Here is a 57,671-nt window from a genome sequence, read left to right as displayed (position 1 = left end):
TCCGCTTTCGTTTCTGTATCTTCTACAACAAACTTAATCTTTTTCCCATCTACTTTCCCAGTTCCACCAGTTGCATAATCTAACCCTAATTCAAATCCGTTCACTGTTTGTTTTCCATACGATTCTAGCGGTCCTGTTAAAGAAGCAAGGACTCCTACCTTAATCGTTTTTTCATCCTCTGTACTTGTTTTCTTTCCTGAACAAGCTGCCGTTATTAATAACGAACCTAAAACACAACCAGTAAACATTGTCTTTAGCCACTTACGTTTTTTCATCGACATTGTGATCCTCCCCATACTTTACTTTCTGATAGAATCAAACACGCCAAAATCCCCTGTCCGTAATCATGACTAACTAATTCGATAGATAATGGAAAACTCTTGTAGTACCCTCTACATTCGGCACAAATATATAATCACCTTCCTATGTAATGGAAACGGACATACAATCAATATATATTCTGCAATCCAATTGAAAATACTGTTTCATTTCAGTAATGACCATACAAAAAGACTAACTTATTTTTAAGTTAGTCTTTTCCCCTTAATTAGAGTTAAGTTCTACTTTCTCTAACCCTTCAGCCAATTGTTTCTTATCTAGTCCTTCTCCTATTACTACTAAGTTTGTCGGGAAACCGAAGTCTTGTTCTAATAAAGTTGGTACTCCGAACGAATATTGGAATAGGTGAGGGTATTTATCTCCATGGAATTTCACAAAACCTTTCACTCGATAAATACTATCTGGTAAATTCGAAAGCCATTCATATAATTTGTCTTGATCAATCGGTTTCGTAAATTGATATGTCATCGTTTGTATATGTAAATGCTGTTTGACATGTAGTGTCTCGTGTTCCTCATCATTTGGAAATTCTGCTTCTTCTATATCTTTTAAAGATATATTACAATACTTTGTCTCATACATTTTCGCATGATCATTTATTGCCTTTACTTCTTCAAATACTGTATTCTTATCTTCATCTGTTAGTAAATCTGCTTTATTAACAAGAATGTGACTACCAAATTTCAGTTGCTCATGCAATAGCTGTTGTACATTTGCACTTAATATACTTCGATTTAACCACCTTACTGCATCTAAAACGACTACAATTGATTTCACTTCCAGAAAAGGAGCTAAAATTGGCGAGACACACGCGTCTAACACTTCAATTGGATGCGCAACACCTGTCGTTTCTATATAAATTACATCTGGTCTTTCTTGTTGGTATAACGAATGTAATTGTATTTCAAGCTCTTCTTTTAACGTACAACAAATACATCCTTTAAGAAGTTCTCTTAAAACATTCTCTTTTCCAATAATATCTGTATCTACTGAGTATTCACCAATTTCATTCATTAATACTGCAACTTTTCTATTCTTCTTTTTCTCTGCTAACAATAAATTTTGTAATAATGTTGATTTTCCACTACCTAAAAAACCACCTAATATATGAATCTCCACTTTATTCATTCAACCGACCATCCATTTCTTTACTTCAAATGTATTCAAAGCGTAATAATTACGATTTATACTTATTATTTTATTAAAAGAATGACCATTTGTAAATATAAGAGATTCACTGTTCATTTACTTCATATGCAACTCTAACTCCAGACTCAATTGCCCCTTGCATCCACCCATGTGTTAATGTCGTATGCTCTCCTGCAAAGTGTACTTTTCCAGATGGTGGTGTAATATACGGAAATAACTCGAGCTCTTGGCCTGGTTCGAAAGCTGTAAATGCACCGCAAGAATACGGATTTTTACTCCAGCTAAAAGATGTTCCAGTGACAAACTCACTATAGACGATGTCACCGTATATTTCCGCTAAATTTTTTAATGCGTAACGAATACGATCTCTTTGCGGGAGACTATCCCATGTTAACGCCTCATCTGCCCACGTATAACTTGCTATAACGATAGCTGGTCCTGGAGTATGAATGCCATAACTCGGATAGTATGTAAACCGTATCGGTAAATCAGTAATAGATTTACCGCCACACTGTCCCGCTTTCTCCCAAAATCTACTTTTAAACTCTATTGCAATTTTAGTTGCAGCAATATAATTTAATTCACGAATTGCTCTTTTTTTAAAATAAGAGAATAAATAGTATGGCTGAACTTCTACAAATCTTAACGCTGAAAATGGAATTGTAATAATAGCAAAATCACTTGTTATTGTAAATTGCTCTAACGTTTGTTCATGATTTCCTTGTAACATTACTTTATTATCTTCTTGTATAATTTTATCAACCTTATACTGCATTAAAATATGTTCCCTTAATTGTGGTAAGAATGCATTCGATAACTTATCCATTCCACCAGTTATTTCATAATATTTCGTTGTTGAAGTAAAGAAAATCATTTCACGTAATACTTCAATTAAGGACATTCCCATATAAGCTTCCATATCAAGAAGTACCCCAATCATATCTATTGCACCATCTGAATAATACTCCATTAAAAATGAACCAAGCGAATACGTTTTATACTTTTTTTCAACGATAAGCCAGTTTTTATCAGGATCCTTCTTAATATAATTTAGTATTGGTTCTAATACTTCAATCATTAGCTCTTCTGCCGTTTTTCCTCTTTCTTTATCCAAAATCGGATATTCAAGTACACTTGGATCATTTTCAAACACATTCAATCTCGTTTGAATGTTATTCGTATAAATGATATCTGCAAAAGTTTTATTTATAAAAAGGTTTAAAGGTAGTTTAAATTTATGAATATACGCTAAGGTTAACTTATGGGTGTCAGGGATTCTCATCGGTCCCGCATTAAAATATAAACCCACACTAAATGGTTCCCGAATCGTATACACCCTGCCACCTATTCTGTTATTTGCTTCTATAATCGTTACTTCGTGCCCAGCCTCTTTTAATAAAGAACCTGCAACTAATCCAGAAATCCCTGCACCTGCAATCGTAATCCGTTTTGAGTTATTCTTTTTAACAAGCCCTGCATGAATAATATGAAGCATTTCTTCCATTGCTAATGGGTTCCCCATGCCATTTCCCCTTTTACAAAGGATTTTACTGAATTATATTCGGTTCACTGAATTCCTATGTTTTGTTCGCGGATTTGCACGGATACATTTTCAAATACTTGAATATCTTTTATAAAATGTAATAAACTAGATATGACTCTATAGAAGTAAGACGTATTATCTTACATAACAAAACCAATGAAATTGCGAGGAATTTTGAAATGAAAAAAGGTATTAACCGTGTTGTATTAGTAGGAACAGGAGCAGTTGGATGTAGTTATGCTTACTGCATGATTAACCAAGCCGTAGCTGAAGAATTTGTTTTAGTCGATGTAAATGAGGCAAAAGCTGAAGGAGAAGCAATGGATTTAAGTCATGCTGTTCCATTCGCACCAGCTCCAACTAGAGTATGGAAAGGCAGCTACGAAGATTGTAAAGATGCTGACCTTGTAGTTATTACAGCTGGATTACCACAAAAGCCAGGCGAAACACGTTTAGATTTAGTTGAGAAAAACGCCAAAATCTTTAAACAAATCGTTCGCAGTATTATGGATAGCGGATTTGATGGCATCTTCTTAATCGCAACAAACCCTGTAGATATTTTAACTTACGTAACTTGGAAAGAATCTGGTTTACCGAAAGAACGTGTAATCGGTTCTGGTACAACGCTTGATTCTGCTCGTTTCCGCTATATGTTAGGTGAGTACTTCAATATTGGTCCACACAACATTCACGCTTATATTATCGGAGAACACGGCGATACTGAACTTCCAGTTTGGAGCCATGTTTCCGTTGGTATCCAAAAACTACAAACATTGCTTGAAAAAGACAACACGTATAATCAAGAAGATTTAGACAAAATTTTCATAAACGTCCGTGATGCAGCTTACCATATTATTGAGCGTAAAGGCGCAACTTATTATGGTATCGGTATGTCACTTCTACGTGTTACAAAAGCAATTTTAAACGACGAAAATAGTGTATTAACTGTATCAGCTTACTTAGAAGGTCAATACGGTCAAAAAGATGTTTATATCGGGGTACCTGCTGTTTTAAATCGCGGCGGTGTTCGTGAAATTTTAGAGGTTGAATTAAGTGAAGATGAAGAATTAAAATTCGACCACTCTGTTCAAGTATTGAAAGAAACAATGGCTCCGGTTCTTTAATGAAAATAAAAAAGCAATCCAATTTATTTTGGATTGCTTTTTTATTTTCATTATCTCCTATGACTTTTTAGTGATTTTCTATCATTTCTTATTTTTTAGTCTCATCCTCATTATTTATATCAAGTACATCTAATAAAAAGATAAAGATTGGTATCCCGATAATAAGCCCCCATATTCCGAGGAAATGCTCTGAGAAGATAAGAATCATAAATGTGTAGAATATTGGTAAATTTGTTTTTGCAGACATAAACTTCGGATTTAAAAAATAACTTTCAAGAGCATGGATTACTGTTATGAATACGAGTATGTATACTACGTACATAACTCCGCCTACGTTGTAAGCAATGATACAAAGTGGAAACAAAGAAATAATCACACCTGCAACAGGAATCAACCCTAGTAAGAAAATCATAACAGCTAATACAAGTAGCTGTGGAAATCCTAAAACGATTAATGCAATGACAGTAAGAATACAATTTACAACGGCAATTAAAAACTGAGCCTCAATTACTTTGCCGAACGATCTTGCAAATCTTTCACCAAAATATGCAATTTCCTCATAAAAGATTTTTAACTTACTATCTTTAAACTTAGATGTAAATGTAATAATACGCTCTTTTTCTAATAAGAAAAATAAGCTTAAAATTAGAGATAATAATATTTGTAAACTTACCTTCCCTATATTTGCTATCGATTGATAGATGACATCCACACCTTGTTCTATATATTTTGATACTTCCATCCCATTAATTGTCGAAAGTGCATATTTAACGATTTCATTATCAGGTGGATTTTGAAAAAATAGTTTAAACTGATAAATTAATTGTGAAATTTGTATCGTCAGCACAGGTAAATATTTATATAACGTTGTGCCTATAAAGGAAACTAGTATTATATATAAACATGCAATAACAATTTTCCGGTTTACTTTCAATTTTCTTGAAATAAAACGTTGAAATCGATCCATTAAAAACGTCAGTATAAACGTAATTAATATTAAATTAATCATACTTTTTAATGCGTATAATACAAGCGCTACTATTATTAAAACGAGAAACCGTTGAAACCCTCTACTTCGAAAAAAACTCTTTACTTCATTCATTAAGAATTAACCTCCCCCTTCAATGGATGGAAATTGAATATATTACATTTTATGAACTCCTATAGACAATCTTTCTTACTAATTGAGAAGAATCCTTTTTTTCTTTTCATATTGTTAGATTCGTTTAACTGGAATCCACCAACATATTTCGGTGGATTCCAGTTATTTTTCATATAATCTTTTATAAACTAGGTAATTTTCTATTTTTAGACTGCTGTTCATACGCATATCCAATATTGAAAAGCTCTTTTTCACCAAACTGTTTCCCTACAAGCACTACACCGATTGGTTCTCCATTTTTATCATATCCAGCAGGAACCGCTAATTCCGGATAACCAGCTACAGCTGATAGAAGAACTTCATCGTTATTAATCATAACTAGAGCATCCAAACCTTTTTCTACTAAATACCTATCTAGCTCTTTTCTTGCATTTTCTTGACTCGTTTGCACTACGTTTTCAAACTCTTCTTTCGTTATAACAGATTTTTCAGACCCTTCAATTAATGTTTGTCCGTATTTTATTCGCCTTTTACTATCCTTTTTATTAAACGCTATAATCTCTTCTAACGATTTTACCGGTACATTCTTTTGCTGTGAAAGATAGTCGTTTACATTATGCTTGAACTCATATTCTAATGTTTGCAAATTATCTACACCCTCAGTACTTAACTGGATATTATCCGTTAATATCGCACCTGCATCTTGAAGGTCTTTTCTAATTTTTTCTGCTACTACTTTTCTATTTTCATCTTGTTGGTCTACAGAAAAAAGAAGCCCTATCTTTTTCCCTTTTAATCCATCTATTGATAAATCCTTTGTATAATCAATTCTTTCTTTATCTTTCATTTTTTCTGTCATAACATCTTTTTCGTCATAACCTATCATTGCATTAAATAACGTTGCTGCATCTTTTACTGTTCTTGCTATAGGTCCTGCTGTATCAAGAGTTTCAGCTAATGGAATAATTCCTGTTCTACTTACCATACCTAAAGATGGACGTAACCCAACTACTGATTGCTGCGCCGCTGGTGCAACAATCGATCCCGTCGTTTCTGTTCCAATTGCAAGCGGCGCAAAATCTGCTGCAACTACTGTAGCAGATCCTGAACTTGATCCTGAAGTATCGAATGTAATCGGACCGTACGGGTTTAAATTTTGTCCTTTCTTCCCGCTATACCCGCTTGGCATTGTAAAAGATAAATAGTTCGCCCACTCAGACATATTCGCTTTTCCTAAAACAAATGCTCCTTCTTCTTTCAACTGCTTCACAATTGTTGCGTCTTGATCTGCAATCCAATCTTTTAATACATAAGTTCCTGCACTAGTCGGCATCACTTTTTCCGTCTGTACATTATCTTTTACAACGACAGGAATACCATATAAATTCGAATTTTTGTTTCTACCCCGCTCTTGATCTAACTTTCTTGCTTCTTCCATCGCATTAGGATTTATCTCTGTAACAGAATTTAATGTTATTCCATTTTGATCATGTTCTTGTATTCTAAAGAGATAAATACTCGTTAATTCTTCATATGACAACTTTCCATCATCAATCATTTTTTGAAGCTCATCTACAGTCGCATTTACGACTTCTTTTTCTTTTATCTTTACATTTTCTATATTGATTCCTTTAAGCTGATTATGTATCGGTTGTAGCACTCTTTCTTTATCATATACAATACGCTCAGGTTCCTTTGGAAAATAATTTTTATACACGTAATATCCACCGGCACACGCTAATAAGACAATGCCTCCAGTGATAGACAGCGTTACCTTTACCCATTTCTTCATGTTGCTTCCTCCACTCTATAAGATGCTTAGCTATACAAAAAAGAGAGTTACCTTTTACTTAACTCTCTCCAATCAAAATGCTAAATGAAAAAATGAAAGATTTCAATCTAATTACTTCTTTTTTTGCATTTGCTTTGCTAACATTTCTTTCACTTGATTATACGTTAATCCTGAATTTTTATTTAAACGCTTTACTTCCTCAACATCAGTACCTACCACTGTATATTTTTTCTCATCATTCATTTTTCTAATTCCCTTCTCACCGTATTATTTCTTATATTTCTTCCCTAAATGCGCATAAATTAACACCACTACAAAAAAGGAAGCTGTTTTTAAGCACAGCTTCCTTCTCGTTACATATTGTATTTCTTAATAAAATTTCACTACATCTTCAGTAGGCAAGAACGTTCTTTCTGCTGGTTGTTCGTTTGGTTCACCAAATGGCATTTGACCTACTAAGCTCCACTCTGCCGGAATGTTCCAAGTTTCTTTCACTTCAGCATCTACGATTGGGTTGTAATGTTGTAATGACGCCCCAATTCCTTCAGCAGATAATAGCATCCACACAGTATGTTGTAACATCGCATTTCCTTGATGAGACCAGAATGGGAACTGATCTTTATATAATGGTGCATTTTCTTGCATTTTTTCTACAGTTGCTTGATCTTCAAAGAATAGAACTGTTCCTACACCTGCATGAAAACCTTTTAGTCTTTCTACAGTCGCTTCAAAGTTTTCTGCTGGTACACGGGCTCTTAATGTTTCTTTAACGATATCCCAAAACTTTTCATGCTCTCCATCCATTAATACAACCATACGACCACTTTGCATATTGAAAGATGTTGGTGCGTGTAAAGCTGTTTTTAACACTTCTTCAATTCTTTCTTTCGTAATTGCATCGTTTTTTGCTACTTTACGAATTGAACGGCGGTTCACGATTGCTTCTTTTAAGTTTGTTGTAGTTGCTGACATTTTAATTCCTCCAAATGTTTGTTTTATAATTTATTTTGTTATTTCATAACAAGCGAATTAGCAATATCCATCGGTATTACATTGCATACCTTCAAATGAATTTGTTTTATCCTTTTCAATTTCTTTATCAATGACCCTTTCTAGTGTTTCTTTACTAGCAAGCCCTTGAATGACTTCATCTCCAATCATGACAGTTGGAACAGCCATAATATTCGCTTCATCATATGCGTGTTGAATTGCTTCTTGATGCTTTTCTTTATATTTACGAGTTACTAAAGCATCTTTAAATTCCGCCTCAGGAAGTCCTACTTCTACCGCTAATTTTGTTAACACATCAATATCTTCAATGTTTTGCTCTTCTTGGAAAAATGCTGTGAATACGCGGTGATGATACTCATTACCTAGTCCACGTTCTTTCGCAAATTGACATCCTTCGAAAGCTAAATGTGTATATGGATGTGGTGAAACACGTGGCAAGCGCATATCAATTCCTAACTTCTTCGCTGTCGGAAGAATGAAAGCATCCCATGAACCTAATTTTTCTGGTTCATTCCATGGATCTATTTTTGAATATGGACTTGGACGTAATTCAAATGGCATCCATTCAATCTCTACATCTTTCTCTTTCGCTACCTCATCTAATGGACCTTTTGCTAAAAAACAAAACGGACATATAAAATCTGAGTATACTTTCATTTTTACAGTCATAACTTTTACACCTTACCTTTATAGTTGTAATCAAATCAGTTACATTAATGATAAAAAAATATAAATATTATTTAAGCATTCATTTTTTCTTGCAAAGTTTCAAACAACTGCCCCATCGTAATATTTCTCAAAACTTCTTCCATCGCGGATTGTGCTTGAATTAAAATAATTTCTAACACCGCTTGAATATTCGCCCCAATTGGACAATCTGGATTCGGTTGCTCGTGAATATGAAATAGCTTGTCTTCTTCGACTACGTTCACTGCATGATACACATCTAACAATGTGATTTCATGTAAATCCTTTAGTAATCCCGCGCCACCCGGTCCACGATTTACGTAAACAAAGCCAGCTTGTTTCAAGTACGACATGATTTTACGAATGACTACTGGATTTGTATTGACACTCTCAGCCATATAGTCTGAAGTACAAAGTGAAGATGGATTGTTTTTCAAAATAGATAAAATATGAACAGCTATGGAAAAGCGGCTACTAATTTTCATCGTAATCACCACCTCGATGTAATCATTATAGTTACAACTAAAAAATAAGTCAATCCTTTTCATAGATTTTTTATAAGTAAATTAAAAAGTGTCCCATTATGATATATGAGACACCTCTTTTTATTCTGCAAATAGCGATTGAAATTCTTCAATAAATAGCTGCACAGCGATTGAAGAATCCTTTAATGAAGGAACAGCTAAAGCAATTTCTCTCCATACTTGTGGTTCCAATTCTCTCGTTTGCACATTTTTTGGTAAATTCGTTAAAGATAATTCAGCTAATATTGCAATGCCTAATCCTTCTTGAATCATATTTAAAGCTGTAGTAACTGTCGAAATTACATACTCAGCCCGAAGTGGTACGTTTGCTTGTTTAAACATATCAATAATAGGTGGTTCGTATCCGCCCTTACATAATATGATCGGTTCATTCTCTAAATCACTAATTGTAATAGAGTCCTTCTTACAGAGAGGATGATCCTCTCTTAAGATAGCAACCATTTTCCCCTTCGTTAATGGAACAATCTCCATATCTTTATTAGGCAAAATAACAATTCCTATATCAATAACCCTCGATACTAACCAATCTTCAACTTCTTTAATCGTTCCTTCACAAAGAACTACTTCTAAGCTCGGATACTTCTCCTTAAAAAGGTTTATCATTTTGGGTAAGAAATGTGCAGAAGCACTCGGAAAACTACCAATTCGAATCGTCCCAACTTCGTGTCCTTTCTCCATCGCAACTTCTTGTTCAATCTTCTCTACACCGTTCAAAATCTCTCTAATATGTACAAGAATCCTGTTTCCTACATCCGTAACGAGGAGCCCTTTTCGTTTATCACGTATAAGAATAGTAACGCCTAACTCTGACTCAATACTTGAAATCGCATGACTAACAGCTGGCTGCGTCATATTTAATACCCTGGCGGCCTTCGTAAAACTACCTAACTCAACAGTTTTTATTAATACTTGCAGTTGTGTAATGGTCATAACTAATCACTTATACTCCTTATAAAAAAGATTCATTTTATTTATTACAGTCGATATCATATCATAGTGAAATGAATAACAACAAGGAGGTCTTTCAGTGAAACAGCTTTCTCGAACTAAGACGGCCATCATCCTTACCTTTCTCGTTTTCATGTGGGGAATCAATTGGCCTTTATCAAAGTTTGCCCTGCATTATACACCACCTGTTTTATTTGCAGGCGTTCGAACTTTAATTGGAGGATTCATTTTACTTCTGTTCGCATTACCGAAATACAAAGAGTTACATTTAAAAGAAACGTGGCATTTATACGTTATTTCTTCCTTACTTAACATCATTATATTTTACGGATTACAAACTGTCGGCCTTCAATATATGCCTGCTGGGTTATTTTCCGCCATTGTATTTCTACAACCAGTTTTACTCGGTATTTTCTCGTGGATATGGCTTGAAGAATCAATGTACGGCTTGAAAATTTTCGGGCTTGTTCTCGGATTTATTGGTGTAGGCGTTATTAGCTCAAGCAGTTTAACAGGACATATTTCTATTATTGGAATCCTTCTCGCGTTAGGATGCGCTATTGGCTGGGCACTTGGCACAGTATTCATTAAAAAGACTGGTCACCGTGTTAATGCCATTTGGATGGTAACACTTCAGCTTATTATTGGTGGTCTTTGCTTAATTGGATTTGGTTCAGAGTTTGAAAGCTGGTCTAGTATCGCTTGGAGTATGCCATTTGTTAGCGTACTTCTCTTTATTTCATTCTTTGTTATTGCAATGGGGTGGCTTGCATACTTCACACTTGTTGGAGCTGGTGAAGCAAGTAAAGTTGGGGCTTATACATTCCTCATTCCACTAATAGCTATTATTGTAAGTTCAATTTTCTTACATGAGGCTATTACCATTAGCTTATTCATCGGACTATTATTTATTGTTGTGAGTATTTGTTTTGTAAATATAAAACCGAAAACACTTGCTGTAAGGCAGCAAGTTGAATTGAAATAAACGTAAGAAAGAGCCTACTGTTTGTAGGCTCTTTCTTACGTCTTACTTTTTACGACGTACTACAAAAACACACGCACTTACCGACGATACTATCGCAAAAATAGATAAGACAATTGCTATCAATTGCATATTACTAGTACCTTCATTCTTTTCTACACTAGACACTTCACCATGTTCTCCTGTTAATGACGTATCTTTTGCAATTATAGTAAGTGAATGCGGTTTTTCAGCTTTTTCATCGCCTGTCCATTCAACAATTTCTCCATCTTTATATTGTTGATATGCGTCCCAAGCTATTTTTTGCTCTTTATCCGGATTTTTAGCGACGAAAGTAAATCGCTGGAACTGACCGGGTAAAATCCCTTCTCCTGTTGCTTCCCATACTACAGTTTTAACTTTTCCGGCTGTATCTTTTTGCTCCTCAACTTTCCATCCTGGCACTGGTTCATACTGCTGGAACTCTACTCCAGACGGTATTTTCAGTGTAACTTTTGTTGTTGCTACATTTTTTTCAACTGGTACTTTTATCGTATAAGTCTCCCAAGAACCAACGTCAGAAGTTGCTGGTTTTACAGTGACGTGCGCACTAACAGGTAACGAAAAAATTCCCATTGCAATAATTGTTGCGATCATTGTTGTTCCTAATTTTTTTATATGTTTCATTTTCTATTAGCTCCTTTTCATACATAGCTTCTTTTTATCTGCCACCGACAATAAATTTAAAATCTGTATCGAAACTATCAAGAGATTTTGTTAATCCATGAACATGTATATTCCAGTTTCCTGTCATGTTAATATACATACCTTCTGCTTCATATTCTCCTGGTGAAACTACTGAAACTTTAAATGAACCTTTTCCCATGTTCATATCTAATGATTGAGTCGTCAATATCATTTGTTCCATATCAGTAATAGGCTGTCCCTTTTCATCCTTTAGTGTAATATGGAATTTATTTTGTCCTACCTTATTCGGACTTACATTTAGCGTAAGTTCATATCCATTATCTAATTGCTTACTCTCTGTAAATGGTCCAGTAGGAGGCATCGGTGGTGTTTGTACATTTGTCATAAAAGCTACGATTACGAAAATGATAATTCCAATGACAAACTCTACTTTCACCGTAGCTCCTAATCCTTGCTGCGCTCGCATTCTCCCTTTCATATAATGAATAATTCCCAATATCCCCATGAAAATGAATAAAAGTATCTTTGTTAATAAAGCCAATCCATACTTCGTATCAAATAACGAGTGGATTGTTGGAATAAAAAATGTACTGTTAAAAAGGCCTGTTATTAAAATCACGATGACAGCACCTGTTGCCCACGGTGAAAAACGCTTAATCATATCCCAATACATATGCCACTTGTTATCCTCTTTACGTAAAAGAAGAATAATAGATGATAAACCACCAACCCATAATGAAGCTGCTAATAAATGTAGAAAATCCATAACGACAGCAATGTCTTTAAACTTTAAACCGTATGCGTGACTATTAAAGGCCTTCATAACAAGTAACCCTATAAACAATAGTATTGGAATACTCCATACTTTAAACGACGAAAACTTCTCATGCTTCACCGCAAAATACGTAACAATTATAAGCGTACTAATGAGAACCATTTGAGTAATCCATACATAACCAAAAACAGAAAGCTGTAATGTTTCTTTTAATAGTAAAGGATTGAATGCTTCTAGCCATGAAACATCAGCATTTATTTTCGCTTGCAGTGGTAGATTGAATAACAAGCTAATCAATATCCCAAATAAAGAGATCCATATTATGTTCTTACTCCTTAATCGAACCGAGGTTGCATTGCCTTTATACATAATAAGATTAAAGAATAGCACTCCTATAAATAGTGAGAAACTTGTATATAAAATTCCACGTTCCATAATCATATCGATTTGTGGGACGTAACCCATCTCTTCCACTTGTATATCGTCTGTTTCCGCTTCCGCTAATCCAACCCGGAACGGGATAACTCCTTGAATTGGATGTCCATCAGCTGAAATAGCTTTCCACTGAATAGAGTAAAGACCATTTTTGAGATTGTCTTTTAATCCAGCTTCTAATAGCTTTTTATTTTTTTTATCAATATGAGCATCTTTTAAATCGACCCTTTTACCTGATGTATCTCTCACGTACAATGTATTAAAACTTGAAACTTGTATGTCCTCATCGAATTCGATTTTTACAACAGATGGTGCTTTCTTCAATGTTTCATTTTCAGTAGGGTTTGATTTCACAACGTACGCATGAGCAGATGCACTTTGCGGTATCAATATGATAAGCACACACACAAGTAATAACCATGTCCCTAATCTTCTCATTACTTTCACACTCATTTCACTTCTTTCTTCCTCATCGCTCTATTTTCATTACTTTAACTTCCGAAGTTTGATTCTCGGGCGAAATATTAACCTGATTAAATATAAACTTCTATAAAGTATAACTCTTATTTCTCTTCCACCTCTAAGCTTCTAATATAATAGTAACTATCACTATAGATACAACTTACATTTTTAAAGTCGATTGTTATTATATCATAAAATATATTTATGTAAGTTATCAAAGAAGAAAAGTTATCGTGAATCATTTGTGAAGAAAATGTGAAATGCATAAATAAAAAGGTGTTACGTAATAACGTAACACCTTTTTAAAAATATCCTTCTTCTATTTCTCTTCCGGATAATCACAATACTCGATAATCGTTCCTTCTGTATCCGCTGGGTTAAGATATATTAATCTTCTACCGTGCTTATTAATCCGAAGTGTATGCTCTAACGTTCGAATTCCTTGTTCTTTCAATTCCTCTAAAGCCACATCTAAATCATCTACTCGATACGCAACGTGATGAACACCTTTACCTTTTTGTTTAATAAAACGGGCAATTGGAGATGTCGTATTATTCGTCGGTGCAAGTAATTCTATTCTATCTCCATCCACTTCAAGAATGGCTACTTCGCTTTCCACACCAGGAGCTTCACTTACGTAACGATCTATTAAAGTTCCTAGTAACACATTTTCATAAAAACGTATCGTACTATCTATATCTCGAACTGCGATTCCGATATGATCAATTGTTTTTTTCATTTTATTTCCCCTACTACTTTATTTTTTCTCATTATTAATAGTAACAAAAAAAGCTATAGAAACAAGTCTATAACTTTTTTTATTTAACCTATTTTCTTATCCGCTCTAGTTGCTGGTTGAACTTGGTTTTTCACTTTTAAAATGCTAATGCCATATCCGATAAATCCACCGATAATCGCTGGGAAGATCCAGCCTAATCCTACTTCCTGCATCGGAAGGAATTTAGTGAACACTTGGCTTACTACTTCAATGTTAACTCCAGCTGCACTTAATCCATCAAATAAGCTGATGATAAATGTTACGATTAAGCTTACTTGATAAACTTCAGCTCTTCCTTTAAATAATGAATGGAAGAATGTTAAGAAAATCAATACGATTGCTAGTGGATAAATTGCTGTTAATACTGGAACAGAAACTGCGATCAATTGTGTTAATCCTACGTTTGCAACAATTGCACTAAATACACATAGCGTAATTGCAATTGCTTTGTAAGGAACATTTGGGAATAACTTATGGAAGAATGAAGAACATGCTGATACAAGTCCCACACTAGTTGTTAAACAAGCTACTGTAATCATTAATCCTAATAATACTCCGCCATATGATCCGAAATAGTAGTTAGAAACTTTCGCTAATACTTCTCCGCCGTTCTCTAAATGTCCAAGCTTTGCAACACTTGAAGCACCCATATAAGAAAGTGCTGTATAGATAATTGCTAAAATAGATGCTGCAATAATTGTCGCTTTTGCACAAACGACCATAATTTGTGTTTTCGTTTTCGCACCTTTTTCTTTAATAGCATTGATAATGATAATCCCGAATACAAATGATGCTAGCGTATCCATCGTTAAGTATCCTTCTTGGAATCCTTTAAAGAATGCATGTGATGTATAAGCTTCCACTGGTGCTTGCATATCTCCAATCGGATGTATAAAAGCAACGATTACTAAAATACCGATGAAAGTCAACTTAATTGGCGTTAAGATTTTTCCAACAATATCGACAATTTTCGCGGGATTTAGCGAAAAAAAACAAGTGATACTAAAGAATATAATTGTGAAAAGAATTAAAGGTGTAGAACCTACTCCTTCTGGCATAAACGGCTTAAGACCAATTTCATAAGAAACATTTCCTGTTCTTGGTATTGCAAATAACGGACCAATCGCTAAGTATAAAACTGTTGTAAACACAATCCCAAACACTGGGTGAGCACGACTAGCTAACGACTGCAAATCATCTTTACCTGAAAAACCAAATGCTAGTACACCTAGTAATGGTAATCCAACACCAGTTACTAAAAATCCAGCGTTAGCAATCCATACATTCTCTCCAGCTGATTGACCAAGCATCGCTGGAAAAATTAAATTTCCCGCTCCAAAAAATAGTGCAAATAACATTAATCCAATAACTACTATGAACGAAAACGGTACTTTATTCGCCATAATATAACCCCCATTCAAGTTTCCTTATCTCATTTTCCAATTTTAACTAATTGAATTTTCTGAATATTTAATTTAAGTATCAACTATTCTTGAATTCATTATAGTTTGCTATATAATATTTTGCAATACTATTTTCGAACTTTTCTTTTATTTTATAAATATACATTTTTTAACATGAAAAATAGACTAAAAAACCAACATAGTCATCCATGTTGGTTTTTCCATTTACTATTATGAATTAAAATTTTGCTGCTACTTTTTTAACGTTTTCTAGACCTTCTTCAACAATTTGTTGTGAACGATCTGGATATTGATTGTGTCCTTCAATTACAACTGTCTCTGGATTTGTAATTCCCCAGAATCCAAGTACAGTTGTTACGTAATTAACTGCCATTTCCATAGGAGCCATTTGCTCTGAAGAGTAATCTGAACCACGAGCACCTAACACAACTACTTTCTTACCACCAACTAAACCTTCTGGGCCATTTGCTGTATATTTAAACGTTTTTCCAGCTTGAGATAAGTATGAAATATATGTGATTAATGGTGCTGGTACTGTAAAGTTCCATAATGGGAATGCAAATACAACCTTATCAGCTTCTAAAAATTGATTTAAATATTGATCTACTGTAGCAACTGCCTTCTCTTCTTCAGCTGTTAACTCCATACCTTGGCTACGTTTATATCCACCTGAAATCGCAATATTTCCGTAATAAGGAAGATCTAATGCAAATAAATCTAATTCCGTAATTTCTGTATTTGGATTTGCTTCTTTATAAGTACTTACAAATGTTTCATACATTTTTGAACTAACTGCTTGCTCCGCTGGACGATCGTTTGCTTTTACAAATAATACTTTCGACATTTTTTTATTCCCCTCTACAGTCGTATTTTCTTCTTTTTTACCAAATAATGAGCTAAATAGTCCCATTTTCTTCACCTAATCTTTCTTTTCATATTCATTATTCATCATCATAAAAATTCTTATTCTAAGAAAAAGTTCCAATAGATACCTTAAGTTACGCCATTGCAACTTTTTGTTATTTAATTACCTTATGTAAGTGATTGTAATATAGTCACTTACTTTAGTCAAGTAACTTTTAATGAAAAATAAAATCTCGACTTAAAAATATTAAGCGAGATACAATTGAACACCAAATACATCTTTATTACTTGTATAATAAACTTAGAGAGGAAAATTCATATATAGAAAGGATTTATTCATGAGCACTATAGAAAAGATTCAAACTTTTATTATTCTTTTTGCTGTTACATGCGGCATCGTACTCGGACAATTTAATATGATACATACGTATTCAGACAAATTTATTGTCCCCTTCTTATTCTTCATGCTATATGGATTATTCCTCAGCATCCCATTAAAACAAATAAAAAACGGATTTCGCAATTTAAAATTTGCTGGAACAAGTCTTACTATTAACTTCTTATGGACACCTTTACTCGCTTGGGGGTTAGGGGCACTATTTCTTTCCGATCATCCAGCACTTTGGGTTGGATTTATAATGTTAATGATTACTCCATGTACAGATTGGTACTTAATCTTTACTGAAATAGCGAAAGGTAATGTAGCACTTTCTACTGCAATTTTACCTGTAAATTTAATTTTGCAAGTACTGCTCCTTCCCATTTATTTATTTTTATTTGCTGGTGTCATGAAAACTGTAGCGGTTTCTGTTTTAGTAGAAAGTATTGTTATCGTAATCGTCTTACCATTTATACTTGCACACGCTACAAAGTTCATTATGAATAAAATGAAAAAAGCTGAACCTCTCGAGAATAAACTCATTCCGTTTTTCAGCTCTGCTCAAATTGTATTTTTAAGTTTAGCAATAGTAGCGATGTTTGCATCACAAGGTAAATATTTACTACAAAATATGAATGTTGTTTTATTATTACTCGTTCCTGTTCTATTGTTCTTCATCATTAATTTTTTACTAGGACAATTTATCGGGCGCATGATGCATTTATCTTACAAAGATACAGTAAGTCTAAGCTTAACAACGTTAGCAAGAAACTCACCTGTTGCACTCGCTATCGCTGTGACCGCTTTTCCAGACGAACCTCTTATCGCACTTGCACTCGTTATTGGACCATTGATTGAGTTACCGGTACTAGCTTGTGTGTCACAAGTTTTGTTGCTTATTAAGAAAAAACGGCAATATGCATAATAAAAAACGTCCCATTTTGGGACGTTTTTTATTATGGAAAGATTACATACAACACTTACTTCTTATTTATCAATACAAATGAAATTACCGAAACTACAAACGTAATAATATCCATTATAAATCGATGGGCTCTAAAAATGTTATATGTTATAGAGAATTAACTTTTCGTTACATTAACAGATCCTTTCTAATTAAAAATGATAGGAAACGTAAATATAACGAAAGCTGCCCAAAGTCCGTATATTGGCAAATACTTCGTAACGGCATCTTGGATAGCTTTTGGTCCTGATTTATTTTGCAAGAAACGCATATAGGAAAACATAATCCAAATTAGATTTGCCCAGATCAGTATGTTTACACCTAAAACAGCTAGTCTATTAGGTGTAATCCCGTAAGAAGAAAGTCTAAATACGATGGCTGACAATGCAACAGTATCAATAATAAGTGCCAAAACAATTAAGGAAAAATTTATATAATCTGAAATGTTCTTTTTCTCGTCCGAGTCACTCTCAACGATAGAAAATATAGTAACAGCCAATACACCAAGCAGTATTCCGTTGAAGGCCATTAGGAAATTGCGATCCAAGAATGGATTTTTCCCGACCCAAATTACCGTTATAAGATAGATAAGCAAGGTGATCAGGACGAGAGGACTAAAAATTTTAGATATGTATGGTGTAATATTTTTAGCAAGCTTAAGATTCATTGATACTAAGTATGCAGTCACAATAGCGAGAGCGGCTGCTCCAAATAAAACAACATTACTAAAATAGAACTCTCCTATATCTAAGTCAACAAAGCTAAATAAACGCATGGTGAATACCGCTAGTATCATTCCGCTCACTGCCATGCTCCCGTAGAGAAGACAATATTCTAAATTAAATTTAATATAGGCTAATCTTGTACTGCCTTTTGAATATTCATTTCCTGTAAACGCAAGCCCTACTAAGACCCATAAAAATATAGGAAGATGTAAATAAGCAAGCATGGTACTGTCTTTATAATTTATTGGCAACGTATTAAGATACACCCCGGAAACTAGGAATAACGCTATAAGGGAATAAATAATACTTTTTTTCGGCTTATTATTGTAAACAAAATAAGCAGCAATAAAGGGAATTACACCAAAAGCCAAGTTTATTGGAGCAATTGCTTCCTGCTCAACAAAGTGGAAAATGATCCTGGTGCTTATGCCGGCCAGAATAGCTAAAAGGCCCATGAATAAGAAACCTTTTTGAAACAAAGATGTTTTTTCTTTATTTACTTTCTCCTTGAAATGCAACCTTTCATACCAAGCACCTAGAATTTGAGAATCAGGGTTTTGGTCCCATGCTTGTGAGAATGCTTTTTTAAAAGCTTTCGGATCTTTTCTATACATCTTCTCCAACTCATGGGGGTTATCCATATTTTTAACAATCAAATTGTTACTGTTCATAGTTATACCTCCTCTAATTTTAAAATAAGGTTGTTACCTTTTAACAAAAGCACCTCACTCATTTATTATGATTTTGATTTTAATACAAAATTTATCGTTTTACAATAAAAAATTATTATTTAAAGGATTTTTTTTATCGTTAAATTTTATATCAAAGAAAAACAAAAGAGCATGACAATTTTATGTCATGCTCTTTTAACAAATTAATTCTCAAATACAAAATTAATCTTATTATCTTTCCACTCTAATTTCGCATCAAACGTTTTCTCGCCCTTTTTAAAGCCTTTAATTAAATCAGTCTTTTCACCTTTTAAGAGCTTTGTCATATTCTTTTGCGAAATTGTTTTACTTAATATCTTCTTTGAAATGGTGAAATCACATTGCGTTGTATTATAGTTAGAACAACCGTAAAACGTTGACTTATCAATTACATCGCCATCACATTTTTTACAGCTACCAACCTTTTTACCCGTTGTAAATTTCGATCCTTTTCGTTCAATCGATTCAACATGTAGTCCCGTGAAATCCCACTTCTCAGACATTTCCACTGCGTCTTCAATAATTTTAGCTGATAGCTTTTTCGTCTGTTCCATAAAAGTTGCTGGTGAAGCTGTACCTTCACCAATTTCCGCAAGACGTTGTTCCCATTTCGCAGTCATTTCCGGTGAAGCTAGTATTTTGTCACCAATTGCGGTAATTAATACTTTTCCTTTATCAGTCGCATACACTTGGTTTTTCTTTACATCTATATATTTACGGTCTTTCAGCATCGTAATAATCCCTGCGCGGGTCGCTTCCGTACCTAAACCTTCTGTTTTCTTCAATACCTTCTCTAGCTCTTCATTCTCTAAATACTTACCAGCTGTTTTCATTAACGTAATAAGTTGTCCTTCTGTATAACGCTTCGGTGGCTGTGTTTTTCCTTCTTTCACTTTCACCTTTACAACTTTTCCTTCTTCACCTTCAGCTACAATTGGAAGAATGGTTTCGTCATCTTTATCGTCTTGGAAAATAACTTTACGCCAACCTTCTTGAATTTGCTGTTTTCCTTTTGAAATGAATTCAGCACGTTCATCTACAAGCGTTACAATCGTTGTATAGTCAAAGATTGCAACTTCATAATGAGCTGCAATAAGCCTTCTTACGATCATATCGTATATTTTCTTTTCATCACCTGATAGTCTGCTTGGGTTTGTAACTTGCTCTGTCGGAATAATCGCGTAGTGATCTGTTACTTTCTTTTCATTTACATAACGCTTATTGTTCATAATGGATTCAACCGGAGCCGGTAATAAACCTTTATATTCATCAAACTGACTTAACTTCTGTAAAATATCAGGGAACGTCGCTGCTTCTCCTTGAGTAACATAGTTAGAATCTGAACGTGGATAAGAAACAATCCCTTTTTGATAGAGTGCTTGCGTTATATCAAGCGTCTTTTTCGGTGAAAACTTAAAGGCTTTATTTGCCGTTGCTTGCAGTGATGATAAGTTGAATAAAAGCGGCGGCTGAAACTCTTTACGCTCCGTTTTCATTTCCTTCACAACAGCCGGTTTCCCTTGGCAAAATGCCGCAATTTTATTCGCCATATCAGGGTCTTTTAAGCGGGATTCATTATCCTTCTCCCATTTCCCGTCATATTTCTTTCCTTCTATATTAAAGGTTGCAAACACTTCCCAGAAAGGCTCTGACTTAAAGTTTTCAATTTCTTTCTCACGCTTTACAATCAATGCTAACGTTGGTGTTTGGACACGACCAGCAGAAAATACATCATTCATTCCTTTTTTCTTTAGCAAAATACTAAACACACGTGATGCATTCATACCAACAACCCAGTCAGCACAAGATCTTGTGTATGCTTCGTAATACGTATTAATTGTATCTGATTCGTCAAGTAAATTTTTAAACCCTTGATAAATAGCTTGCTTCGTTAAAGACGAAATCCATAGACGCTTCATCGGCTTTTGCACGTTACAAAGATTAATAATATTTCGTACGATTAGTTCCCCTTCACGCCCAGCATCGCCTGCGTGAATAATTTCTGTTACCTGTGGATTATGTAACAGCTGTTTCACAACGTTAAATTGCTTATACTTTGACTTTGTTACTTCAAATTGAAAACGCTCTGGAATCATCGGTAATGTATTAAGTGACCATTTTTTCCACTCTGCGTGATAATGCTCTGGATTACATAACTGCGTCAAATGACCAATTGCCCATGTACAGTACGCTCCATTTGGAAATAACTCATTCGCTTCTACCTCTAAATATCCATCTTTCCGGCGATATTTAAACTGTGAAACAAGAGCCAACCCTTGATCTGGTTTCTCGGCAATAATTAATTTCATTTTATAACTCCCTATCTGTATTCCAGTGTTACTTTCATTGTCTATATGTTTAGAAGCGATGATAAAACAACAATCTTATTTATCATTCGCGGTTTGTCTCGCAAATGGGAGACCTATAATATTATACGCTTATTCTTTATGGCTTCACAATAGAAACTCATAATATAACAATTTCTTTCACATGCTTACAATTAAAAAAGACGCCCTAAAAAATCAAGCGTTCCTTTGCTTACATCTATGAAATTGTGCAGATATAAATTATCATAAGTACACATATGATGAAATGAACGATAGGACAAGGAGGTATCATAATGTTTGCTTATACGTTAACTGCCCTAACACTTTGCTGTACCTCAATTCTTATTGCATCCAATATTTCTAAACGTAAGGGTACCCTAATGGAGTATATGGTATTTATTATGTCTTTTAGTATGAGTATCGGTTTAAGTATTGGTTTTTACTTAGGCATTCATTCTCTTTAAGGGGGAATTACTATATTCTACTTTACTTGCTATTTTAATTAGTGGTTTTATCGGTTTTTTAGTGGGTCTACGTTTTCACCTATATACTGCTTTAGAAGGAATGTTCTCTGGATTAATGGCAAGTATGATGGGAGCAATGATTACAGAAATGTTAAACGCTCAACAAGCTCATAGTATATTGTTCATTAGCCTTTTACTTACTATAACGATTACTATGTCCTGTGTGATTCAATTGTTATCGGAGAACTTTTCTACTTTTATCCAACAGCGTTTTTTGTTATTCCTTTCAATTAGTGTAGTAATTATCGTTGCCGTATTCGCGACATTCCCAGATCATACTCCTGCACCTTCACCTGGGCATAATCAACATATACATTAGTACTTGCAACAAAAATGAATAAGCAGCTATCCATAGGATAACTGCTTCCTATTATTCTGGCTTATTAGGAATATTTTGGTTTGGAACATAGTCAGATTTATAATCTGTATAGTTCACTTCCGTTACCATCCCTGCTGAAGCATGATGTAGGTCGTGACAGTGGAGCATCCACTCACCGGGATTGTCTGCTACAAAGGCTACTTCATATTCTTCTCCTGGTTTTAAGTTCAATGTATCTTTTACAATTGGAGAACCTTCTATCGGTTTTCCATCTTTACTCAACACCTGAAAGAAGTGCCCGTGTAAATGCATTGGGTGATCATCCATTTTAGAACGATTTACCAACTTCACTTTTACTAAATCACCCTTTTTTACTTGAATTGGGTCAATATCCGGAAATACCTTTCCGTTAATTGTATATACCATTTCATTTCCATTCATTTGCGTATTTAAGTCCATATTATATGTGGCAGTATACTCTTGATTTAACGTGAAACTACCTAATTTTTTAGTACTATATTTCATTATATCTACTTTCGGTAATTTTTCTTTTTCGTCTGCTTTATCTTTCATCTCTTTACTGCCATCATATTCAATAACAGCTTTCATTCCTTTTGCACCTTTATTTTTCGAATGGTCTTCAACATACCATTTCCCAGTTTTATTAGCAGTAAATTCAATATCATAACGTTCGCCCGGTGCGATTGAAATTACTTTATCCTTTATAACTTTTGGATCGTTTATTGGTTGACCATCTGTCGCAATTACTTTTATATCATGACCGTGAACATGTATATCATGTGATAGATAACCAGCATTAACGAGTCGAAAACGAACTTTATCTCCCTTATTCACTTTCAATGGCACTACTAAATCACCGCTTTTTCCATTGATTGTGAATAAATCATACATACTCATATCATGACCTTCCATCTTCATATTTCCATGGTCCATTCCTGCCATATTGCCAGAGTCTTTTTGATCACTGCCCATGTCCATACCAGAATGATCCATGCCGTTCTTATCATCATTCTTTTCCTCATTTTCATTACCTTTAGATTTATTACCTATTTGCCCTTTTGTCATTTCTTTTAACTGCTTATTCATTTCTTCTTTATCTGTAACCCATTCATCCAACATTAATGTGTAATCTTTATCATATTTTTCTTTTGTATCCTCTACAATGAGCGCTCCATACAAACCTCTATCTAATTGATTTACAGAATCTTGATGCGAGTGATACCAGTACGTTCCTGGTACGTTCGCTTCAAATTCGTAAGTGAAACTTTTTCCTGGTTCAACTGCATCTTGTGTCACGCCCGGAATTCCATCCATGTTATTTGGGACAGGATATCCATGCCAATGAATAGATACTGGTGCAGATAATTCATTTTTTAATGTCACTTTCACCTTTTCACCTTTTTTCACCCGAATTTCTGGACCAGGAGATGAGCCATTAAATGTCCAGACTGGAACAATAACACCGTTACTTAACCTTTGCTTTTCTTCTTTCGCTATTAAAGTAACTTCTGGTCCTTTTTCAACCTTCAATGGTTTTGTAGCTGTTTCAGTCTGTATTGTTTTTTTATCTTTCATATTTTTATGATCATTTGTTGTATTTGTGGCCAAAGAACATGCAGCAATTAAAAATATTACAGAGACTGTAACGGCTGCTAATACAAATCGCTTCATGGAAAATCCCTCCTTTTTCTTTTTCAAAATCATTATAGAAGTTGATTTTCAAGAAAATAAGGAGATGTAATTAGATCTTACGTAAGCTAATTGGAAAATTACTAAAAGCGGAGACATTACAAGAGACGAATATTTTAGTAATACAAAATGCTTTCCTTGTAGCGACTACATTAGCCGTTCTCGTATTTGTTTTGACGTTATTTCTTAAGAAACAATAACACTACTATTATTAAATAAGAAAAATGTAGCTAAAATGCTCTTCACAAAAGAACTTAGATTTTTGTATAATAAGAACTAATGTTCCTCACAGACAATGGACTCAAATTACACAAATATATCAAATAGAAGAGGATTGATATACGATGAAAATTGATAGACCAAAAATTTCACCAGAGTTATCTTCAAAGAATTTTCAAGATATTTTTTATGAAGAAGATCCAACATTGGAAGTGTGTGAAATTATAGACTCCACTTTCGAAAATGAATCTGTAGATAGAGTGCGGTTATATGATGCGGTGATAAAAAACTGTAAGTTTACTAATACAGACTTTAGCAATATTGATATTACAGATGTTTGTTTTGAAAACTGTGATTTATCAAATGCTAATTTAAGCAATTCTTCTGTTCACAGAGTCGAATTTAAAAACAGTAAATTAATCGGAGTAAATTTCACAGGATCTAGCTTAGGAAATGTTAAATTTGAGAATTCAATTTTGAATTTAGCGGCATTTGGAAATTCTAAACTAGAAAAAATCATCTTCAATGAAATTTCATTAAATAATGCAGATTTTTTTGACTGTAAACTTAAAAAAGTTGAATTCCAATTATGTAGTCTTGATGAAGCTAATTTTGATCAGACATCACTGAAGGGGATAGATATTAGTTCTTCTACCTTTGATACACTTACAGTTTCAGTGAACGATTTAAGAGGATGTAAAGTATCGACATATCAAGCTGTTCAGTTTGCTACTTTATTAGGATTAATAATTAAAGATTAGTATTTCGAAGAAAAGAACCCTATCCCGAATCATGGATTTTTTAATTGTCCACGATTCGAGATAAAGTTCAAATAAATTAGTGATGACTCTTTTATTATTTAACTACAGCTTGGTTTCCTTTTACATGTTCATTATTTACACTCATAAATTCTTCAATTTCTTCAACTTCCCTAATGATATCTTTTGACAAGTTTTCATACCCGTCTTTCGTTACAAGAATGTCATCTTCAATACGAATTCCAATTGATTCTCCTTCAATATAAAGACCAGGTTCAATTGTTATAACCATACCTTCTTCTAACACTCTATCTTTATATGTTCCTACATCATGTGTATCTAAACCAAGGAAATGGCTGACACCATGATAATAGTATTTTGATAACTCTTCATCTTCTTGAATTAAGCCAATTGCTTTACACTCTTCTGCCAGTACCTTTTTTGTATGCTCATTTAATGTAGCGAACTTTAATCCTGGCTTAATAATCTCTGTTGTTTCTTTTAATGCTTTTAATACAATATTATAAATTTGTTTTTGGCGACTAGAGAATGTTCCATTTGCCGGGAATGTATAACTAATATCAGCGTTATAGTAGTCTTTTTGAGCACCTAAATCTAGTAATACTAAGTCACCATTTTGAATTTGTGCATCATTATCTTCATAATGAAGAACTGTAGCATTTTTTCCACTCGCCAAAATTGTATTGAACGCATGGTACTTAATGCCAGATGATTTCAGTGTAAAATCAAATTGGGCTTCTAATTCATACTCCATCATGCCTGCTTTTGCATGCTTAAGTACGTTGTAAATACCGTCTTTCGTTATAGCAATCGCTTCTTTAATAATTTCAATTTCTTCTTCTGTTTTAAATACTCGTAATTCACAAATGTTCGGATATACATTACCAATTGTTACGTGTGGGTATTTTTCTCTTACATGTTTAGCAAATGCTAATGTTTTTGTCTCCGTACCATTCCACTCACGACTTTCTATATCTAAATATAAATGCTTCGCATTTTCTGTAAAGAGTATATTTGACATTGTCTTTTCAAAGCTATCTAAATATACAACTTTCTTTATACCTGAAATTCCCTCTGCTTCTTCGCTAGAAACTGTTTTCCCAACCCATTTTTCCATTACTGGATCTGACTTTTCAATGAAAAGTGTCTCTTCTACACTATTCCCAACCTTTTTCAGCATAAAAATAACATTTGGTTCATCGATTCCCGTTAAGTAGTAAAAATTACGATTCGGTACAAATTTATAATGTGCATCAGCTGACATATGCGGTGCTTGTCCCGCAAATAAAATCGTAATAGATCCCTCTGGTAATGTGTTTGCTAATCGTTCTCTATTTTGAGCAAAAAATGTTGATTTCATAATAATCCCCCTAGCGTTTTATGTATAATTGTGAAACTAATTATTCAATACACTTCATTCTATTATTGTTATAATTTTTCGTCAATTTTTAACTAAATTTTAGATAGTATTGACACAGACAACTAAACAAGTTACAATAACTATAAATTAGTAAGTTACTAATTTGAATTTAAATAAGAGGTGAACAAAATGCAAAACATTTTATTCCGTATTAATGAATTATCAAAAAAAGAAAGAACGTCTGGATTAACAGTTGATGAAAAACAAGAACAACAAATGTTGCGTCAAAACTATACAGAAACATTTCGTGGAAGCCTAGATTCCATTTTATTAAATACAAAAATTGTTGATCCTAATGGTCTTAACGTTACACCAGTTGCATTACAAGATGCTCAAATACGTTTAAAATTAAGCAAATGAGTTCCGAGCTAAAGAATTTCAATAAAACATAAAAAGAGCTGGATTTCCTATATAGAAATTCCAGCTCTTTTTATTGTCTTTTTTAATTTAGTAAACGAGCGATACATCGCAATTCTCCACGACACAATCATCGCAAATGCAAGTAAGAAAAACATTCCACTTAACTCCGCTAAATCAATCGATTGACTTAAATATGATTTCAACGCTACTCGTACAGCTAATAATCCGACTAAAATAAATATAAATGCTTTTGACGGTTTCATATATATTTGTTCGTCTCTTATTTCAAACTTCGTTGTTTTTATAAGAAATACAGAGAAAATAAGCCCTGCAATAATTGCTTCTATTATTTCTAACGACGTTAATCGGAATTCCGGTAAAAAGTACATCATTGCTCCAGTACTCATAAAAATTGGCGGCAATATAATTTTCTTTTTCGTTACCGGTTTTTTCGCTGCTTTAAAGCGCAGAAACATGACACCAACAGCCATACAAACCGCTAAAATACTTGATAAAAGTGCTATCATACTCTTCCCACTCCTATCTATTTAAAAGACTTTTTGAGCAAAATCATAAACCAAACGAGCCCGATACTTATAATAACATGACCTAATCCAGCCATATGGCTTAAACCGTAAAAGTCAGTTCCATTTACTTGTAAAAGACCTCTCCATAGCATTGTAGCAATAGTAAAGATTACTCCTACATTATAAACAACAAACCATGCACAAAAGCTCTTTGTTTCTTGTACATGAAACACTTTACATAAAGCTAAAGCAATTAAAAAGAATACAAAACCGAGCACTAATACATGTGTATGCACTAATTGCAACATTGTGGATCCTTTAATTCCTTGTGCTTTCGTATACTCTCTTGCAAATACACCTGATAATAAACCAATAATTAAGTAAATAAATGCCGCATTATATAATTTCTTCATTCTATTCCTCCTGTTGTAAACTTTCTATATTCGCTGCAATTATTTTAAGCGAAGTTTATGAACGGAGTATGAACAAAATATTACATTCAATTTTTGAAAATAAAAAAGCCATTCCACAAATAATAATTGTAGAATGGCTTTTCAATTTATTTTAAATCTTCTATTGAGAAAGCACCTGGAAGTAATTGCTCAACAGTCACTTCTTTTTCATCACCTTTTACATTCGTTAATAATACAGGCATTTTCGGATCACAGAATTCAGCAATTACTTGTCTACACGCACCACATGGTGAAATCGGTCCATCAGTTTCTCCTGTAATAACTAAGTAACTAAAATCGCGCTCACCTTCTGATACTGCTTTAAATATTGCTGTTCTTTCTGCACAGTTACATAAACCGTAAGAAGCATTTTCTATATTACAACCAGTATAGATTTTCCCTTCTTTCGTAACTAACGCTGCGCCAACAGGAAATTTAGAATACGGAATATACGCTTTCGATAACATCTTGTTTGCTTCTTCAATATATTTTTTCTTATCCATATTATTTCCCCCTCAAAGTAAATGAAATGATGATTAGTCAGTAATAACTGTATGAACTAATTTAGGAGCCATTGCTGTTTCAGCGATAGAGATGTTCTCATAAATTTTTGCTTTTACATCTTCTACATTTTCACGATTTGCGTAGATTGTTACGAATGGCTCGCCTTCTTTTACTGCATCGCCAACTTTTTTACGTAACATTAATCCTACTGCTAAATCGATTTCATCTTCCTTCGTTGCACGACCTGCACCAAGTAACATAGCTGCAATACCAATCTCATCTGCAACAATGTTAGAAATAACACCTGAAGTTTTTGCAGGTACATCAATTACATACTTAGCTTGTGGCATTTTTTCTGGATTGTCTACAATTGAGCTATCTCCGCCTTGATTGCTTAAGAACTCTTTAAATTTCTCAGTTGCTTTTCCGTTTTTCATCACTTCAATTAGCATTTCACGAGCTTCTTCTAACGTATTTGCTTTTTTCGCAAGTACGACCATTTGGCTACCTAATACAAGTACTAATTCTGTTAAATCTTCTGGACCTTCACCTTTTAACGTATCAATCGCTTCTTTTACTTCTAGAGCGTTACCAATCGCAAAACCAAGCGGTTGTGACATGTCCGAAATAACAGCCATAGTTTGACGTCCTACATTATTTCCGATACGTACCATTGCATGTGCTAATTCTTTTGCATCTTCTTCTGTTTTCATAAATGCACCAGCACCTGTTTTTACATCAAGTACGATTGCGTCAGCACCAGCTGCAATTTTTTTACTCATAATTGAACTTGCGATTAAAGGAATTGAGTTAACAGTTCCTGTTACGTCGCGCAATGCATAAATCTTTTTATCTGCAGGTGTTAAGTTTCCTGTTTGTCCAATAACAGCTACTTTGTCACGGTTTACAATATCAATAAATTGTTCTTTTGTAATTTCAACGTGGAATCCTTCTACCGCTTCTAATTTATCAATTGTTCCGCCTGTATGTCCTAAACCACGACCAGACATTTTTGCTACTGGTACATCTAAAGCAGCAACTAATGGTCCTAATACTAAAGTTGTGGTATCACCAACACCGCCAGTTGAATGTTTGTCTACTTTAATTCCTTCAATTGCTGATAAGTCGATCGTTTCACCAGACTCAACCATCGCCATCGTTAAATCTGCACGTTCGCGATCTGTCATATCTTTAAAGAAGATTGCCATTGCAAGTGCACTCACTTGATAATCAGGAATACTTCCGTCTGTATATCCATTAATAAAGAATTTGATTTCTTCAGTCGTTAATTCTTTGCCGTCACGTTTTTTTGCAATAATATCTACCATTCTCATTACAATCACCATTCCTTTTTATATTATACGAATCTATTAAAATAATAAGCCAACGATTGTTGCTGATAAGAAACTTACTAACGTTGCACCGAATAGTAATTTCAAACCAAATCTTGCCACTACATTCCCCTGCTTTTCATTTAAGCTTTTAACTGCCCCTGCAATAATTCCAATTGAAGAGAAGTTTGCAAATGAAACTAAGAATACAGATATAATCGCTGTCGTTCTATCTGAGAAATTAAAGTTTCCTTGTGCTAAATCTGTCATAGCGACAAATTCATTTGATACTAATTTTGTTGCCATAATATTTCCGGCATTAACTGCTTCATGCCAAGGCACACCCATAATAAATGCAAATGGTGCAAATACATAACCAAGGATTTCTTGGAATGAGATACCAATTACACCTTTAAATACTGCATTGATGAATGCGATAAGAGCAACGAAACCGACTAGCATAGCTGCTACTGTAATGGCAACTTTAAATCCGTCTATAATGTATTCACCTAATACTTCAAAGAAAGTCTTTTTCTCTTCTTCTTGCACTTCTAACATATCTTCTTCCTCAGTAACTTCATACGGGTTAATAATAGAAGCAATGATGAAGCCACCGAATAAGTTAAGCACTAAAGCGGTTACAACATATTGTGGTTTTAATAACACCATATATGATCCAACGATAGACATAGAAACTGTAGACATTGCAGATGCACATAATGTATACATTCTTTTCTCTGGCAATAACCCTAGTTGTTTCTTAACTGAAATAAACACTTCAGATTGTCCTAAAATCGCAGAAGCAACAGCATTATATGATTCTAGTTTCCCCATTCCATTTACTTTACTTAATGCTAAACCGATAGATTTCACAATAATAGGTAATACTTTAATGTGTTGTAATATACCTATTAGTGCCGAGATAAATACGATTGGCATTAATACACTTAAAAAGAACGAAAACTCTTTTTGATTTACTAGTCCACCAAATACAAAATTCACACCGTCAGCAGCATATTTTAATAACTCTCCAAAACCATCTGCTATTCCGCTAATTAATATATTCCCTACACTTGTATTTAATAATAAAAATCCCAAAATGAATTGTAATATAACCATCGTTATGATTGGGCGATATTTGACTTTTTTTCTATCATTACTAGCAAGCCAAGCGATACCTAAAATCAATACGAGGCCTAAAACACCGATTAAGTATTTCATAAGCCGTCTCCTCCCATTCGTATCCGCTTACATTTTTTTCAATTATTAAAGCAATAGATACACTTTACTTTGTGTATCTATCGCTTTTGACTTCATTAATGATTAGTAGTTATCTGTAGCACCTTTTGCATCATTTAATACGATTGCAACACTAGCACTTGCTCCAACGCGAGAAGCTCCAGCAGCTACCATTTTGTCTGCATCTTCACGTGTACGAACGCCACCAGATGCTTTTACACCAACGTTTGGTCCTACTGTTTTACGCATTAATGCGATATCTTCAGCAGTTGCTCCGCCAGTTGAGAATCCAGTTGAAGTTTTTACGAAGTCAGCACCAGCTTTTACTGATAATTCACAAGCGCGTACTTTTTCTTCATCTGTTAATAGGCAAGTTTCAATGATTACTTTTACAAGAGCTTTTCCTTTTGCTGCTTGTACTACTTCATAAATATCTTTTTCAACAAGTTCGTTGTCGCCATCTTTTAAAGCGCCTACGTTGATTACCATATCAACTTCAGTTGCACCTTTTGCGATAGCATCTTTTGTTTCAAATGCTTTTGTTTCAGTAGTGCTTGCTCCTAATGGGAAACCGATTACAGTACAAACGTCTACATCATGTCCAGCTAGTTCATCAGCCGCTAATTTTACCCATGTTGGGTTAATACAAACAGAAGCGAATTTATATTCCTTTGCTTCTTCAATTACTTTCATAACATCTTCTTTAGTAGTATTAGCTTTTAAAATTGTATGGTCAATTAACTTTGCAATGTTCATTATCTTCACTCCTCATATCTTTTAACAACTTCATTCTAACTCTTAGTTGAACAAATGTAAATACACTTTTGAAATTTTGTTCATTATTTTTAAAAAGGAATTTTCTTGTAGTAAATAAAGCGCATTCTAACAAAGAACATTTCAAATATATAATCAAAATTTTTATGTTAACAATGGTAGTATGTATCTCCATATCCATAATTATTTTTAAAAAGGCAACTTGTGTTCAAAAAACTCCTATCATTCATACATAACAAAATAAAAGGCGTTCTCAAAATTAACATCTTGAGAACGCCTTTTATTTCTAATCTTTTTGATAATGTAACAATTCTTTTGCTGTATGCTGATCGATAATTAATACATTTGCATACCCGCCACGTAACGCACCATCAATTGCTTTGATTTTTCTATTACCACCTGCAACTAAAATAGAACGTTTCTTTAATTTCAGTTCTTCTAACTCAATTCCAATGGTCCGCTTATTAATTTCTTCACTACTAATATTTCCGTCCCCATCAAAGAATCGTGAACAAATGTCACCGACCGATTGTTTTTTGAGTAAACTCGTTTCACCCTTATCGAAATAACCTAATCGGAATAATAGCGCTTCGTCTCGCACTGTTCCTACAGTGAAAATTGCAATATTCGCTTGCTTCCCCATTTCGATAATATGATGAATATGTCGATCCTGCTCTACTAATTCTTTTGTCACTGCATTATCAAATATAACTGGAAGAGGTAGATTTCTTGGCGTCGTTTGAAAAGCATCTGCAAATAAAGCTATCGTTTCATTCGCATATGTATTTACACTTGAATGACTAATACCACCTTTTAGCTGGACAACCTCTACCCCTTTTACATGTTGCGGTACGATTTTTCTAGCGATTTCATACATAGTCATTCCCCAGCTTACACCAACAATATCACCGTTTTTAACTGTCTTTTCCATATACTCAGCAGCATATTTACTTATATACTCTGTAATCGTTGCATATTCCGGTACTGGAGAAAATACAACATGTGCCTCTAACAAGTTGTATTTTTCTTTCAGTAAATTCCCAACGTTATCTAAATCCGCAAATGGATCAGCGATGCTAATTTGAACAAACCCTTTTTCTTTCGCATACTTTAACAATCTAGAAATTGTTGGTCTTGAAATATTTAATTTGTTAGCAATTTCTTGCTGACTATAATCTGATTGATAATATAATCTTGCAACTTCAACGCTTAATTGTTGTTTATCTTTTTCCATAGTAACTCATTACAAATCCCTTCCTGTATTTCCCTTTCGTTACAAGCATTATACAGCTTTATGCAAAAAAATTCGACTACCGAATTTTATCTATCTGAACTTCTACTACACTTAATATATAATGAAAACTTATTGTGTAGATTTACAAACTCAATATAGATACGCTTGAAACATGTAAATCGATTAACATTTAATTCACATTTTTCTGTAGTAACGATAACAAAGCCGTTCAATAAGAAACATGAAACATCATCTAAAAACTATTCAAATACCCCTTATAAACAGAAGATACTATTTATAAGGGGTATTTATTCAATTTAATTTTATAAAAATTGGATGGAAACAATGCAAGTTCTCACTTATTTAGAATAAGTGAAAAGATGATGTTTTATTTGTTCAATAAAATAATGATGGTGTATATTATCGTTAGATACTCGACTTGCCATAATAGCCCCCTCCATTGAAGAGGCAAGAAAGGAAGCGAGTGATATAACCTCTATATCTTCTTTAAATTCTTGTTTCTCTATTCCTTCTTTTATGAGAGAAGCCATTAACATTACTGTATCATCATAACCTTTTGCTGCTGCTTTTTGTAATTCTGGAAATACTCCAGTACTTTCAATGGCACTATTAAGTAATGGACAGCCTCCAGCAATAGGAGGATTATTAGCTGCATCTTGATATACAAGGAAAATTGCAAGGATTTTATCAATTGCTGTTTTTTTATTTTCCATTGCTTTATGAAAATGACTCCACATAATCTCACCACTTTTGTCGTAGGCAGCAAGGACAATTTCTTCTTTACTTTTGAATCTACGATAAATAGATCCTTTAGGTAGTTCAGTAGCTGTCATTATATCCTGAATGGATGTGCGAGTTATCCCATTAGTATTAAATAAATATAAAGATGTTTCAATAATTTTTTCTTTAACCTTATCAACTTTAGTCATGCTTTGTAATCCTCCTAATGAAAACGATCCTAATATTCTAGGTAATGTTTACCCTCTATTTTCTTAATTTTTTTGTAAGTATAAATAAGTTTGGAACAGAAATATCTTATCAATCCCTATCTTATGGAAACCTCAAAGAATACAGTTTGAAAAGAAGTTAATCAAATTTTATTACCTACATAAATTAAGTGAATTTTCCGTCAAAACAACATGACCAATTGTTTAATTCAGTCATATTATACAACTAATTTTATCTAAAATCGTAGAGGTGTAAAAATATATAGTTAAATTTAATGTATAGACATATGATTATTATATATAATTTTTATCAATATGTTTAGCTAAAGTGTTTGAACTACTCCCACTTTCACTTCATTCTATAAAAGATTAACCATTAATGATTACTGGAATTAAATTGTAACAAACCAACTGAAATATAAATATATTTGCTTTTTTCCATTTTGATTTTGTTAATACTTTATAAAAAGGGTTTAAAAAACTAGAAACTTGTAGTATCATTAGATTTCGATTCGGACTGAACCGTCCGGTTTATAATCTTGTATAAATATATTTAGAAGGAGAGCGTTATGCAGAAAGAAAAATCAAAAATTATAGGTAATTTAATTATGGGGGCAATACAGTGAACTTTATAAAAATGAATAAAAAAGAAATCATTATGCTAATAATCTTTACACTGTTTGTACCATTTCAAATTGGTTTGTACATATTATTTGGCATATCACTTTTAGCTAATGTCAATTTAGTTGAATCAGAATTTGTTCTTAGTGCCATCGGTTTTACTGTACCTGCTATTGTAGGAATCATTTGCTTTAGGAAAGAAATTATTGAAAGTTTTACTTATTTTAAAGAGAAGACAATTTTGAAAATAGTAAGTATTCCTATGGTAGTTTTATTTACGTTAATTGTGGAACAATGTGTTATGCATTTTCTAGCAACTGGTCAACCAGAGAACCAAGAGCAGCTCCTTGAAACGGGTGCAGAGGTACCTCTTGTATTTACATTGCTTGTATTTGGTATTCTGGGTCCAACACTTGAAGAAATTGTGTTTCGCCACATATTAATAAATCGTTTTTCTTACCATATTGGTACTGCTATTGCATCTATCATTTCGATTATGATTTTTACACTTCTTCATACGAACCAACTTGCGGATATTGCTATTTATTTACCTGGATCGTTGATACTTACTGCGGCTTATCTTATTTCTAAAAGATCCATTGCATATGTTATAGCGATACATATGTTAAACAATTGCCTTGGTTTCATTCTGTAAGAAACCAGACTTGTTTCTGATACCAAAAATATTCTATGTTTCTATCAAGCATTTTTGGCACCAGAACTACTTTTTCTATGACATAAGAAAGCTAATCAAAAATTATAAAATATTAGGAGAGTGTCAGTCATGATTGTAACAACAACTTCTGGAATTCAAGGTAAAGAGATTATTGAGTATATTGATATTGTAAATGGTGAAGCTATTATGGGTGCAAATATTGTCCGCGATGTATTCGCTTCCGTTCGTGATGTTGTCGGTGGCCGTGTTGGTGCTTATGAAAGTAAACTAAAAGACGCTCGTGATATTGCAATGGGCGAAATGAAAGAACTTGCAAAAGAAAAAGGTGCGAACGCTATCGTTGGTATTGACGTAGATTACGAAGTTGTTCGTGATGGAATGTTAATGGTTGCTGTCAGTGGTACAGCTGTGCGTATATAAGTAAATAAAAAACGGTTCCTCCCTTGGAATTTATACTTTGATGGGAGATCCTGGTTCTGTTGCAGATTTTAAAGAATAAAACGAGAAATAATCAACTTTTTTATTTCTCGTTTTATCTACATATTTATTTTTGGAAAAATAACCTAACTCCAAATACTAACAATACTATGCCCGTAATACCCTCCATTGTACGGTTCACTCTTTCTTTTCTTAAAAAAGTTCTTAATTGACGTATGAGTGAGATGTAAAGTAAATACCATATTGCTGTCAAAGTCGTAAATGTGACTCCTAATAAAAGAAATTGGAGGAAATGATTTTGATTACTCACAATAAATTGGGGTAAAAAACTAAGGAAAAATACAGCGGTTTTTGGATTTAAAATTGCCGTAGTAAATCCTTGTCTAAAGCTTTTAATTGCCCCAATATCCTTAGAGTCCATTTCTGCTGAACCTGACATATCTTCTTTTTTATGTAAGGCACTTTTAATTGACTTTACAGCTAAATAAATTAAATAAACAGCCCCAGCATATTTTATAAATGTAAATAACATAGCAAATTTCATTAAGATAGCAGAAAGTCCTAACGTAGCCATTATTGTATGAATCATCATTCCAGATATCGTTCCTAAAACAGTCTTTATCCCGCCATTTTTACCATGCGAGATAGTATTTTTTGTAACTAGTGCAAAACCAGGACCAGGCATCATTATGATTAGCATTGCTGTAAGGATAAATAACAAATAATTTTCCATGTTGTAGTATTTCCTCTCCAATTTTTAGTTTTGCTTACAGTATAGCTTTTTTCATTAAAACATTACATATAAAAGACTTGATCAGAAATTTATTTAGGTTATTCGTATCAATTTGATTAAATATTACCCAATAGCCACATTGATAAAACATATGACAAACTTATATATAATTACAAGTTCAACTCTCACAAAAAAACAGGATAAAAAAATAAACAGCAGAACTAGTCCACTGTTTACTTTGCCACACCTTCATGTAATTTTTCTGTATAATCCTTTACATCTTTCCAGCTATCTTTCGCTGTATGTAAATCTTCTTTTATAAACGTAAACTCTTCCGGACTAATCCCTTTTACGTTTTGTAGTAAATTATTATATTTTGCACCTACTGTATACCATTGATTTGATATGTTTTGTAGTGCTGTAATTGCTGCATCGATTGTTTCTGTCATGTTTGTTGTTTTATTTTTTACATCAGTCAAAATTACGACTTCTGCTTGTGCTCCTGAAATTCTATCTTTTAAATTGGCGATTTCTCTTTCTGCATTTGCGATATCTTTTTTCGCAACCGCAATCATCGGCCCGCCAGCAAGACATGTTATTAGAGCTACGCAAAGTACGCCACCAGCAATGACCATATCATTACTCTTTTTAATCGAATCGTTATATGTATTTATTTGTTGCTCTAGAGCTGGAATACCAGCATTCGTGCTTGCCAATATCGCTGTTAACTGATTTGTATCCTCTTTGAAACTATTTGTATCTTTCGCCATTCTATCGCGAAAAGCTTTCAAATTCCCTAATAATCCATCTACCTCATTTTGATTCTTCACAATATCCGCATACAACTTTTCTAAATCCGCTTTTAATTTTCCGCTATCCTTTTGATCAATCGCTATTAACATGTCATTATAATAAGATTGAAAAGTATTATTGTAATTTACAATATTTTGATCTGTTTTCATAATTTGAGGCTTCATATTATTTAACCAATATGCTGCATTAATTTTTGCATCTCTTTGATGCTGAATCATATTCCCTTTAAATTCACTATTAATCGAACTTATTTTACTTAAATCCGTCTCTTGTTGATTTTGAATTAATTTTGCATATGAATCCATTGCAAATATGCTTGATGTCGTTTGTGCCATTACATCTTGGAATCCTGCTGGTCCAAGAGAATAGTTTTTCACATTTTCTTGTAGCACCTTTACATTTTGTTCTGCTGCAAAAGGATGTAAAGGAAATGCGTTACTCGTTGCCACCCCAGCAATCATTACCGCTAAAAGACATTTTTTATAAAATCGTTTCTGCATATTTTTCACCTATTCTCTTTATAAGGATATCAAAAGCTCCTGCTCACAACTGAACAGGAGCTTCAAATCATTCATCAACACTTAACGCTCTAACGATTCGTATTCAATTATGCTTTTTTCGTGTCTACTACTTTAATATCTTCAGCATAAATCTTTTCTGCATAGTCTTTAATGTTTTTCCAGCTATCTTTCGCAATGTTTAAATCTTCTTTAATGAAAACAAGATCGTTTGGACTAATTGAATCCACATTTTGAAGTAAAGAATTGTATTTTGATCCCATTGTATACCATTGGTTTGAAATGTTTTGCAACGCTGTAATTGCAGTATCAATCGTATTTGTTAAATACTCAGTTTGTGTTTTAATGTTCGTTAACCCAGCTACTTCTAATTGAGCAGTTGTAATTTGTCCAGTTATTTTTTGAATTTCAGCTTGTGCATTGTCAAGTTCTTTCTTCGCTAATACGATACCAGCTGTACCACCGCCTACAGCTGCTGCACCACCTGCAATTAATGCGACTCCTAGCGGTGTTCCTGCGCCCGTAGCAATAACTACTGCACCACCAATAATTGCAATTGGTCCTAGAGCTGTCGCAACAGATGAACCGATAATAATTGCATTATATTTACTAATTGCCTCATTGTACGTTGTAATTTGATTTTGCAGAAGCGGAATTCCTGCATCTTGACTAGCTAATATAGATGTAATTTGATTTGCATCACCCTTGAAGTTTTGCGTATCCGACGTCATTTTATTTCGGAATTTTTTCAAGTCTTCTACTAACTGATCCACTTGCGCTTTATTTTCATTAATACTACTTGATAATCTAGTTAGGCCTTTCGTAAGAGTCGTTTTATCTTTTGCATCTACCGCAGCAACTAAAGTATCATAATAGTTTTGGAATTTAGTATTGTAGTTAATGATGTTTTGATTCGTTGAAATAAGCTGTGGCTTTAATACATCTAACCATTGCTTCGCATTTCCTCTAGCTGTATCTTGGTGCTGAATCACTTTTCCTTTTAAAGCTGCATCAACAGTCGATACATTTCCAAAGTTAACATTACCTTGTTTAATAATTGTTAAAGCATACAGATCCATTACTAAAGCATTTGAACCTGTTCTTTCCATTGCATCTTTCAAGCCTTCTGGTCCTAATGAATATTCTTCATAGTCATTATAAGCTTTTGCTACCGCATGAACTGGAGCTTGTTTCACTGTACTTTCAGCTGCATACGTATGAGCCGGCATAATATTTCCTGCTGCAAATACTGCCATAAGTGCTGATAGAGCCATTACTTTATATGGTTTTTTTGTCATTTTTCTTCTCTCCCTATATCGCTAATTATTTTTCTATTTAATGTACTTCAACGTTTGTAACGTAATCTTCAAATTGATTTGTTTGCTTATTCATTTCATCACTTACTTTTTTAATTTGATTAAAATGTTTTTGAAGTAAACTACTGTCTGTATACGTGCCTTCTTCAACATTTGTTTGAATTTGAATCATATTATTATTTAAAACTTTCCAATCGGTTAATAACGTTTCTAAAGTTGTAATTTGACGATCAATTAATTCTGTAAAGCTATTTACTTGATCTTCAACGAATGTAATTTGAGTCGCCTCTGCTTCAGTTTGTGATAACTTTTGAATAAGTGGCAATAACTCTTTTTGCTTTTGCTGAATGCGAAGAGCTGCTTCTCTCGTTTGACTATCTGCAGCATTTACAATTTCATTACTTAAAGTACCGATAGAAACAAAATCGATTGTTTTCGTTTGTGCAGTTTGATTTGTGATTGTAAATACTTGTTTACCGATATTAATAGAACCTTTAATGATTTCTTGAGGTCTATTCAAAATAGCAGTTAGTTCAGCTTGAATTTCCCCTTGAATTCTTTTAATATCTTCTCTTAATTTCACAATATCTCCACTTGATCCTTGCAGTGTTTTTATTGCTTCATCGGCTTTAATTGATAAATTGTTACTATCTTTGTCTAATACTGTTTTAAATCGATTTAACTCTAATAAATCTTGCTCCATACTCTCTTGGATGCTCTGTACTTGCAATTGTAATTTTCCATATGCACTCATAAAATCTGCTTTTGCTTGCTGATCTTCATTTACATTTCCTGCTAGTTCATAGAGCTTACTATAATAACTATTGAATCTAGTGCTGTATCTCATCATCTCTTGATTTAAGTCAATTAGCTTCGGATTATATTCATCAATCCACTCTCGTACATTCGCCTTTGCAAACTTTTGATGATTCGTTAAGCTACTCATCGCATTTACCTTAATGTCTGGCTGTTGCAAAATAATTAATCCGTATGCTTGAATAAGCGGTGATTGTGATCCTAACATTCTAATTGAATTGGATAATGTATTTGGAGCAATTACATTTTGCGCATATACTGTTTTCACTTCCGTTTGCCCCTCCTTAGCGTAAGCGCTTACAGGAATGAAGCAACTCGTAGATACTGCTGTAACCAATAACCCTGTAATTAAAGTCTTTTTCACTTTAACTCCTCCTATGTATTAGCAACTATTACTATCGCATTTTATTATTCTATTTTCTTGCCCATAATTTGAGATGGTTAAAATAGAGAACGTTCTCACCGTGATCTATGTATGAACCACCTCTCTCGTATTCCTACAGCACTTACTTATCGTCACAAAACATTTTATTATTTTTCATATGTGTTTAGTATGAATAATATTGTATAAATTTTCTATTCCATCGAAATTCTCACATTCACACAGTGAATATATTACTTAAAAATATTATTCATTTTAAACTAAACAACATACATAAATATGAAATTTTGTTTTGTTTTCATATAAGTTTTGTACTGTAAGGTCATTTAAACACAGCTGTTTATATAACGTAAAGAAGTATTTTCATTCCCTTTATTTTCAAGCTTTCATGTCCTTATTTCAAAATATAATCCGATTCACTTTATCGATTGAAATATCTACATATCACAACAGAAAACACTACTTGCAAATAACCAATAAAATTATATCAATATAATCTTTAACCCCATATGCAATTATGCATAGCATATACACAAAAAGGATAGCTTCATTTTCACGAAACTATCCTTAAAAAATCTTCTTATTTTTTCAAATGATATGGAACTGTCGTAATAACAACATTTCTTTTATAAAGTAAATACGCACGTATGAGTAAACTGGATTGATTATGAAGAATGTTATGCCAACCTTTTTTCGGAATGAACTGTGGTATAACGACCGTAACGCGGTAATTCGATTCACTTGCCTTATATTGCACTGTATCAATAAACTTTGTTAGCGGCTGAATAATACTTCTATAATGAGAATGTAATGTAACAAGCCTTACTTCAGGTTGCCACTTCTTCCATTTCTCTTCAAATTTCTTTTCCTCTTCTCTGTCAAAAGCAACATATACTGCGATAACTTGATCTGCCGAAAGAGATTTTGCATAGTTCAACGAATTTTCTACTACATGCGTCATACCTGCTACAGGAACGACAATTACATTCCCCTCAATTGGAATAAGAGGTTCGCAAGTTTTTAAACTTAATTGATCACCCACTGCATCATAATGCTTCTTAATTCGATGGAATAAGAAGATAATAACTGGTAAGAAAATAAGAATCGACCAAACTTGTGCAAATTTAGTTAAGAAGAACATGCTCATTACGATAAAACTAATAACTGCACCAATTAAATTAATTGTTAATCTTAAAGCCCATCCTTCAGGCTTTTCGCGAAGCCATTTTAATACCATCCCTGTTTGAGAAAGTGTAAATGGAATAAATACACCTACTGCATATAATGGAATTAAATGTTCTGTTTGTCCTTGGAAAGCTACAATTAAAATAATCGAAGCAACTCCAAGTATAATAATACCGTTTGAGTAACCCAGACGGTCTCCTCTAATCGTAAACATTCTCGGTATGAATTTATCTTTTGCAAGGTTAACCGCTAATAAAGGAAATGCAGAATAACCTGTATTAGCAGCGAGAATTAATATTAAAGCTGTTGTACCTTGTATGAAATAGTACATGAAATTACGTCCAAATGTTTGTTCAGCAATTTGAGAAACAACTGTTACTTCTTTACTCGGAGTCACTCCGTAATAATAAGCTAAAAATACAATTCCTGAAAATAACACAGCAAGTAATGCACCCATTGCAAGCAATGTTTTTGCAGCATTGTTTGGCGCAGGATCTTTAAAGTTCGGAATTGCATTTGAAATTGCTTCAACACCTGTTAAAGCAGAACTACCTGATGCAAATGCTCTTAATAATAAAAATAAACTAATCCCTGCAACTGGTGTACCAATCGGCGCATGTAAAGTAGGTGAAACATGACCAGTTAAAATATTATATATACCCACACCAATTAATATAAATAGTGCTAAAACGAATAAATAAACAGGATATGCTAAAACGGAAGCTGATTCCGTTACTCCTCTTAAATTTAATATCGTAATTAATATAACAAATATAACCGCAATAATTACGTTATGTGCATGTAAGCTAGGAAACGCAGACGTAATTGCATCTGTACCAGCGGACACACTAACGGCTACAGTTAAAATATAGTCAACTAATAAAGATCCTCCAGCAATTAAGCCTGGATTCATCCCTAAATTTTCTTTTGATACAACATACGCTCCCCCGCCATGCGGATAAGCAAAAATAATTTGTCGATAAGATAAAATAAGGGCTGTCAATAATACTAATACTCCAACAGCGATCGGAATGGAATACCAATAAGCGATCGCTCCAACACCTGCTAAAGCAATTAAAATTTGCTCTGGACCGTAAGCAACTGATGATAATGCGTCAGAAGATAAAATAGCTAAAGCTTTCGTTTTATTAAGCTTTTGTTCTCCAAGCTCTGTTGATTTTAACGGTCTTCCAATTAAAAATCTTTTAATAGATGAAACCAATGCTGTCCACTCTCCAATAATTTTGTACGAACTTTTCTGCTTGTTACAGCCAGTAAACTATTTCTTCAGAAAACAAAAAATGTCTACAAGCCATAGCGAAATAGACTTGTAGACATTATTTTTTTTGTCGCACAAGCTCCACCTTCCTTCTCAATATAACGCTTACGAGGTTAGCTGTCGGATTCGGGCCTATGAGTAGCCCTACCTTTTTCAAGGATTCACCCCATCGGATTATGTACTAATCCGTAAAAACGGGTCCCCCGTACCATGCGGTTTCAGCGATTTAGAAAATTGAAACTGTGGATTATAATACTCCTTTATTTTCAAAAAGTAAACAAAAATTTTTAATAAGAAAAAAATTAAAATGATTGTGCATAATCCACTGAGAAATATACATAATGAATACTAAAAAATCCACAAAGGAGACCCATATGTCTAAAGAAAAGAAGCCTATTTTTTCCGATTCATATTTAGATGCAGTAGCACATGAAATTAATCAGTTATATGGTAAACGTGAACAGGAAATAAATTTGACAGATAGAACGAAAAGAAATAAATAATTTGTCATAAAAAAAATAAAAAAGATAGCAATACACTTATATATTGCTATCTTTTTTATTTTTTCATACATCTAATTCTATTACAGATTTGTTAAAGGTCATCTCTTCATACACCTTTAAATTTTGATATATAGTGCTTAATAATGGTGCCGTTATAGAAAATTGCTCTGCTACATCCAGTAAATATCCTTGCAAGTGCTTCCCTTCAATAAACGAACCCTTTTCCATATCACGTTGCATCGATGACTTCATATCATACGAAATTTTATCAATCGTTTTCATATGTTCCTGGGCAATATTAACCTTTATTGGAGCTCCTAATACTCTCATGATTTGTACAGATTCCTCAAACACATTACGGATAAAATCACGGCCGCCTTCACTTTCACGGATTGGTCCAATTGGTGCGCGCATTAACGTTGTCACACCGGACATTACAGTAATAAATAAATATTTATGCCACATATCTTGCGTAATATTTTCACTTAAAACAAAACTAGATTTCGTACCTGCAAATGCTTTAGAAATATGCTTTACTCTCTCTGAATTTTGAGACTTAATTTCTCCAAACACAAGTCTGTTGGCAGCGCTAGTTTGTACAATTTCTCCTTGATCGTTTAACGTCGTCTCGATAAAGCATAAACCGCCAAGTACTTTTTCTTCGCCGAATTCTTTTTGTAATAGTGATAAATGAGCGATACCATTTAACAATGGAATGATTACAGTACCTTCGCCAACAAACGGCTTCAAATCTTGAATTGCCTCGTTTAAGTGATACGCTTTTGTTGAAAATAAAATGACATCAAATGGAGAAGTTCTCTCTTCCTTCGTTATTAATTTCGGTTGAAAGGAAAAATCCCCGTTAACACTTCGGATTACAAGTCCTCTTTCCTCTAATTGTTTTTTCCGTTTACTACGAACAAGAAATGTAACATCTTCTCCCTTTTCGACTAATCTGCCACCAAAAAATCCTCCGACTCCACCAGCGCCTAATACTAAAATCCGCATACAGCATCCCCCTTTTCAAAATACAATTTCATAACTTTTAGTATACATAACATTATACATGTCCTCTGCTAAATAAGCTGAATTTTCACTCTCAATCGAGTATAAAACAGTGGTTATTTTCAAATAAATTTGGGCATGTTGTTTCTATAGCATATATGGAAAGGAAACAATGTAGATGGAGGCAATACAAGCAATTGAGGAAAAAGATGTAGCAACAGCTATATTTCAATTTATATTCCCGTTTTCGTTTAAAGCTGGATATGAACAAAATATGTTCCCATTCTTACAAAAAAACGATTTCCGTCCTTTTCGGCTCGATCATCTCGATGATGAAAATACATATTATGGGGAGTTTAAAGTTTCACATCAAAATATGGAAGCATACTATCTTTCATTTACAAATAAAATTCTCTTTCCTCACTCAGAGCATCAAAAGGGCTTGCAACGTTATTCAAAGGACCTTAACTTAACTGGACATTTAACAACAAACCTTATTTCAATTCCATTCAAGATACACTCTATTGATGTAACACTTTGTCCTTATGAACTTGGCTTCTTAACAATTCGAACAGAAGTAAACACTACTCTAAACATGACTTTATCTGAAGCAATCGAATTTGCTGCTCGCTTCCGTGTACTTGAAACTAAAAATGATACAAATGAGACTATTTGTATTGAATGTAACGGAAAAAAGTATTCCCAAGTTGAAAAATTCATTTTTGGTTATTTATTTCATGGCGTAACTGATTTCTTTGAAAAGAAGAGATTAAGAAGTTCATACTTTCAAACCTTTCCTTTCTTCGAAGACCAAAGAATGTACGTCCAAACTTTATTGTCACTAAAAGAAAGTTTGGAACTTAATGAAGTGGATGTTTATCGTACTTCTAGTCTTTCCGGATTAACAAGTGATGGTAAGCCATATGTGAGTGCAAATAACCTTCCTTACATTCATGACTATTTAAAAAAACACGCTTACCAGAGATGGGCTCCAAATCGTTATTTCATAATGGAAGAACATATTTTTACATGTGTAACAAATGAAGGAGAACGCGAAATCGCTAAACTTGCTAGTCAAATGTACGGGGAATTTTATTACGCTTTATTATTAAACCTATTCCATAAAATTGTTTTATTAAAAATGGCAAACGCCTATGCTGAGCTAAACATTGAACAAGATACTAATGAAATAGAGAAATTAATTTATTCGATCAATTCGTTCACTGCTAATTATTTTTCTTTAGAATTAGTATCCCAATCACAAAGTGAAGATATTTTCTTCCGCTTAAGAAAACTTTTTAATATTGAGGTTCTATACTCGAACGCGAAACAAAATCTTGATAGTTTGTTTAAATATCAAGAAAATGTCACCTCTAAAAAAGATAGCCTTTTATTATTAATTTTAACGCTCTACTCTGTAGTGGGCCAAATGTTAGGGTTTACTATGATTGACCTTTTAAGAAACACCGATTCAAACAAAATATCGTCACCTCTTGAATTTTTCGCTCTATTAATTGCAATTAGCGGCATTGTCATTTCACTTATTTTAGGAGCCCAAAGTTTATACCAATGGGGTCTACAACATAAACGAAGAAAAGCTTGGGTAAAACAAACTGTACTTTCTGCCGTTAAAGAGAAAGAAGATAAAAATTAAAGAAGGTTATTTTCAAATTCTTGGCGCGCTGCAGTAAGTGAAATTTTCATCAGCGATTTTCCGATTATATCGGCGCAACTCGAAATATATCAGCGATTTTTTTAATATATCGACTTACCGACAAAAACCGACAAATAACAGGACCGGATAATAAAAAAAGGGTGCTCCAAAATTAAACTTGGAGTACCCCTTTTATTATACGAATTCAGTTTACTTCCCTGCTTCGATTTGCTCTAATGCAGCAGCTACTTGCTCTTCCGTTAATTCATGTTGTATTACGTAGCGGTTACGTGGACTTACACGACATTCATGAGAACATGCACGTAAATATTTCGCTTCGTTTTCTTCAGAACATAAAATTTTCTTATTACATTCTGGATTTGAACAGTTTACATAGCGCTCACAAGGTTCACCTGTAAAGTGGTCTTTACCAACGATAACATGTTCTTTTTGGTTTACTGGTACAGCGATACGCTCATCGAACACGTAACATTGTCCATCCCAAAGCTCACCTTGTACTTCTGGGTCTTTTCCGTACGTTACAATTCCGCCGTGAAGCTGACTTACATCTTCATAGCCTTCACGAACTAACCAACCAGAAAACTTCTCACAACGAATTCCGCCTGTACAATACGTTAAAATCTTTTTACCTTCAAGTACTTCTTTATTTTCACGAATCCAATCTGGTAATTCACGGAATGATTCGATATCAGGTTTAATCGCACCTTTGAAGTGACCTAAATCAAATTCATAATCATTTCGTGCATCAATGATAACTGTATCTTCTTGTTTCATTGCTTCATAAAAATCTTTTGGCTCTAAATACTTCCCAGTTATTTCGTGTGGGTTAATGTCATCTTCTAGACGAAGTGTAACTAACTCTGGACGAGGACGCACGTGCATCTTCTTGAATGCATGACCATCAGCTTCATCTATTTTAAATACGATGCCATCAAAACGTGGATCATTGTTCATTGCTTCCATGTATTTCTCTGTTTGTTCTACAGTTCCAGAACAAGTTCCGTTAATACCTTCTTTTGCTACAAGAATTCTTCCTTTTAATTCAAGTGAATTACAAAATGCTAAATGCTCTGCCGCGAATTCTTCTGGGTTTTCAATTGTTGTGTACATGTAATATAGTAATACTCTGTATGGTTTTGTAGTTGCCAATGTATTTCTACCACCTATCTAATTTTTTAAATCATGTATAAGTTAACGTTCATATCAAAACATATATAATAAGAAAATGAATCCCATTTTCTTTTCTTTATACTATTTTCTATCAGTTAACAAAAATAAAAAACAAGATTACACATCAAAACACTATGGTTATGTTGTAATCCCAATATATTATATATCATACAAATGCAATTCCATCAATTAATATGCTGGATTATCGGCTTTATGTTCACATAAATTTCAAAATTGACCCTTTAATTTATTATGTTCCCCCACGTCATCACACCATAAACTCCCAATTTATTTTACGTTATCACACCATCCATTGCGTAAAGGCATATAATTTGCATTAAGGAAACTTTCGTGTTCAAATGAAATTATCACATAACATATTTAAATGTATTGAAATAATGAGTAAGAATAAATACAATAATTTCATCAAGTTAACATTTTAAAGGGGAAAACTACTATGAATAAAGATATAACAAAAGATGAACATCTCCCTTCTGAAAGTACAACTGTACAATCAGCTCATTTAGCTTTAAGTGGAGAAACAAAAGGCTGGAAAAGACTGTTACCATTTTTAGGACCCGCTTTTATCGCGTCCGTTGCTTATATTGATCCTGGCAACTTTGCCACAAATATCGCAGCTGGTTCACAATATGGATATTTACTATTATGGGTTATACTCGCTTCTAACTTAATGGCTGTATTAATCCAAACGTTATCAGCTAAATTAGGAATTGCTACAGGAAACAATTTACCCGAAATAGCTCGTGAAAACTTTCCAAAGCCTGTGTCTATCGGCTTATGGATACAAGGTGAACTAGTTATTATGGCTACAGATTTAGCGGAATTTATTGGAGCTGCTTTGGGGCTTTACTTACTATTTGGAATCCCGATGCTACCTGCCGCTTTAATTACTGCAGCCGGATCATTTATTATTCTTGAGTTTCAACGTAGAGGATTTCGTCCACTAGAAGCTATTATTACAGGAATGATTTTCATTGTAGTAATTGCTTTTGGGATTCAAGTTTTTTATGCAAAACCAGAATTAAGTCCCCTTCTTTCAGGACTATTTATTCCAAAATTCCAAGGTGTAGACAGTATATTACTTGCAGCAGGGATTTTAGGTGCAACAGTTATGCCACATGCAATATACTTGCATTCTGCATTAACACAACGCCGCGTGGTCGGAACAACTGACGAACAAAAGAAAAAGATTTTTCGTTTCGAATTTATCGATATTATTATTGCAATGGTTATTGCTGGAGCAATTAATGCAAGTATGTTAATTGTTGCTGCTGCACTATTCTTTAAAAACGGCTTGCACGTTGAAGATTTAGATGTTGCTTACACTCAATTTACCAATTTAGTAGGTCCTGTATCGGCTGCATTATTTGGGATTGGACTTTTATCAGCAGGACTATCTAGCTCTTCTGTCGGTACAATGTCGGGTGATATTATTATGCAAGGTTTCATTCGCATGCATATTCCGTTATACTTACGCCGATTTATTACAATGATTCCACCATTAGTTATTATCGCTTTAGGTGTAAATCCAACTTACGCTCTAGTCATGAGCCAAGTCGTCTTATCATTCGGTATTGCATTTGCGCTAGTACCACTTATTATGTTTACAAGTAACAAAAAGATTATGGGTGCACTCGTTAACCACCGTATAACAACATTTATCGCTTGGATAATTGCAGCACTCGTTATCATTTTAAATATCTTCTTACTGTATCAAACATTTGTAGGATAATGAAAAAGGGTATTCCAATTTTAATTTGGAATACTCTTTTTTCATTATTTGTATTAATCCTATAAAGTCTTTTTAAAATAAATTATATACTCTATTTCCAGCCAATAACTTCCTTACACCTTGAATAATCTTTATTTTCAGATTAAATTATATAATAACAAATACATTCTATTTTCATGTGAAAAGGAGCGAAAATATGTTTCCTTTATTAAAAACTGAAAGACTCATTTTAAGAGAACTTACCGAAGAAGATGCACCGCGTATACTACAATGCTTTTCTAATACTAATGTACTGCGCTATTATGGCCAAAAACCGTTACAAGATGTTGATCAAGTGAAACAAATCATTCATAACTTTAAGTTGAGTTACAATGCAAGAAGCGGTATAAAATGGGGAATCGAATTAAAAGACACGAAAGAACTCATCGGTACCATTGGTTTTCATGATTGGTCTTCTGAGCATAAACGAGCCAATATAAGTTATGCCTTTTTGCCTGAACACTGGGGAAAAGGATATGCGACTGAAGCTGTTTCTGAGGTTATATCATACGGTTTCCATACAATTCATTTAAAGCGGATTGGAGCAATTGTATTTCTTGAAAATGAAGCTTCCAATAAAGTACTATTAAAATTAGGCTTTGAAAAAGAAGGCGTTCTAAAAAATTATATGTATCAAGATGATGTCCCATATGATACGAATTTTTACGCTTTATTAAAATCGGTTTAATAGAATTCATGTGTAAAAAACCTTACTTTTAAAAAGTAAGGTTTTTTGTATTTATTCATTAGCAATATAAGCATTCTTATAAGTATAAATACCACCAAATTGATGCTTTTCAATTCCTTTTACATAATCCTTTTGTACATATGCTGAGCCAATATGATAAAGCGGCGCTACCGCAGCATCTTCTAATAATACCTGCTCGGCTTCTCGCAACGCTTCCCATCGGTTTTCCGTATCTAGTACAAAATCCGTTTTCGCTTTCTTTATTAATTCATCGTAATGAACATTAGAATAATTCATTTTATTATTCGGATTCCCTGTCGTAAATAACTCTAAATAACTAATTGGGTCTTTATAGTCAGGTCCCCAATTTGCCATAGTTATATCGTAATCACCTGCTTGTTCTAACTGTAATTTTTGCTTAAATGGCTGTTGTTTAATTTGTATCGCGATTCCTTGCAAATTCTTTTCTAAATCACCTTTTATATATTCTGCCATCCGTTTTGCATTATCTTGTTCAAACGTTAAAAACTCGAGGTTTACTTGCTCTACTTCAAGCTCTTTTTTCGCTTCTTTCCAAATCTTTTGCGCATTTTGCAAATCATATGAAGAAAGATCTCCGTTTTCTTTTCTAAAATCTTTACCGGTCACTTCATTTACATGACCAACTGGTACAAGCCCGCTTGCAGGTTTTGCTCCGTTATTAATAAAGTGAGCAACGAAATCATCCTTATTTAACGCTAATGAAATAGATTGACGCACCTTTTTATTTGCTAACGCGGTATTTTTTTCATTAAAACGAAGCATAGCAATTCCAGGATCACTCGACATATGTAATTCCTTATTCCCTTTATACTTGTCTACAACTTGCGAATTAATAGGTACTCGATCCAAATCTCCGGCTTCATATAAATTTACAGCTGTCATTGTATCCTTTACGATATGAAAGTTTATTTCGTCTAATTTCACTTTCTTTCGATCCCAATATGCAGCATTCTTTTTTAATTGAAACTCTTGTTCATGCTTCCATTTTTCTAATACAAATGGCCCGTTATATATGAGATTACTAGGTTCCAATGCATAATTGTTTCCTTGTTCTTTCAAAAATGATTCATGCTGTGGTAAGTATATAGGTAGTGCTAACAACTGTAAAAAATACGGAACCGGCTGTTCGAGTTCAACTTCTAACGTATAATTATTTATTGCTTTAACCCCAAGTGCATCAAGAGGCATTGTTCCCTTATTAATCTCTTTCGCATTTTTCACATAAAAGAGCATGTATGCATATTGAGATGCCGTTTCAGGGTTAATTGCACGTTTCCACGCAAATATAAAATCATTTGCTGTTACATTATCTCCATTTGACCATTTTGCATCTTTACGCAAGTTAAATGTATATTTCTTACCATCTTCACTTCTTTTAAACGATTTTGCTACTGCTGGAGTAGGCTGATCTTGATCATTTAATACATATAACCCTTCAAATATGTTTTGCATAACGTGTGCTGATGTACCATCCATCGTTTTCGCAGTGTCCAGAGAAGGAATTTCTTCTGATACTGTTACATTTAACACTTGTTTTTTAACCTCTGTATCACTTTTATTCGCTTTATTATTACAAGCTGTTAATAATAAAGATGTAACAAGTGCCATTACCATTAAATGGCTCTTTTTTCGCTTCATGAGTTGTTCTCCTTAAGTATAAAATATTATAAAGCGTTATATATTATAGCAGAAATATGAACAGAAAGATGCGACATTCTTTTGAATATTTATTCGTTCAAGAAAAAAGCTATCCTTTTAAAAGGATAGCTTTTTCAACTGCCACATAATTAGTTATCTTTGCAAACCTCGTTTATAACGACTTGCTTCAAATATAATACGCTCTTCATCTAACATTTTACATTCGCCATTCCAAACGACACGTTTTCCGTTAATAATTACATCGCTTATATCTTTTCCACTAGCAGCATACACAAGATGTGATAACACTTCATCTGCTGGTTGTAAATGCGGCTTATTAGATGGATCAATCGTAATAAAATCAGCACATTTTCCAACCTCAAGTGATCCTGTTTGTTTCATCCCGATTACTTCAGCAGCCCCTTTAGTCGCAAGTGTAAGAGCTGTTTCAACTGGTAAAGCTGTTGCATCTTGGTGAATACCTTTTTGTAGTAAAGTCGCTATGCGCATTTCTTCAAACATGTCTAAATTATTGTTAGATGCAACACTATCTGTTGCAATTCCTACTTTTATTCCTGCTTCTAGCATCGCTTTTACATTCGCTATACCAGAACCTAGTTTTAAATTACTATTCGGATTATGAGCTACTCGAACGTCATGTTCTGCTAAAAATGCACGCTCATCGTCATTTAATACTACACCGTGTGCAATAACTGTTGGGCGTTTAAACAATCCGCAGCTCGCTGCATATTCTACTGGACGTTTTCCATATTGTGCTTCAATATCACGTACTTCACGCTCTGTTTCAGAAAGGTGGATATGAACCATCGTTTGATTCTCTACTGCAATCCGTGCGCACTCTTCTAACAATTCTGTACTACATGTATATGGACTATGTGGTGCAACCATCGTAGTTAACATGCCACTTTCGTTATAGTAACGCTTCACATATTTCTCAGCTTCTTCAATCGCTTTCTTTTCATCGTCTTTCGTTCCGAAGCTAAATAAAGTCCTTGAAACAGCAGCTCGCATCCCGCTCCTTGATACCGTTTCCATAATTGCGTCTTGATCTACTCCAATTGGATTAAACATGTCAGAGAATGATGTTGTACCACTTTTCACCATCTCAAGTAATCCTAATTCCGTACTAGCGACCGCAATTTGGGGAGTAAATTGACTTTCCAGTGGCCAAATTCTCGTCTCAAGCCATGGCTGTAATAACATATCATCTCCAATACCTCTTAAAAGACTCATTACAACATGTGTATGTGTATTTACAAGCCCTGGTAAAACCCACTTTCCTTTCATGTCAATTACTTCATCTACTTCAAAATCATTAGCGAATTCTCCGCTCTTTACATCTATAATTTGATCATTTTCTACAATGATATATCCATTTTCTATCACTTCGTTTTGTTCATTCATCGTTACAATTGTAGCGTTTACATAAGTTGTTTTCAAAAGTATTTCCCCTTTCAACTCTATGAAGTTCCCTTTAATAAGTTACCACCATTATAGTAACTTATTAAAGATTAAGAGTCAAAAGATAATTTTAATTCTTTCGTTATTTTTCCCTTCAAAATGCTATATTGCTTTTCATTTGTATCTGCAAATGCTTCTTCCCGATTTGATTCCACACCCAAGTAATTCAGGTTTTCATTGAATTGAGACTCTGTAAAATCAAACCTCTGCCCATCTATAAAGTTATAAAAATGCCACACGCCCCCTATTTTTGTCTTTATAATTTTCCCTCCACATATATCTTGAACGACTAGAGCCGTTACACCACACTGTCCCTTTGCTGGATTTTCAATTGTCCACTTTGAACTTGTTTCAATCGACCACGATTTTATTAGTGCTCCATATATTCTTTTTTCCTTTACATCATCCATTCTAACCTTCCCCTACTATTAATAGTTTTACACATCATATTTCAAAAGAGGCAGTAAACGCCCCTTAAAGACAGTTGATGGTGTCTCTCCTATTAACTGTGCTCCCATTTTCAAGTAATATCCTTTTGCATTCGGATCACTATCAATTGTAAAACTTTTTAATCCTAGTTCATTGGCTTTTTCTATTACATACTCCCAAAGTATTTTCCCGTAACCTTTTCCTTTGTAATCAGGATGAATGTACAAGAAATCAAGAGCTTTATCATTACGTAAAAATGAGAAAAAACCAACCTTCGCATTATCGTTTTCTAAAACATATACAAAATTATTTTTTATGTATTCTTCTGTAATTGTTAAATCTTCCTTACAAGCAAGTATGAATTCTTCACTATAATCCCACGTTGCTTTTGATTGTAGTGCGAATTCACTTAATTCATTTGCTTCACTTAGTAACGCTTCTCTTATCTTCATGATTCTTTTTCCTCACCTTCGATATGTAAACTACTAAATTGATTCGGAAAGCACTTCAAAAAACCTTTTTTTCATAAATTAGAGATTATTTTTATAAATCTTTATTATAACCAGTACAATTTTTAACAATTTTTTTAAAGAAAAAGAACGCCATCCCTAAAAGTTGGCGTTCTCTTTTTCTAAAATTTAATCTTCAAACTCACTCATTCATTTTACTATTTCGTACGATACAAACCTATACAGTTTCTACTATCGCTTCAAGCATTGTTCCATTTTTAGCATAATTCGTATGCCAAGAAAAAGCTTTTTCTAAAATATGAGGAGTTTGTCCACCTCTTGTTTTTGCTTCTTCGTAATAAGCTCGTAGCTGTTCACGATACATTGGATGTGCGCAATTCTCAATAATAAGTTCCACTCTTTCTCTTGGCGCAAGTCCCCTTAAGTCGGCATACCCCTGTTCAGTGACGATAACATCTACATCATGTTCAGTATGGTCTACATGAGAAACGAAAGGAACAATACTTGAAATGTTACCACCTTTCGCAATCGATTTAGTAACAAAGATAGCTAGGCGTGCATTTCTTGCAAAATCACCAGACCCACCAATTCCATTCATCATTTTTGTACCTAAAACGTGAGTAGAGTTAACATTTCCGTATATATCTAATTCTAATGCAGTATTAATTGAGATTAATCCAAGGCGACGAATGATTTCAGGATGATTGGAAATCTCTTGCGGACGCATCATTAATTTGTCACGATATTTTTCAAAGTCAGAAAATACTTGTTGCATTTTCTCTTCAGAAAGCGTGATAGAACAACAAGAAGCAAAATTGACTTTTCCAGCATCCATAAGATCAAAAACTGCATCTTGTAAAACTTCAGAATACACTTCTAAATCTTCAAATTCTGAATCTAACATTCCATGCAATACTGCGTTAGCAACTGAACCAATTCCTGATTGTAACGGCGCTAAACGATTTGTTAATCGCCCTATTTTAACTTCTTCTCGAAGGAATTCTATTAAATGCTGTGCCATAATGACCGTTTCTTCATCCGGAGGAACAATTGTCGATGGCGAATCCAATTGATTCGTAAACACAATTCCCTTTACTTTTTCAGGATCAATTGGAATACCGATTGTTCCAATTCGGTCATCTGTTTTCACAAGCGGAATTGGAAGCCTCTCCCCTTGTTTACCTGGTTCATATAGATCATGTAGTCCCTCTAATTGCGTGGATTGAGCCATATTCATTTCAATAATAATAGACTTAGCATGTAAGGAAAACGCTAAGGAATTTCCAATTGAAGTGGTTGGAATAATCATTCCGTCCTCTGTAATCGCAACCGCTTCCAAAATAGCGAAATCTATATCCAGAACGTCAGCGCGGAGTAACTCTGCTGTATGAGATAAGTGTTGATCCACAAATAAAAAGTCTCCGTTATTAATTCCTTTTCGCATAGTCGCGTCAGCTTGGAAAGGTAATCTTTTCCCTAAAATTCCTGCCTCAGCAAATAATTTGTCTACATCCGAGCCTAAAGAAGCCCCAGTATAAACATTTACTTTAAAAGATTCATCATTCTTAACTCGGTTTACAAGCGCAAATGGGACTGCTTTTACATCACCTGCACGTGTAAACCCACTTAAGCCTAAAGTCATTCCACTTTGAATCCAGGAAGCTGCTTCTTCAGGTGTAACTACCCGATCTTTTAGACGTTGATCTCTGATTCTATCTAAATTATTCTCCATATGTAATCCCTCTCTCATTGAATATTCATAATTATTTTACACATTTACACTATCAAAATAGGGATTTTAGTATACAATAACGAAAATTCAGACAGAACAGCAAATTTAGGTTCTAAAGCAGAAAAATTTAGAATCCTAGAAGCTTACGGAAATAACTAGCGTATGATTGACTAACTGGTACTCTCTCACCATTATCCATCGAAAGTACAAAAGTAGAATGGGTATCAGGATAAATCGCTTTAATATGATTAACATTTACAATAAACGAACGGTGACATCTAATAAATGAATCTTTAGGAAGCAAGTATTCGAATTCTTGCAGAGAGTATTTATGTGTTCCTGATAACTCTTCTGAATTCACGTACGTCTTTTTATCTTTAGCCTCTAAATACATAACCTTTGAAAAAGGAACCGGAATCCAGCCGTCTGTTGTTTTTAAAGTAACGACTGACTTTCCATCCGTTAAAGCTGGATAAATTGCCGTTACGCACCCTTCAAGCTTTCCATTGTTTGAAAATGGTACAGCCATTCCATGATAAGGAATACCAAAAACATCCCGATTCATAAACTCAGATGTTTTTTGATTCATCACCATCGCTTTATGAGCAATCGTTCCTTCCTTTATAGGATCCCCAGCGCTAATCTTTAAATCAATTCGTTTACTTGGCCGATAGTAAATATATTCTTTCGTATTCGAAACAGCAATTGAAATTTCATCTGAAAATAATTCACCAACAACATCTAGTAATAAACCTAATGTTCTATCTTCCATTCTATTAACACCTCATTCACTATTATACTACTATTATGAACAGGCATCTGTTTCTTTATAAATAGTTTGATTTTAAATTATTTTTAAAATTAGTTTTATTCACTATTACTTCGTTACTACAAAAAACCTCACTTCAGAAAAGTGAGGTTTCCTCTCATACAATATTTCTTTATTTTTTTAACGACTCTAGAATAAGATTTATTTTTTATTAAGTAAAGTAAATTTAAGAATTTATTGCCCGTATTTCTGTAAAATAAATAATCCCAAACTACAAACAGTTTGGGATTATCTTTCTCATTTATTATGCGCATCTAACCACGAAATTAAATCTTTAAATACTTCATCCTTATTTACTTCATGAAACATTTCATGTCTACCATTTTCATATAAACGTAGTGTCACGTCTTTCACACCACATTTTTTATAGTTTTCATATACTTCTTTTACACCTTTCCCCATATCGCCAACAGGATCACGATCACCAGAGAATATATGTATTGGAAGATTCTTTGGCGTCTTCTTGTATTCTTCTAGTTTATTTACTTCTAATACACCAGAAAATAATTCTCGGTAAAAACTCGTCGTACAAATGAAACCACATAACGGATCCGCAATATATTTATCAACTTGATTATTATCTGAAGATAACCAATCAAATTTTGTACGATTTGGCTTAAAGTTCGAATTGAAGTTTCCGAAAGATAAAAAGTTTAACATTGGACTTTTCGTTTTTGCCCCGCGCAACTTCATTTCGATTGTTGCTACTTTATGACCAATAACTCCTAAAAGCCCTGGATTTCCACCTGTTCCTGAAATCAGAAATCCATCATATAGTTCACCCCTAAGTTGTACAGCACGTCTTGATAAAAAAGAACCCATACTATGTCCAAGTAAAAACAAAGGACTTGACTGCTCTTCTTTTATCCTTTCTGAAACAAAGATAACATCCGATACAACTTGATTCCACCCTATATTTGGTTCAAAATGACCATAATCTTCTTCTTTTTTTACTGTTTTCCCATGTCCTTTATGATCATGCGCATAAACACCATACCCTGCTTCCAATAAAGCATCCACAAATTCTGTATACACCCCTGCATGCTCTGTCATGCCATGTGCAATTTGAATAATTCCTCTCGGATCTCCTTCTGGTAACCACTTACGCAAATAAATTTCCGATCCATCCAATGCCGTAACGAAACTTTCCTGTACATTCATTTCGTCAGCTCCCAACTCTATTATGTATACCTTTAAGAGAAATGAATATCCATTCACTTTTCTTATTTTATATTATATGTAATTGCTTTCATTATGACAAATGATGTATTTTTCAGACTTGCTTTCAAACTGATCTCTTGACGAACCTGAAATAAAATTATATAGT

At 33.7% G+C, this 57,671-nt stretch carries 52 protein-coding genes, 1 pseudogene and 1 riboswitch (1 of these 54 only partly in view); of the genes and pseudogenes, 12 read left to right on the top strand and 41 right to left on the bottom strand.

Annotation, left to right across the window (positions count from 1 at the left end; translation table 11 throughout):
* The 3 genes from MHB52_RS09945 to MHB52_RS09935 form a co-directional block, all read right to left on the bottom strand.
* Positions 1-281 carry the 5' end (the start) of a substrate-binding domain-containing protein gene (locus tag MHB52_RS09945; RefSeq protein WP_000062003.1) on the bottom strand. It extends 937 nt beyond the left edge of the window, so 281 of the gene's 1,218 nt are visible here — the first part of the coding sequence; its start codon is at positions 279-281; its stop codon lies beyond the left edge, outside the window.
* Between the two features lie 262 nt (positions 282-543).
* Entirely contained in the window at positions 544-1,467 is a 924-nt protein-coding gene (locus tag MHB52_RS09940; protein ID WP_001044939.1) for a CobW family GTP-binding protein, read from the bottom strand.
* 106 nt (positions 1,468-1,573) lie between these two features.
* Positions 1,574-3,010, bottom strand: a complete 1,437-nt coding sequence (locus tag MHB52_RS09935; RefSeq protein ID WP_000528013.1) for a flavin monoamine oxidase family protein — start codon at positions 3,008-3,010, stop codon at positions 1,574-1,576.
* Positions 3,011-3,210: 200 nt separating this feature from the next.
* Between MHB52_RS09935 and MHB52_RS09930 the strand changes: the two genes are divergently transcribed.
* Positions 3,211-4,155, top strand: coding sequence for an L-lactate dehydrogenase (locus MHB52_RS09930; protein WP_000715326.1), 945 nt, complete (start codon positions 3,211-3,213; stop codon positions 4,153-4,155).
* 88 nt (positions 4,156-4,243) lie between these two features.
* Here the strand turns inward: MHB52_RS09930 and MHB52_RS09925 are convergent, their stop codons facing one another.
* The 7 genes from MHB52_RS09925 to MHB52_RS09895 form a co-directional block, all read right to left on the bottom strand.
* Positions 4,244-5,257, bottom strand: a complete 1,014-nt coding sequence (locus MHB52_RS09925; protein ID WP_001006598.1) for an AI-2E family transporter — start codon at positions 5,255-5,257, stop codon at positions 4,244-4,246.
* 181 nt (positions 5,258-5,438) lie between these two features.
* Entirely contained in the window at positions 5,439-7,049 is a 1,611-nt protein-coding gene (locus MHB52_RS09920; protein WP_000759468.1) for an amidase family protein, read from the bottom strand.
* A gap of 111 nt (positions 7,050-7,160) precedes the next feature.
* The gene (locus MHB52_RS09915) at positions 7,161-7,292 is read right to left on the bottom strand and encodes a hypothetical protein (RefSeq protein WP_000997344.1); all 132 of its coding nucleotides are present in this window, start codon (positions 7,290-7,292) and stop codon (positions 7,161-7,163) included.
* Between the two features lie 126 nt (positions 7,293-7,418).
* On the bottom strand, positions 7,419-8,021 hold the full coding sequence (locus MHB52_RS09910) for a nitroreductase family protein (RefSeq protein WP_001277011.1): 603 nt from the start codon (positions 8,019-8,021) through the stop codon (positions 7,419-7,421).
* Between the two features lie 57 nt (positions 8,022-8,078).
* Positions 8,079-8,729 carry a DsbA family oxidoreductase gene (locus MHB52_RS09905; protein ID WP_000216673.1) on the bottom strand — a complete coding sequence of 217 codons (651 nt, stop codon included), beginning with the start codon at positions 8,727-8,729 and terminating at the stop codon, positions 8,079-8,081.
* 71 nt (positions 8,730-8,800) lie between these two features.
* Positions 8,801-9,232, bottom strand: a complete 432-nt coding sequence (locus tag MHB52_RS09900) for an Rrf2 family transcriptional regulator (protein WP_000704073.1) — start codon at positions 9,230-9,232, stop codon at positions 8,801-8,803.
* A gap of 120 nt (positions 9,233-9,352) precedes the next feature.
* Entirely contained in the window at positions 9,353-10,222 is an 870-nt protein-coding gene (locus tag MHB52_RS09895; RefSeq protein ID WP_016117598.1) for a LysR family transcriptional regulator, read from the bottom strand.
* A 97-nt stretch (positions 10,223-10,319) separates the two neighbouring features.
* On the opposite strand from MHB52_RS09895, the gene MHB52_RS09890 reads away from it, so the two are divergent.
* A complete protein-coding gene (locus tag MHB52_RS09890) occupies positions 10,320-11,225 on the top strand; it encodes a DMT family transporter (RefSeq protein WP_000811703.1) in 906 nt (301 codons plus the stop codon).
* Between the two features lie 42 nt (positions 11,226-11,267).
* On the opposite strand, the gene MHB52_RS09885 is transcribed toward MHB52_RS09890, so the two are convergent.
* The 5 genes from MHB52_RS09885 to MHB52_RS09865 form a co-directional block, all read right to left on the bottom strand.
* A complete protein-coding gene (locus MHB52_RS09885; RefSeq protein ID WP_000680511.1) occupies positions 11,268-11,888 on the bottom strand; it encodes a YcnI family copper-binding membrane protein in 621 nt (206 codons plus the stop codon).
* 34 nt (positions 11,889-11,922) lie between these two features.
* Positions 11,923-13,572 carry a copper resistance CopC/CopD family protein gene (locus MHB52_RS09880; RefSeq protein ID WP_000114334.1) on the bottom strand — a complete coding sequence of 550 codons (1,650 nt, stop codon included), beginning with the start codon at positions 13,570-13,572 and terminating at the stop codon, positions 11,923-11,925.
* A 328-nt stretch (positions 13,573-13,900) separates the two neighbouring features.
* Complete coding sequence (locus MHB52_RS09875) at positions 13,901-14,320, bottom strand: VOC family protein (RefSeq protein WP_000750850.1); 420 nt, start codon at positions 14,318-14,320, stop codon at positions 13,901-13,903.
* A gap of 83 nt (positions 14,321-14,403) precedes the next feature.
* The gene (gene brnQ / locus MHB52_RS09870) at positions 14,404-15,762 is read right to left on the bottom strand and encodes a branched-chain amino acid transport system II carrier protein (RefSeq protein ID WP_001284783.1); all 1,359 of its coding nucleotides are present in this window, start codon (positions 15,760-15,762) and stop codon (positions 14,404-14,406) included.
* A gap of 238 nt (positions 15,763-16,000) precedes the next feature.
* Positions 16,001-16,693 carry an FMN-dependent NADH-azoreductase gene (locus tag MHB52_RS09865; RefSeq protein ID WP_000522529.1) on the bottom strand — a complete coding sequence of 231 codons (693 nt, stop codon included), beginning with the start codon at positions 16,691-16,693 and terminating at the stop codon, positions 16,001-16,003.
* Between the two features lie 292 nt (positions 16,694-16,985).
* Here MHB52_RS09865 and MHB52_RS09860 point away from each other — a divergent pair, with 292 nt between their 5' ends.
* Positions 16,986-17,951, top strand: coding sequence for an arsenic resistance protein (locus tag MHB52_RS09860; protein ID WP_061664474.1), 966 nt, complete (start codon positions 16,986-16,988; stop codon positions 17,949-17,951).
* A 187-nt stretch (positions 17,952-18,138) separates the two neighbouring features.
* Here MHB52_RS09860 and MHB52_RS09855 read toward each other — a convergent pair whose 3' ends face one another.
* Positions 18,139-19,386 (bottom strand): DUF4153 domain-containing protein, encoded by a 1,248-nt coding sequence (locus MHB52_RS09855; protein ID WP_061664475.1) that lies wholly within the window; start codon positions 19,384-19,386, stop codon positions 18,139-18,141.
* A 203-nt stretch (positions 19,387-19,589) separates the two neighbouring features.
* Positions 19,590-21,734 carry a DNA topoisomerase III gene (gene topB / locus MHB52_RS09850; RefSeq protein WP_000766771.1) on the bottom strand — a complete coding sequence of 715 codons (2,145 nt, stop codon included), beginning with the start codon at positions 21,732-21,734 and terminating at the stop codon, positions 19,590-19,592.
* Between the two features lie 311 nt (positions 21,735-22,045).
* On the opposite strand from topB, the pseudogene MHB52_RS09845 reads away from it, so the two are divergent.
* Positions 22,046-22,595, top strand: a pseudogene (locus MHB52_RS09845) (hypothetical protein).
* Between the two features lie 51 nt (positions 22,596-22,646).
* On the opposite strand, the gene MHB52_RS09840 reads toward MHB52_RS09845, so the two are convergent.
* Complete coding sequence (locus tag MHB52_RS09840) at positions 22,647-24,287, bottom strand: multicopper oxidase family protein (protein WP_061664476.1); 1,641 nt, start codon at positions 24,285-24,287, stop codon at positions 22,647-22,649.
* A 362-nt stretch (positions 24,288-24,649) separates the two neighbouring features.
* Between MHB52_RS09840 and MHB52_RS09835 the strand changes: the two genes are divergently transcribed.
* Positions 24,650-25,285: a pentapeptide repeat-containing protein gene (locus MHB52_RS09835; protein WP_061664477.1), complete on the top strand. Its 636-nt coding sequence runs from the start codon at positions 24,650-24,652 to the stop codon at positions 25,283-25,285.
* A 94-nt stretch (positions 25,286-25,379) separates the two neighbouring features.
* Here MHB52_RS09835 and MHB52_RS09830 read toward each other — a convergent pair whose 3' ends face one another.
* Positions 25,380-26,663 carry an aminopeptidase P family protein gene (locus tag MHB52_RS09830; protein ID WP_061664478.1) on the bottom strand — a complete coding sequence of 428 codons (1,284 nt, stop codon included), beginning with the start codon at positions 26,661-26,663 and terminating at the stop codon, positions 25,380-25,382.
* A 189-nt stretch (positions 26,664-26,852) separates the two neighbouring features.
* Between MHB52_RS09830 and MHB52_RS09825 the strand changes: the two genes are divergently transcribed.
* Positions 26,853-27,083 carry a DUF896 domain-containing protein gene (locus tag MHB52_RS09825; RefSeq protein ID WP_001179616.1) on the top strand — a complete coding sequence of 77 codons (231 nt, stop codon included), beginning with the start codon at positions 26,853-26,855 and terminating at the stop codon, positions 27,081-27,083.
* Positions 27,084-27,130: 47 nt separating this feature from the next.
* Here MHB52_RS09825 and MHB52_RS09820 read toward each other — a convergent pair whose 3' ends face one another.
* From MHB52_RS09820 to MHB52_RS09785, 8 genes are all read right to left on the bottom strand, one after another.
* Positions 27,131-27,610, bottom strand: coding sequence for a CcdC family protein (locus MHB52_RS09820; RefSeq protein WP_000561044.1), 480 nt, complete (start codon positions 27,608-27,610; stop codon positions 27,131-27,133).
* Positions 27,611-27,627: 17 nt separating this feature from the next.
* The gene (locus tag MHB52_RS09815) at positions 27,628-28,023 is read right to left on the bottom strand and encodes a DUF2871 domain-containing protein (protein WP_000737876.1); all 396 of its coding nucleotides are present in this window, start codon (positions 28,021-28,023) and stop codon (positions 27,628-27,630) included.
* A gap of 146 nt (positions 28,024-28,169) precedes the next feature.
* Entirely contained in the window at positions 28,170-28,565 is a 396-nt protein-coding gene (locus tag MHB52_RS09810) for a cytidine deaminase (protein WP_000358532.1), read from the bottom strand.
* 33 nt (positions 28,566-28,598) lie between these two features.
* Positions 28,599-29,900, bottom strand: coding sequence for a pyrimidine-nucleoside phosphorylase (locus tag MHB52_RS09805; protein WP_061664479.1), 1,302 nt, complete (start codon positions 29,898-29,900; stop codon positions 28,599-28,601).
* A gap of 36 nt (positions 29,901-29,936) precedes the next feature.
* Positions 29,937-31,118, bottom strand: a complete 1,182-nt coding sequence (locus tag MHB52_RS09800) for a NupC/NupG family nucleoside CNT transporter (RefSeq protein ID WP_000876192.1) — start codon at positions 31,116-31,118, stop codon at positions 29,937-29,939.
* Between the two features lie 102 nt (positions 31,119-31,220).
* The gene (deoC, locus tag MHB52_RS09795; RefSeq protein ID WP_001017441.1) at positions 31,221-31,892 is read right to left on the bottom strand and encodes a deoxyribose-phosphate aldolase; all 672 of its coding nucleotides are present in this window, start codon (positions 31,890-31,892) and stop codon (positions 31,221-31,223) included.
* A 304-nt stretch (positions 31,893-32,196) separates the two neighbouring features.
* Positions 32,197-33,144 (bottom strand): sugar-binding transcriptional regulator, encoded by a 948-nt coding sequence (locus tag MHB52_RS09790; RefSeq protein WP_000409785.1) that lies wholly within the window; start codon positions 33,142-33,144, stop codon positions 32,197-32,199.
* A gap of 359 nt (positions 33,145-33,503) precedes the next feature.
* A complete protein-coding gene (locus tag MHB52_RS09785; RefSeq protein ID WP_000169648.1) occupies positions 33,504-34,094 on the bottom strand; it encodes a TetR/AcrR family transcriptional regulator in 591 nt (196 codons plus the stop codon).
* Positions 34,095-34,734: 640 nt separating this feature from the next.
* Between MHB52_RS09785 and MHB52_RS09780 the strand changes: the two genes are divergently transcribed.
* Together MHB52_RS09780 and MHB52_RS09775 are read left to right on the top strand one after the other, a co-directional pair.
* Entirely contained in the window at positions 34,735-35,388 is a 654-nt protein-coding gene (locus MHB52_RS09780; RefSeq protein ID WP_016117590.1) for a CPBP family intramembrane glutamic endopeptidase, read from the top strand.
* A 129-nt stretch (positions 35,389-35,517) separates the two neighbouring features.
* Positions 35,518-35,829, top strand: a complete 312-nt coding sequence (locus MHB52_RS09775) for a heavy metal-binding domain-containing protein (protein WP_000637518.1) — start codon at positions 35,518-35,520, stop codon at positions 35,827-35,829.
* A gap of 124 nt (positions 35,830-35,953) precedes the next feature.
* Here MHB52_RS09775 and MHB52_RS09770 read toward each other — a convergent pair whose 3' ends face one another.
* The 5 genes from MHB52_RS09770 to MHB52_RS09750 all read right to left on the bottom strand — a co-directional run bounded on the left by MHB52_RS09770 (position 35,954) and on the right by MHB52_RS09750 (position 42,832).
* A complete protein-coding gene (locus MHB52_RS09770; protein ID WP_000433001.1) occupies positions 35,954-36,580 on the bottom strand; it encodes a LysE family translocator in 627 nt (208 codons plus the stop codon).
* A gap of 233 nt (positions 36,581-36,813) precedes the next feature.
* Positions 36,814-37,893 carry a non-hemolytic enterotoxin NHE subunit C gene (gene nheC / locus MHB52_RS09765; RefSeq protein ID WP_061663942.1) on the bottom strand — a complete coding sequence of 360 codons (1,080 nt, stop codon included), beginning with the start codon at positions 37,891-37,893 and terminating at the stop codon, positions 36,814-36,816.
* Positions 37,894-38,000: 107 nt separating this feature from the next.
* Positions 38,001-39,209 (bottom strand): non-hemolytic enterotoxin NHE subunit B, encoded by a 1,209-nt coding sequence (gene nheB, locus MHB52_RS09760; protein ID WP_000162981.1) that lies wholly within the window; start codon positions 39,207-39,209, stop codon positions 38,001-38,003.
* 37 nt (positions 39,210-39,246) lie between these two features.
* On the bottom strand, positions 39,247-40,407 hold the full coding sequence (gene nheA / locus MHB52_RS09755) for a non-hemolytic enterotoxin NHE subunit A (RefSeq protein WP_061663941.1): 1,161 nt from the start codon (positions 40,405-40,407) through the stop codon (positions 39,247-39,249).
* A gap of 598 nt (positions 40,408-41,005) precedes the next feature.
* A complete protein-coding gene (locus MHB52_RS09750; protein WP_000254884.1) occupies positions 41,006-42,832 on the bottom strand; it encodes an APC family permease in 1,827 nt (608 codons plus the stop codon).
* A gap of 144 nt (positions 42,833-42,976) precedes the next feature.
* A riboswitch (cyclic di-AMP (ydaO/yuaA leader) is annotated at positions 42,977-43,123 on the bottom strand.
* A 140-nt stretch (positions 43,124-43,263) separates the two neighbouring features.
* Between MHB52_RS09750 and MHB52_RS09745 the strand changes: the two genes are divergently transcribed.
* Positions 43,264-43,392: a hypothetical protein gene (locus MHB52_RS09745; protein WP_000031871.1), complete on the top strand. Its 129-nt coding sequence runs from the start codon at positions 43,264-43,266 to the stop codon at positions 43,390-43,392.
* A 63-nt stretch (positions 43,393-43,455) separates the two neighbouring features.
* Here MHB52_RS09745 and panE read toward each other — a convergent pair whose 3' ends face one another.
* Positions 43,456-44,400: a 2-dehydropantoate 2-reductase gene (panE, locus tag MHB52_RS09740; protein WP_061663940.1), complete on the bottom strand. Its 945-nt coding sequence runs from the start codon at positions 44,398-44,400 to the stop codon at positions 43,456-43,458.
* Positions 44,401-44,575: 175 nt separating this feature from the next.
* On the opposite strand from panE, the gene MHB52_RS09735 reads away from it, so the two are divergent.
* Positions 44,576-46,051, top strand: coding sequence for a hypothetical protein (locus MHB52_RS09735; protein WP_061663939.1), 1,476 nt, complete (start codon positions 44,576-44,578; stop codon positions 46,049-46,051).
* A 210-nt stretch (positions 46,052-46,261) separates the two neighbouring features.
* On the opposite strand, the gene trhO is transcribed toward MHB52_RS09735, so the two are convergent.
* Entirely contained in the window at positions 46,262-47,221 is a 960-nt protein-coding gene (gene trhO, locus MHB52_RS09730; RefSeq protein WP_000246214.1) for an oxygen-dependent tRNA uridine(34) hydroxylase TrhO, read from the bottom strand.
* A gap of 478 nt (positions 47,222-47,699) precedes the next feature.
* On the opposite strand from trhO, the gene MHB52_RS09725 reads away from it, so the two are divergent.
* A complete protein-coding gene (locus MHB52_RS09725) occupies positions 47,700-48,995 on the top strand; it encodes an Nramp family divalent metal transporter (protein WP_001030677.1) in 1,296 nt (431 codons plus the stop codon).
* A 196-nt stretch (positions 48,996-49,191) separates the two neighbouring features.
* The gene (locus MHB52_RS09720; RefSeq protein WP_053514141.1) at positions 49,192-49,722 is read left to right on the top strand and encodes a GNAT family N-acetyltransferase; all 531 of its coding nucleotides are present in this window, start codon (positions 49,192-49,194) and stop codon (positions 49,720-49,722) included.
* A 51-nt stretch (positions 49,723-49,773) separates the two neighbouring features.
* Here the strand turns inward: MHB52_RS09720 and MHB52_RS09715 are convergent, their stop codons facing one another.
* The 7 genes from MHB52_RS09715 to MHB52_RS09685 all read right to left on the bottom strand — a co-directional run bounded on the left by MHB52_RS09715 (position 49,774) and on the right by MHB52_RS09685 (position 57,505).
* Complete coding sequence (locus MHB52_RS09715; protein WP_000823521.1) at positions 49,774-51,402, bottom strand: peptide ABC transporter substrate-binding protein; 1,629 nt, start codon at positions 51,400-51,402, stop codon at positions 49,774-49,776.
* Positions 51,403-51,555: 153 nt separating this feature from the next.
* A complete protein-coding gene (locus MHB52_RS09710) occupies positions 51,556-52,881 on the bottom strand; it encodes a bifunctional S-methyl-5'-thioadenosine deaminase/S-adenosylhomocysteine deaminase (RefSeq protein WP_016117582.1) in 1,326 nt (441 codons plus the stop codon).
* Between the two features lie 53 nt (positions 52,882-52,934).
* Positions 52,935-53,294 (bottom strand): YunG family protein, encoded by a 360-nt coding sequence (locus tag MHB52_RS09705; RefSeq protein WP_000342921.1) that lies wholly within the window; start codon positions 53,292-53,294, stop codon positions 52,935-52,937.
* Positions 53,295-53,321: 27 nt separating this feature from the next.
* Complete coding sequence (locus MHB52_RS09700; protein WP_061663938.1) at positions 53,322-53,765, bottom strand: GNAT family N-acetyltransferase; 444 nt, start codon at positions 53,763-53,765, stop codon at positions 53,322-53,324.
* 235 nt (positions 53,766-54,000) lie between these two features.
* Complete coding sequence (locus MHB52_RS09695) at positions 54,001-55,515, bottom strand: acetyl-CoA hydrolase/transferase family protein (RefSeq protein WP_061663937.1); 1,515 nt, start codon at positions 55,513-55,515, stop codon at positions 54,001-54,003.
* 127 nt (positions 55,516-55,642) lie between these two features.
* Entirely contained in the window at positions 55,643-56,287 is a 645-nt protein-coding gene (locus MHB52_RS09690) for a LytTR family DNA-binding domain-containing protein (protein ID WP_000390207.1), read from the bottom strand.
* Positions 56,288-56,581: 294 nt separating this feature from the next.
* Positions 56,582-57,505, bottom strand: coding sequence for an alpha/beta hydrolase (locus MHB52_RS09685; RefSeq protein ID WP_001102587.1), 924 nt, complete (start codon positions 57,503-57,505; stop codon positions 56,582-56,584).
* Between the last annotated feature and the right edge of the window lie 166 nt (positions 57,506-57,671).

Origin of the sequence: Bacillus sp. FSL K6-0073, from assembly GCF_038006085.1 — a bacterium.
Lineage (GTDB): Bacteria > Bacillota > Bacilli > Bacillales > Bacillaceae_G > Bacillus_A > Bacillus_A cereus.
Note: the sequence above shows the minus strand (reverse complement) of the source record. Positions and strands in the feature narration are given on the sequence as shown.

Coding starts and splice junctions, on each gene's coding strand:
- MHB52_RS09785 (WP_000169648.1), bottom strand. CDS start 34,094: ATGACTAAAGTTGATAAGGTTAAAGAAAAAATTATTGAAACATCTTTA.
- MHB52_RS09915 (WP_000997344.1), bottom strand. CDS start 7,292: ATGAATGATGAGAAAAAATATACAGTGGTAGGTACTGATGTTGAGGAA.
- MHB52_RS09885 (WP_000680511.1), bottom strand. CDS start 11,888: ATGAAACATATAAAAAAATTAGGAACAACAATGATCGCAACAATTATT.
- MHB52_RS09835 (WP_061664477.1), top strand. CDS start 24,650: ATGAAAATTGATAGACCAAAAATTTCACCAGAGTTATCTTCAAAGAAT.
- MHB52_RS09770 (WP_000433001.1), bottom strand. CDS start 36,580: ATGGAAAATTATTTGTTATTTATCCTTACAGCAATGCTAATCATAATG.
- MHB52_RS09775 (WP_000637518.1), top strand. CDS start 35,518: ATGATTGTAACAACAACTTCTGGAATTCAAGGTAAAGAGATTATTGAG.
- MHB52_RS09930 (WP_000715326.1), top strand. CDS start 3,211: ATGAAAAAAGGTATTAACCGTGTTGTATTAGTAGGAACAGGAGCAGTT.
- panE (WP_061663940.1), bottom strand. CDS start 44,400: ATGCGGATTTTAGTATTAGGCGCTGGTGGAGTCGGAGGATTTTTTGGT.
- topB (WP_000766771.1), bottom strand. CDS start 21,734: ATGAAATTAATTATTGCCGAGAAACCAGATCAAGGGTTGGCTCTTGTT.
- MHB52_RS09865 (WP_000522529.1), bottom strand. CDS start 16,693: ATGGGACTATTTAGCTCATTATTTGGTAAAAAAGAAGAAAATACGACT.
- MHB52_RS09700 (WP_061663938.1), bottom strand. CDS start 53,765: ATGAAGATAAGAGAAGCGTTACTAAGTGAAGCAAATGAATTAAGTGAA.
- MHB52_RS09860 (WP_061664474.1), top strand. CDS start 16,986: ATGAGCACTATAGAAAAGATTCAAACTTTTATTATTCTTTTTGCTGTT.
- brnQ (WP_001284783.1), bottom strand. CDS start 15,762: ATGGCGAATAAAGTACCGTTTTCGTTCATAGTAGTTATTGGATTAATG.
- MHB52_RS09895 (WP_016117598.1), bottom strand. CDS start 10,222: ATGACCATTACACAACTGCAAGTATTAATAAAAACTGTTGAGTTAGGT.
- MHB52_RS09940 (WP_001044939.1), bottom strand. CDS start 1,467: ATGAATAAAGTGGAGATTCATATATTAGGTGGTTTTTTAGGTAGTGGA.
- MHB52_RS09825 (WP_001179616.1), top strand. CDS start 26,853: ATGCAAAACATTTTATTCCGTATTAATGAATTATCAAAAAAAGAAAGA.
- MHB52_RS09875 (WP_000750850.1), bottom strand. CDS start 14,320: ATGAAAAAAACAATTGATCATATCGGAATCGCAGTTCGAGATATAGAT.
- MHB52_RS09725 (WP_001030677.1), top strand. CDS start 47,700: ATGAATAAAGATATAACAAAAGATGAACATCTCCCTTCTGAAAGTACA.
- nheC (WP_061663942.1), bottom strand. CDS start 37,893: ATGCAGAAACGATTTTATAAAAAATGTCTTTTAGCGGTAATGATTGCT.
- MHB52_RS09705 (WP_000342921.1), bottom strand. CDS start 53,294: ATGGATGATGTAAAGGAAAAAAGAATATATGGAGCACTAATAAAATCG.
- MHB52_RS09910 (WP_001277011.1), bottom strand. CDS start 8,021: ATGTCAGCAACTACAACAAACTTAAAAGAAGCAATCGTGAACCGCCGT.
- MHB52_RS09815 (WP_000737876.1), bottom strand. CDS start 28,023: ATGAAGAAATTATATAATGCGGCATTTATTTACTTAATTATTGGTTTA.
- MHB52_RS09745 (WP_000031871.1), top strand. CDS start 43,264: ATGTCTAAAGAAAAGAAGCCTATTTTTTCCGATTCATATTTAGATGCA.
- MHB52_RS09805 (WP_061664479.1), bottom strand. CDS start 29,900: ATGAGAATGGTAGATATTATTGCAAAAAAACGTGACGGCAAAGAATTA.
- MHB52_RS09720 (WP_053514141.1), top strand. CDS start 49,192: ATGTTTCCTTTATTAAAAACTGAAAGACTCATTTTAAGAGAACTTACC.
- MHB52_RS09840 (WP_061664476.1), bottom strand. CDS start 24,287: ATGAAGCGATTTGTATTAGCAGCCGTTACAGTCTCTGTAATATTTTTA.
- MHB52_RS09830 (WP_061664478.1), bottom strand. CDS start 26,663: ATGAAATCAACATTTTTTGCTCAAAATAGAGAACGATTAGCAAACACA.
- MHB52_RS09715 (WP_000823521.1), bottom strand. CDS start 51,402: ATGAAGCGAAAAAAGAGCCATTTAATGGTAATGGCACTTGTTACATCT.
- nheB (WP_000162981.1), bottom strand. CDS start 39,209: ATGACAAAAAAACCATATAAAGTAATGGCTCTATCAGCACTTATGGCA.
- MHB52_RS09735 (WP_061663939.1), top strand. CDS start 44,576: ATGGAGGCAATACAAGCAATTGAGGAAAAAGATGTAGCAACAGCTATA.
- MHB52_RS09810 (WP_000358532.1), bottom strand. CDS start 28,565: ATGGATAAGAAAAAATATATTGAAGAAGCAAACAAGATGTTATCGAAA.
- MHB52_RS09685 (WP_001102587.1), bottom strand. CDS start 57,505: ATGAATGTACAGGAAAGTTTCGTTACGGCATTGGATGGATCGGAAATT.
- MHB52_RS09800 (WP_000876192.1), bottom strand. CDS start 31,118: ATGAAATACTTAATCGGTGTTTTAGGCCTCGTATTGATTTTAGGTATC.
- MHB52_RS09855 (WP_061664475.1), bottom strand. CDS start 19,386: ATGAACAGTAACAATTTGATTGTTAAAAATATGGATAACCCCCATGAG.
- MHB52_RS09935 (WP_000528013.1), bottom strand. CDS start 3,010: ATGGGGAACCCATTAGCAATGGAAGAAATGCTTCATATTATTCATGCA.
- MHB52_RS09925 (WP_001006598.1), bottom strand. CDS start 5,257: ATGAATGAAGTAAAGAGTTTTTTTCGAAGTAGAGGGTTTCAACGGTTT.
- MHB52_RS09920 (WP_000759468.1), bottom strand. CDS start 7,049: ATGAAGAAATGGGTAAAGGTAACGCTGTCTATCACTGGAGGCATTGTC.
- MHB52_RS09905 (WP_000216673.1), bottom strand. CDS start 8,729: ATGACTGTAAAAATGAAAGTATACTCAGATTTTATATGTCCGTTTTGT.
- MHB52_RS09690 (WP_000390207.1), bottom strand. CDS start 56,287: ATGGAAGATAGAACATTAGGTTTATTACTAGATGTTGTTGGTGAATTA.
- MHB52_RS09695 (WP_061663937.1), bottom strand. CDS start 55,515: ATGGAGAATAATTTAGATAGAATCAGAGATCAACGTCTAAAAGATCGG.
- MHB52_RS09790 (WP_000409785.1), bottom strand. CDS start 33,144: ATGGAAAAAGATAAACAACAATTAAGCGTTGAAGTTGCAAGATTATAT.
- deoC (WP_001017441.1), bottom strand. CDS start 31,892: ATGAACATTGCAAAGTTAATTGACCATACAATTTTAAAAGCTAATACT.
- MHB52_RS09880 (WP_000114334.1), bottom strand. CDS start 13,572: ATGAGTGTGAAAGTAATGAGAAGATTAGGGACATGGTTATTACTTGTG.
- MHB52_RS09900 (WP_000704073.1), bottom strand. CDS start 9,232: ATGAAAATTAGTAGCCGCTTTTCCATAGCTGTTCATATTTTATCTATT.
- MHB52_RS09820 (WP_000561044.1), bottom strand. CDS start 27,610: ATGATAGCACTTTTATCAAGTATTTTAGCGGTTTGTATGGCTGTTGGT.